At 72.5% G+C, this 55,140-nt stretch carries 53 protein-coding genes and 3 pseudogenes (1 of these 56 only partly in view); 32 read left to right on the top strand and 24 right to left on the bottom strand.

Annotated elements, in window-relative coordinates; genetic code table 11:
• Together IG05_RS0119660 and IG05_RS0119655 are read left to right on the top strand one after the other, a co-directional pair.
• A protein-coding gene (locus tag IG05_RS0119660) for an HTTM domain-containing protein (RefSeq protein ID WP_030344286.1) crosses the window boundary here: on the top strand, nt 1–290 show its final stretch. It extends 922 nt beyond the left edge of the window; only the last 290 of its 1,212 coding nucleotides appear in the window; the start codon falls outside the window, past its left edge; it ends in the stop codon at nt 288–290.
• The gene (locus IG05_RS0119655) at nt 287–1,039 is read left to right on the top strand and encodes a TrmH family RNA methyltransferase (RefSeq protein ID WP_030344284.1); all 753 of its coding nucleotides are present in this window, start codon (nt 287–289) and stop codon (nt 1,037–1,039) included. The genes IG05_RS0119660 and IG05_RS0119655 overlap by 4 nt, the downstream gene beginning before the upstream one ends.
• Here IG05_RS0119655 and paaN read toward each other — a convergent pair.
• Nucleotides 1,036–2,727 (bottom strand): phenylacetic acid degradation protein PaaN, encoded by a 1,692-nt coding sequence (gene paaN / locus IG05_RS0119650; RefSeq protein ID WP_030344283.1) that lies wholly within the window; start codon nt 2,725–2,727, stop codon nt 1,036–1,038. The two genes, IG05_RS0119655 and paaN, sit on opposite strands and share 4 nt — an antisense overlap.
• Nucleotides 2,728–2,887: 160 nt before the next feature.
• Between paaN and IG05_RS0119645 the strand changes: the two genes are divergently transcribed.
• Nucleotides 2,888–4,402 carry a 3-hydroxyacyl-CoA dehydrogenase gene (locus IG05_RS0119645; protein ID WP_030344281.1) on the top strand — a complete coding sequence of 505 codons (1,515 nt, stop codon included), beginning with the start codon at nt 2,888–2,890 and terminating at the stop codon, nt 4,400–4,402.
• On the top strand, nt 4,399–4,986 hold the full coding sequence (locus IG05_RS0119640; RefSeq protein ID WP_030344279.1) for a TetR/AcrR family transcriptional regulator: 588 nt from the start codon (nt 4,399–4,401) through the stop codon (nt 4,984–4,986). Before IG05_RS0119645 ends, IG05_RS0119640 begins: the two co-directional genes overlap by 4 nt.
• A 17-nt stretch (nt 4,987–5,003) precedes the next feature.
• Here IG05_RS0119640 and IG05_RS0119635 read toward each other — a convergent pair whose 3' ends face one another.
• Nucleotides 5,004–5,501 (bottom strand): Lrp/AsnC family transcriptional regulator, encoded by a 498-nt coding sequence (locus IG05_RS0119635; protein ID WP_420707608.1) that lies wholly within the window; start codon nt 5,499–5,501, stop codon nt 5,004–5,006.
• A 175-nt stretch (nt 5,502–5,676) separates the two neighbouring features.
• Between IG05_RS0119635 and pdhA (IG05_RS0119630) the strand changes: the two genes are divergently transcribed.
• From pdhA (IG05_RS0119630) to IG05_RS0119600, 7 genes are all read left to right on the top strand, one after another.
• A complete protein-coding gene (gene pdhA, locus IG05_RS0119630) occupies nt 5,677–6,831 on the top strand; it encodes a pyruvate dehydrogenase (acetyl-transferring) E1 component subunit alpha (protein WP_030344276.1) in 1,155 nt (384 codons plus the stop codon).
• Entirely contained in the window at nt 6,828–7,832 is a 1,005-nt protein-coding gene (locus tag IG05_RS0119625) for an alpha-ketoacid dehydrogenase subunit beta (RefSeq protein ID WP_030344274.1), read from the top strand. Before pdhA (IG05_RS0119630) ends, IG05_RS0119625 begins: the two co-directional genes overlap by 4 nt.
• Entirely contained in the window at nt 7,832–9,184 is a 1,353-nt protein-coding gene (locus IG05_RS0119620; protein WP_030344272.1) for a dihydrolipoamide acetyltransferase family protein, read from the top strand. The genes IG05_RS0119625 and IG05_RS0119620 overlap by 1 nt, the downstream gene beginning before the upstream one ends.
• Before the next feature lie 124 nt (nt 9,185–9,308).
• On the top strand, nt 9,309–10,214 hold the full coding sequence (locus tag IG05_RS0119615; protein ID WP_030344270.1) for an NTP transferase domain-containing protein: 906 nt from the start codon (nt 9,309–9,311) through the stop codon (nt 10,212–10,214).
• Nucleotides 10,211–11,596 (top strand): molybdopterin molybdotransferase MoeA, encoded by a 1,386-nt coding sequence (locus IG05_RS0119610; RefSeq protein ID WP_030344268.1) that lies wholly within the window; start codon nt 10,211–10,213, stop codon nt 11,594–11,596. Before IG05_RS0119615 ends, IG05_RS0119610 begins: the two co-directional genes overlap by 4 nt.
• Entirely contained in the window at nt 11,593–12,690 is a 1,098-nt protein-coding gene (locus IG05_RS0119605; RefSeq protein ID WP_199808348.1) for a potassium channel family protein, read from the top strand. Before IG05_RS0119610 ends, IG05_RS0119605 begins: the two co-directional genes overlap by 4 nt.
• A 28-nt stretch (nt 12,691–12,718) precedes the next feature.
• Nucleotides 12,719–13,699, top strand: a complete 981-nt coding sequence (locus IG05_RS0119600; protein WP_030344259.1) for an NAD(P)H-quinone oxidoreductase — start codon at nt 12,719–12,721, stop codon at nt 13,697–13,699.
• Nucleotides 13,700–13,711: 12 nt separating this feature from the next.
• Here the strand turns inward: IG05_RS0119600 and IG05_RS0119595 are convergent, their stop codons facing one another.
• Nucleotides 13,712–14,461, bottom strand: coding sequence for a hypothetical protein (locus tag IG05_RS0119595; protein WP_030344258.1), 750 nt, complete (start codon nt 14,459–14,461; stop codon nt 13,712–13,714).
• Between the two features lie 175 nt (nt 14,462–14,636).
• Here IG05_RS0119595 and IG05_RS0119590 point away from each other — a divergent pair, with 175 nt between their 5' ends.
• On the top strand, nt 14,637–15,182 hold the full coding sequence (locus IG05_RS0119590; RefSeq protein WP_030344256.1) for a bacterial proteasome activator family protein: 546 nt from the start codon (nt 14,637–14,639) through the stop codon (nt 15,180–15,182).
• Nucleotides 15,183–15,306: 124 nt separating this feature from the next.
• Here IG05_RS0119590 and IG05_RS0119585 read toward each other — a convergent pair whose 3' ends face one another.
• Nucleotides 15,307–16,950: a Stk1 family PASTA domain-containing Ser/Thr kinase gene (locus tag IG05_RS0119585; protein ID WP_030344254.1), complete on the bottom strand. Its 1,644-nt coding sequence runs from the start codon at nt 16,948–16,950 to the stop codon at nt 15,307–15,309.
• Between the two features lie 344 nt (nt 16,951–17,294).
• On the opposite strand from IG05_RS0119585, the gene IG05_RS0119580 reads away from it, so the two are divergent.
• Nucleotides 17,295–18,926 carry a protein kinase domain-containing protein gene (locus IG05_RS0119580; RefSeq protein WP_030344252.1) on the top strand — a complete coding sequence of 544 codons (1,632 nt, stop codon included), beginning with the start codon at nt 17,295–17,297 and terminating at the stop codon, nt 18,924–18,926.
• A gap of 51 nt (nt 18,927–18,977) precedes the next feature.
• Here the strand turns inward: IG05_RS0119580 and IG05_RS0119575 are convergent, their stop codons facing one another.
• On the bottom strand, nt 18,978–20,024 hold the full coding sequence (locus tag IG05_RS0119575; RefSeq protein ID WP_199808347.1) for a phosphotransferase: 1,047 nt from the start codon (nt 20,022–20,024) through the stop codon (nt 18,978–18,980).
• Between the two features lie 489 nt (nt 20,025–20,513).
• Between IG05_RS0119575 and pdhA (IG05_RS0119570) the strand changes: the two genes are divergently transcribed.
• From pdhA (IG05_RS0119570) to IG05_RS0119555, 4 genes are all read left to right on the top strand, one after another.
• Nucleotides 20,514–21,752, top strand: coding sequence for a pyruvate dehydrogenase (acetyl-transferring) E1 component subunit alpha (gene pdhA, locus IG05_RS0119570; RefSeq protein WP_030344250.1), 1,239 nt, complete (start codon nt 20,514–20,516; stop codon nt 21,750–21,752).
• Nucleotide 21,753: 1 nt separating this feature from the next.
• The gene (locus tag IG05_RS0119565) at nt 21,754–22,731 is read left to right on the top strand and encodes an alpha-ketoacid dehydrogenase subunit beta (RefSeq protein WP_030344248.1); all 978 of its coding nucleotides are present in this window, start codon (nt 21,754–21,756) and stop codon (nt 22,729–22,731) included.
• A gap of 10 nt (nt 22,732–22,741) precedes the next feature.
• Nucleotides 22,742–24,139 (top strand): dihydrolipoamide acetyltransferase family protein, encoded by a 1,398-nt coding sequence (locus IG05_RS0119560; protein WP_037814270.1) that lies wholly within the window; start codon nt 22,742–22,744, stop codon nt 24,137–24,139.
• 166 nt (nt 24,140–24,305) lie between these two features.
• Nucleotides 24,306–25,097 carry a hypothetical protein gene (locus tag IG05_RS0119555; protein WP_234335931.1) on the top strand — a complete coding sequence of 264 codons (792 nt, stop codon included), beginning with the start codon at nt 24,306–24,308 and terminating at the stop codon, nt 25,095–25,097.
• Nucleotides 25,098–25,114: 17 nt separating this feature from the next.
• Here the strand turns inward: IG05_RS0119555 and IG05_RS0119550 are convergent, their stop codons facing one another.
• From IG05_RS0119550 to IG05_RS0119540, 3 genes are all read right to left on the bottom strand, one after another.
• Complete coding sequence (locus IG05_RS0119550; RefSeq protein WP_030344243.1) at nt 25,115–26,098, bottom strand: hypothetical protein; 984 nt, start codon at nt 26,096–26,098, stop codon at nt 25,115–25,117.
• On the bottom strand, nt 26,095–26,445 hold the full coding sequence (locus IG05_RS0119545; RefSeq protein ID WP_030344241.1) for a GntR family transcriptional regulator: 351 nt from the start codon (nt 26,443–26,445) through the stop codon (nt 26,095–26,097). The genes IG05_RS0119550 and IG05_RS0119545 overlap by 4 nt, the downstream gene beginning before the upstream one ends.
• Before the next feature lie 102 nt (nt 26,446–26,547).
• Nucleotides 26,548–27,450, bottom strand: a complete 903-nt coding sequence (locus IG05_RS0119540; RefSeq protein ID WP_030344239.1) for a D-alanyl-D-alanine carboxypeptidase family protein — start codon at nt 27,448–27,450, stop codon at nt 26,548–26,550.
• Between the two features lie 189 nt (nt 27,451–27,639).
• On the opposite strand from IG05_RS0119540, the gene IG05_RS0119535 reads away from it, so the two are divergent.
• Together IG05_RS0119535 and IG05_RS0119530 are read left to right on the top strand one after the other, a co-directional pair.
• On the top strand, nt 27,640–28,314 hold the full coding sequence (locus IG05_RS0119535) for a GntR family transcriptional regulator (RefSeq protein WP_030344238.1): 675 nt from the start codon (nt 27,640–27,642) through the stop codon (nt 28,312–28,314).
• Nucleotides 28,311–29,618, top strand: a complete 1,308-nt coding sequence (locus IG05_RS0119530; protein WP_030344236.1) for an MFS transporter — start codon at nt 28,311–28,313, stop codon at nt 29,616–29,618. The genes IG05_RS0119535 and IG05_RS0119530 overlap by 4 nt, the downstream gene beginning before the upstream one ends.
• A gap of 86 nt (nt 29,619–29,704) precedes the next feature.
• On the opposite strand, the gene IG05_RS0119525 is transcribed toward IG05_RS0119530, so the two are convergent.
• Entirely contained in the window at nt 29,705–30,529 is an 825-nt protein-coding gene (locus IG05_RS0119525; protein ID WP_030344234.1) for a maleylpyruvate isomerase family mycothiol-dependent enzyme, read from the bottom strand.
• Nucleotides 30,530–30,712: 183 nt separating this feature from the next.
• Here IG05_RS0119525 and IG05_RS0119520 point away from each other — a divergent pair, with 183 nt between their 5' ends.
• On the top strand, nt 30,713–31,513 hold the full coding sequence (locus IG05_RS0119520; protein ID WP_030344232.1) for a carbon-nitrogen family hydrolase: 801 nt from the start codon (nt 30,713–30,715) through the stop codon (nt 31,511–31,513).
• Nucleotides 31,514–31,561: 48 nt separating this feature from the next.
• Here the strand turns inward: IG05_RS0119520 and IG05_RS0119515 are convergent, their stop codons facing one another.
• Together IG05_RS0119515 and IG05_RS0119510 are read right to left on the bottom strand one after the other, a co-directional pair.
• A complete protein-coding gene (locus IG05_RS0119515; RefSeq protein ID WP_030344231.1) occupies nt 31,562–32,056 on the bottom strand; it encodes an LURP-one-related/scramblase family protein in 495 nt (164 codons plus the stop codon).
• 94 nt (nt 32,057–32,150) lie between these two features.
• A complete protein-coding gene (locus IG05_RS0119510) occupies nt 32,151–33,152 on the bottom strand; it encodes a GlxA family transcriptional regulator (RefSeq protein ID WP_051790059.1) in 1,002 nt (333 codons plus the stop codon).
• Between the two features lie 51 nt (nt 33,153–33,203).
• Between IG05_RS0119510 and IG05_RS0119505 the strand changes: the two genes are divergently transcribed.
• The 3 genes from IG05_RS0119505 (at nt 33,204) to IG05_RS0119495 (ending at nt 36,535) form a co-directional block, all read left to right on the top strand.
• The gene (locus tag IG05_RS0119505; RefSeq protein ID WP_030344228.1) at nt 33,204–33,590 is read left to right on the top strand and encodes a cupin domain-containing protein; all 387 of its coding nucleotides are present in this window, start codon (nt 33,204–33,206) and stop codon (nt 33,588–33,590) included.
• A 180-nt stretch (nt 33,591–33,770) separates the two neighbouring features.
• Entirely contained in the window at nt 33,771–34,607 is an 837-nt protein-coding gene (locus IG05_RS0119500) for a calcium-binding protein (protein ID WP_030344226.1), read from the top strand.
• Between the two features lie 56 nt (nt 34,608–34,663).
• Entirely contained in the window at nt 34,664–36,535 is a 1,872-nt protein-coding gene (locus IG05_RS0119495; RefSeq protein ID WP_030344225.1) for an NHL domain-containing thioredoxin family protein, read from the top strand.
• Here IG05_RS0119495 and IG05_RS0119490 read toward each other — a convergent pair.
• From IG05_RS0119490 to IG05_RS0119480, 3 genes are all read right to left on the bottom strand, one after another.
• Nucleotides 36,523–36,774: a DUF6458 family protein gene (locus IG05_RS0119490; protein WP_030344223.1), complete on the bottom strand. Its 252-nt coding sequence runs from the start codon at nt 36,772–36,774 to the stop codon at nt 36,523–36,525. The two genes, IG05_RS0119495 and IG05_RS0119490, sit on opposite strands and share 13 nt — an antisense overlap.
• A gap of 66 nt (nt 36,775–36,840) precedes the next feature.
• On the bottom strand, nt 36,841–38,145 hold the full coding sequence (locus IG05_RS0119485) for a M18 family aminopeptidase (protein WP_030344221.1): 1,305 nt from the start codon (nt 38,143–38,145) through the stop codon (nt 36,841–36,843).
• Nucleotides 38,146–38,239: 94 nt separating this feature from the next.
• A complete protein-coding gene (locus tag IG05_RS0119480; protein ID WP_030344219.1) occupies nt 38,240–40,066 on the bottom strand; it encodes an acyl-CoA dehydrogenase in 1,827 nt (608 codons plus the stop codon).
• Nucleotides 40,067–40,227: 161 nt separating this feature from the next.
• Between IG05_RS0119480 and IG05_RS0119475 the strand changes: the two genes are divergently transcribed.
• Together IG05_RS0119475 and IG05_RS0119470 are read left to right on the top strand one after the other, a co-directional pair.
• On the top strand, nt 40,228–40,701 hold the full coding sequence (locus IG05_RS0119475) for an SseB family protein (RefSeq protein WP_030344218.1): 474 nt from the start codon (nt 40,228–40,230) through the stop codon (nt 40,699–40,701).
• Between the two features lie 111 nt (nt 40,702–40,812).
• Nucleotides 40,813–41,784 (top strand): pirin family protein, encoded by a 972-nt coding sequence (locus IG05_RS0119470; protein WP_030344216.1) that lies wholly within the window; start codon nt 40,813–40,815, stop codon nt 41,782–41,784.
• Between the two features lie 73 nt (nt 41,785–41,857).
• Here the strand turns inward: IG05_RS0119470 and IG05_RS49385 are convergent.
• Nucleotides 41,858–41,983, bottom strand: a pseudogene (locus IG05_RS49385) (DUF302 domain-containing protein); the annotation flags it as partial.
• A gap of 43 nt (nt 41,984–42,026) precedes the next feature.
• Between IG05_RS49385 and IG05_RS49380 the strand changes: the two are divergent.
• Nucleotides 42,027–42,221, top strand: a pseudogene (locus tag IG05_RS49380) (MBL fold metallo-hydrolase); the annotation flags it as partial.
• 141 nt (nt 42,222–42,362) lie between these two features.
• On the opposite strand, the gene IG05_RS0119460 reads toward IG05_RS49380, so the two are convergent.
• The 5 genes from IG05_RS0119460 to IG05_RS0119440 form a co-directional block, all read right to left on the bottom strand.
• Entirely contained in the window at nt 42,363–42,971 is a 609-nt protein-coding gene (locus IG05_RS0119460) for a hypothetical protein (RefSeq protein WP_030344214.1), read from the bottom strand.
• A 31-nt stretch (nt 42,972–43,002) separates the two neighbouring features.
• Nucleotides 43,003–43,692 carry a DUF6286 domain-containing protein gene (locus tag IG05_RS0119455; protein ID WP_030344212.1) on the bottom strand — a complete coding sequence of 230 codons (690 nt, stop codon included), beginning with the start codon at nt 43,690–43,692 and terminating at the stop codon, nt 43,003–43,005.
• A gap of 52 nt (nt 43,693–43,744) precedes the next feature.
• Nucleotides 43,745–44,152: an Asp23/Gls24 family envelope stress response protein gene (locus IG05_RS0119450; protein WP_030344210.1), complete on the bottom strand. Its 408-nt coding sequence runs from the start codon at nt 44,150–44,152 to the stop codon at nt 43,745–43,747.
• The gene (locus IG05_RS0119445; RefSeq protein WP_158838963.1) at nt 44,149–44,319 is read right to left on the bottom strand and encodes a hypothetical protein; all 171 of its coding nucleotides are present in this window, start codon (nt 44,317–44,319) and stop codon (nt 44,149–44,151) included. The genes IG05_RS0119450 and IG05_RS0119445 overlap by 4 nt, the downstream gene beginning before the upstream one ends.
• A gap of 73 nt (nt 44,320–44,392) precedes the next feature.
• Nucleotides 44,393–44,875, bottom strand: a complete 483-nt coding sequence (locus IG05_RS0119440) for an Asp23/Gls24 family envelope stress response protein (RefSeq protein WP_030344204.1) — start codon at nt 44,873–44,875, stop codon at nt 44,393–44,395.
• A 155-nt stretch (nt 44,876–45,030) separates the two neighbouring features.
• Here IG05_RS0119440 and IG05_RS0119435 point away from each other — a divergent pair, with 155 nt between their 5' ends.
• From IG05_RS0119435 to IG05_RS0119425, 3 genes are read left to right on the top strand one after another with little or no spacing between them, the layout of a single operon-like run.
• Entirely contained in the window at nt 45,031–45,621 is a 591-nt protein-coding gene (locus IG05_RS0119435; protein WP_107051388.1) for an RNA polymerase sigma factor, read from the top strand.
• Nucleotides 45,612–46,256 carry a hypothetical protein gene (locus IG05_RS0119430; protein ID WP_030344201.1) on the top strand — a complete coding sequence of 215 codons (645 nt, stop codon included), beginning with the start codon at nt 45,612–45,614 and terminating at the stop codon, nt 46,254–46,256. The genes IG05_RS0119435 and IG05_RS0119430 overlap by 10 nt, the downstream gene beginning before the upstream one ends.
• Nucleotides 46,256–46,633 carry a hypothetical protein gene (locus IG05_RS0119425; RefSeq protein ID WP_030344199.1) on the top strand — a complete coding sequence of 126 codons (378 nt, stop codon included), beginning with the start codon at nt 46,256–46,258 and terminating at the stop codon, nt 46,631–46,633. The genes IG05_RS0119430 and IG05_RS0119425 overlap by 1 nt, the downstream gene beginning before the upstream one ends.
• 14 nt (nt 46,634–46,647) lie before the next feature.
• Here the strand turns inward: IG05_RS0119425 and IG05_RS0119420 are convergent, their stop codons facing one another.
• The gene (locus tag IG05_RS0119420; RefSeq protein WP_030344197.1) at nt 46,648–47,073 is read right to left on the bottom strand and encodes an SRPBCC family protein; all 426 of its coding nucleotides are present in this window, start codon (nt 47,071–47,073) and stop codon (nt 46,648–46,650) included.
• A 136-nt stretch (nt 47,074–47,209) separates the two neighbouring features.
• Between IG05_RS0119420 and IG05_RS0119415 the strand changes: the two genes are divergently transcribed.
• On the top strand, nt 47,210–48,274 hold the full coding sequence (locus tag IG05_RS0119415; RefSeq protein WP_030344196.1) for an AI-2E family transporter: 1,065 nt from the start codon (nt 47,210–47,212) through the stop codon (nt 48,272–48,274).
• Here the strand turns inward: IG05_RS0119415 and IG05_RS0119410 are convergent.
• Complete coding sequence (locus IG05_RS0119410; RefSeq protein ID WP_030344195.1) at nt 48,226–50,379, bottom strand: ATP-binding SpoIIE family protein phosphatase; 2,154 nt, start codon at nt 50,377–50,379, stop codon at nt 48,226–48,228. The genes IG05_RS0119415 and IG05_RS0119410 overlap by 49 nt on opposite strands.
• A gap of 175 nt (nt 50,380–50,554) precedes the next feature.
• Between IG05_RS0119410 and aspS the strand changes: the two genes are divergently transcribed.
• Nucleotides 50,555–52,318, top strand: a complete 1,764-nt coding sequence (aspS, locus tag IG05_RS0119405; protein ID WP_030344194.1) for an aspartate--tRNA ligase — start codon at nt 50,555–50,557, stop codon at nt 52,316–52,318.
• Between the two features lie 140 nt (nt 52,319–52,458).
• Here aspS and IG05_RS0119400 read toward each other — a convergent pair whose 3' ends face one another.
• Nucleotides 52,459–53,151, bottom strand: coding sequence for a nucleotidyl transferase AbiEii/AbiGii toxin family protein (locus IG05_RS0119400; RefSeq protein WP_030344193.1), 693 nt, complete (start codon nt 53,149–53,151; stop codon nt 52,459–52,461).
• 230 nt (nt 53,152–53,381) lie between these two features.
• Here IG05_RS0119400 and IG05_RS0119395 point away from each other — a divergent pair, with 230 nt between their 5' ends.
• Nucleotides 53,382–54,725, top strand: coding sequence for a pectate lyase family protein (locus IG05_RS0119395; RefSeq protein ID WP_030344192.1), 1,344 nt, complete (start codon nt 53,382–53,384; stop codon nt 54,723–54,725).
• Nucleotides 54,726–55,025: 300 nt separating this feature from the next.
• Here the strand turns inward: IG05_RS0119395 and IG05_RS49375 are convergent.
• Nucleotides 55,026–55,140, bottom strand: a pseudogene (locus IG05_RS49375) (helix-turn-helix domain-containing protein); the annotation flags it as partial.

Raw genomic sequence — 55,140 nt, 5'->3', positions numbered from 1 at the left:
TGGTGCAGATCGCCTTCCCGTTCACCCTGCTCAACCGGCGGGCCAAGAACATCCTGCTGGTGCTGATGATGACCGAGCACGCGGTGATCGCGGTCGTCCTCGGCCTGCCGTTCTTCTCGCTGGCGATGATCACCGCGGACGCGGTCTTCCTGCCGACGTCCTTCCTGCGCCGGCTGGGCGACCTGACCGCACGCGCGCGGGGGCGGCTCGTCCGGCGGGCCGGCCGTACGGTCCCCGGCCCGCGCTCGTCCGAGGACAGCGCGGCGGACCGCGTAGGGTTCACGGCATGAGCGATCCGCTGAGCCGCTGGCGCGCGCACGCGGACACCGCCGTGCTGCTCGACGGCTTCCACGCGCTGAAGCACGCGCTGCGCTTCGGGGCGGAGGTGCCGGTCGCGGTCACCACCGACCGGCAGGCCGCGCTCGCCCTCGCCGGGGAACTGGCCGGGGACGTCCGCGACGCCCTGGAGGCCCTCCTGACGGAGGTGCCCGAGCCGGCGTACGCCTCGCTCGTCCCGCGCCCCCATCCGACCGGGGTGGCCGCGCTCGCGCTACGGCCGTCCCGCGAGGCCAATCTGCGCGCGCTGGCCCGTACGCCCCGCACCGCGCCCGTCGTGGTCCTGGACAACCCCCGCAACCTCGGCAACGCGGGCGCCGTGATCCGGCTGGCCGCCGGCTTCGGGACGACCGGGGTGGTCACCACGGGCACCCTCGACCCCTGGCACCCCACGGTGCTGCGGGGCGGGGCGGGCCTGCACTTCGCGACCGCCGTCGAACGGCTCGGCGTCGACGAACTGCCCGCCGGCCCGCTGTTCGCCCTCGACCCCGAGGGCGAGGACATCCGCGGCACCGAGCTGCCCGACGACGCCGTGCTGGCCTTCGGCTCGGAACGCGCCGGTCTGTCACCGGAACTCCGCGCCCGAGCCGACCACCTGCTGCGGCTGCCGATGCGCCCCCAGGTCTCCAGCTACAACCTCGCCACCAGCGTGGCGATGACGCTGTACCACTGGAGCGCGACCGGCGCCGCCTTCCGGGTCTAGGCCTCCCGGCGGACCTCGACCACCCGGAAGCGGTTCGCCACGAAGGCGCCGTCGCACAGGGCCGCGTTCGCCGCCGGGTTGCCGCCCGAGCCGTGGAAGTCGGAGAAGGCGGCCGTCTGGTTCACGTACACCCCGCCCGTCAGGTTGAGCGACAGCTGGGCGGCCTCCTCCAGGCACACCTCCTGGATCGCCTCCTCGGTACCGGCGTCCGTGGTGTACGCGCCGACCGTCATCGCGCCCTTCTCCCGGACCGTGCGGCGCAGCAGTTCCACCGCGTCCGTCACCGAGTCGACCGCGACGGCGAAGGAGACGGGGCCGAAGCACTCGCTCATGTAGGCGGCCTCGGCGTCCGGCTTGGCGCCGTCCAGCTTGACGATGACGGGCGTGCGGACCACCGCGCCCGGGAACTCCGGGTTGGCGATCTCACGGGAGGCGAGGGCGACCTCGCCGAGGCCGGCCGCGGCCTCCAGACGGGCCTTGACGTCCGGGTTGACGATGGCGCCGAGCAGGGCGTTCGCGCGCGCGTCGTCGCCGAGCAGGCCGTCGACCGCGCGGGCGAGGTCGGCGGTGACCTCGTCGAAGGTCTTGGGGCCCTGGTCGGTGGTGATGCCGTCGCGGGGGATCAGCAGGTTCTGCGGGGTGGTGCACATCTGGCCGCTGTACAGGGACAGCGAGAACGCCAGGTTGGACAGCATGCCCTTGTAGTCGCCCGTGGAGTGCACGATCACCGTGTTGACGCCGGCCTTCTCCGTGTAGACCTGCGCCTGACGGGCGTTGGCCTCCAGCCAGTCGCCGAAGGACGTCGACCCGGTGTAGTCGATGATCCTGATCTCGGGGCGGGTGGCGAGGGTCTTGGCGATGCCCTCGCCGGAACGCTCGGCGGCCAGCGCGACCAGGTTCGGGTCGAAGCCCGCGCCGGCCAGCACGTCCCGGGCGACCTGGACGGTGAGCGCCAGCGGCAGCACCGCGCGCGGGTGTGGCTTGACCAGGACCGCGTTGCCGGTGGCCAGGGAGGCGAACAGGCCGGGGTAGCCGTTCCAGGTCGGGAAGGTGTTGCAGCCGATGACCAGGCCGATGCCGCGCGGGACCGGCGTGAAGGCCTTGGTCAGCGCCAGCGGGTCGCGCTTGCCCTGCGGCTTGGTCCACTCGGCCGCCTCGGGGGTGCGGACCTGCTCCGCGTACGCGTACGCCACCGCCTCCAGGCCGCGGTCCTGGGCGTGCGGGCCGCCCGCCTGGAACGCCATCATGAACGCCTGGCCGCTGGTGTGCATGACGGCGTGCGCGAACTCGTGCGTCCGGTCGCTGATCCGCTTGAGGATCTCCAGGCACACCACCGCGCGGACCTCCGGCCCGGCGTCCCGCCAGGCCCGCTGCCCGGCCCGCATGGCCGGCAGCAGTACGTCGACGTCCGCGTGCGGGTACGTCACGCCCAGCTCGACGCCGTACGGCGAGACCTCGCCGCCCACCCAGTCGTCCGTGCCGGGCTGGCCCAGGTCCAGGCGGGTGCCCAGCAGGGCGTCGAAGGCGGCCTTGCCCGCCGCCGCGTCCAGGCCGCCGTTCTCGCCGTACGCCTTGGGGTGCTCGGGGTGCGGGGACCAGTACGCGCGCGTGCGGATCGCTTCCAGGGCCTGGTCGAGCGTGGGCCGGTGCTTCTCGATCAGCTCGTGGGCGGTCAGTTCGGCGGCCATGCGGGACCAACTCCTCGTCTGGAGAACTCTTCGTCGAGTTCGGGGACCTGGCGGAAAGAGCAGCGGGATGGGACGGTCAGAGCTAGAGTAACCGAACGATCGGTCGGTTCAAGGGGGTCCGCCGCATCTGTGGAAAACCCCGTGCGGGAGGATCGCGCACATGACAGCACTCGACCTCAGCAGCCCCGTGGCCGTGGTCGGCACCGGCACCATGGGCCAGGGAATCGCCCAGGTCGCGCTGGTGGCCGGCCACCCCGTACGGCTGTACGACGCCGCCCCAGGGCGGGCCAGGGACGCGGCCGAAGCGATCGGCGCCCGGCTCGACCGGCTGGTGGAGAAGGACCGGCTCACCGGCGCCGACCGGGACGCGGCCCGCGCCCGCCTGAAGCCCGCCGACAGCCTCGCGGAGCTGGCCGACTGCGGCCTGGTCGTGGAGGCCGTCCTGGAGCGGCTGGACGTCAAGCAGCGGCTCTTCGGCGAGCTGGAGGAGATCGTCGCCGACGACTGCCTGCTCGCCACCAACACCTCCTCCCTGTCGGTGACGGCGATCGGCGGTGCGCTGCGCCACCCGGGCCGCTTCGTCGGCCTGCACTTCTTCAACCCGGCGCCGCTGCTGCCGCTGGTCGAGGTGGTCTCCGGGTTCGCCACCGACGTCACGTCGGCCACGCGCGCGTACGAGACCGCCCGCGCCTGGGGCAAGACCCCGGTGGCCTGCGCCGACACCCCCGGATTCATCGTCAACCGCGTCGCCCGGCCCTTCTACGCCGAGGCGTTCGCCGTCTACGAGTCCCAGGGCGCCGACCCGGCCACCATCGACGCGGTCCTGCGCGAGTCGGGCGGCTTCAGGATGGGTGCCTTCGAGCTGACCGACCTGATCGGCCAGGACGTCAACGAGTCCGTCACCCACTCGGTGTGGCAGTCCTTCTTCCAGGACGTGCGCTTCACCCCCTCCCTGGCCCAGCGCCGGCTGGTGGAGTCCGGCCGGCTAGGCCGCAAGACGGGGCGCGGCTGGTACGACTACCGGGACGGCGCCGAACGGCCCGAACCGCACACCGCCGGCAAGGAGCAGCCGCCCGCCTACGTCATCGCCGAGGGCGGCCTGGGCCCGGCCGCCGAACTGCTCCCGATGATCCGCGAGGCGGGCATCACGGTGCGCGAGGACGACGAGGACGACGGCACCCGGCTGGTGCTGCCCAGCGGCGGCCAGCTCGTCCTCGCCGACGGCCAGACCTCGGTGGAGTTCGGCGACGTCGTCTACTTCGATCTCGCCCTGGACTACCGCAAGGCCACCCGCATCGCCCTGTCCGCCTCCCAGGACACCCCCGCCCGGACCCTCGCCGAGGCCGTCGGCCTCTTCCAGGCCCTCGGCAAGAAGGTCAGCGTCATCGGCGACGTCCCCGGCATGATCGTCGCCCGCACGGTCGCCCGGATCGTCGACCTCGCGTACGACGCCGTCGCCCGGGGCGTGGCCACCGAGGAGGACGTCGACACCGCGATGCGCCTCGGCGTCAACTACCCCCTCGGCCCCTTCGAGTGGAACCGCAGGCTCGGCCGCCTCTGGGCGCACGACCTGCTGGAGGAGCTGAACCTGCGGGACCTCTCCGGACGGTGTGCGCCCTCGCTCGCGCTGTACCGCCACGGGCACGCCGCCGGCAAGCAGGAGGGCACCTCATGACCACGGCCCGGCGCGACACCTACACCCCCGAGACGCTGCTGTCCGTCGCCGTGCGGGTCTTCAACGAGCGCGGCTACGACGGCACCTCCATGGAGCACCTGGCGAAGGCGGCCGGCATCTCCAAGTCGTCGATCTACCACCACGTCAGCGGCAAGGAGGAGCTGCTCCGGCGGGCCGTCAGCCGAGCCCTGGACGGGCTCTTCGCCATCCTGGACGAGGAGCACGCGCGCGCGGGGCGGCCCGCCGACCGGCTGGAGCACGTGGTGCGCCGCATGGTCGAGGTGCTCATAGCCGAGCTGCCCTACGTGACGCTGCTGCTGCGCGTGCGGGGCAACACCGAGACCGAGCGGTGGGCGCTGGAGCGGCGCCGCGACTTCGACCACCGGGTCGCCGGGCTGCTGAAGGCGGCGGCGGCCGACGGGGACGTGCGCGAGGACGTGGAGGTCCGGCTGGCCACCCGGCTGGTCTTCGGAATGATCAACTCCATCGTGGAGTGGTACCGGCCGGACGTGCGGGGCGCGAGCGACCGGGAGGTGGCCGAGGCCGTGGTCCGGCTGGTCTTCTCGGGGCTGCGCCACGGCTGACCCGGGCCGTCCGGCCCTCAGGTCTCCGGCTCCAGGTCCTCCTCCTCGAACACCAGCAGCGTACGGGTGCTCAGCACCTCGGGAATCGCCTGGAGCCGGGTCAGCACCAGCTCGCGCAGTGCCTTGTTGTCGGGCGTGTGCACGAGCAGCAGCACATCGAAGTCGCCGCCCACCAGCGCGATGTGGGAGGCGCCGGGCAGCTGTCGGAGCTGCTCGCGGACCGTGCGCCAGGTGTTCTGGACGATCTTCAGCGTGATGTACGCCGATGTGCCGTGGCCGGCCCGCTCGTGGTCCACGCGCGCGCTGAAGCCCCGGATCACCCCGTCCTCGACGAGCCGGTTGATGCGCGCGTAGGCGTTGGCGCGCGAGACGTGGACGCGTTCGGCCACGGACCGTATCGAGGCGCGGCCGTCCGCCTGGAGGATCCGCAGGATGTCCTGATCGATGGCGTCCAGCGGGCGCGGCGGCAGCGCGACGCCGTCCTGCGGCCCGTAGGCCATTTGTTCAGGTCCCATGTCCCCCCGCTTCCTCGCCGTGGACGCCCTGCGTTCATTCCAGGCTGTGGAGAACCGTTTGTCCACAGCCTTGAGGTGCCTGTAGCCAAAATGTGCCGGCGACCGAACAATCGGTTGGTGAGGCGGGTCACAGCCGACACGCCTCCCGTAGCCGCTCCCACGAGGAGGTGCCGTCATGACGGTTCTGGAGCAGCGGGGCGCGTACCGGCCATCGCCGCCGCCCGCCTGGCAGCCCCGTATGGACCCCGCGCCGCTGCTGCCCGACGCCGAGCCCTACCGCGTCCTCGGCACCGAGGCGGCCGGCAAGGCCGACCCCGGCCTGCTGAGCCGGCTGTACGCGCAGCTGGTGCGCGGCCGCCGCTACAACACGCAGGCCACCGCGCTGACCAAGCAGGGCCGGCTCGCCGTCTACCCGTCCAGCACCGGCCAGGAGGCCTGCGAGGTCGCCGCCGCCCTGGCCCTGGAGGAACGCGACTGGCTCTTCCCCAGCTACCGCGACACGCTCGCCGTCGTCGCCCGGGGCGTGGACCCCGCCGAGGCGCTCACCCTGCTGCGCGGTGACTGGCACAGCGGCTACGACCCCTACGCCCACCGGGTGGCCCCGCTCAGCACCCCGCTCGCCACCCAGCTGCCGCACGCCGTCGGCCTGGCCCACGCCGCCCGCCTCAAGGGCGACGACGTGGTCGCGCTCGCCATGGTCGGCGACGGCGGCACCAGCGAGGGCGACTTCCACGAGGCGCTGAACTTCGCCGCCGTCTGGCAGGCGCCGGTCGTCTTCCTGGTGCAGAACAACGGCTTCGCCATCTCCGTCCCGCTCGCCAAGCAGACCGCCGCGCCCTCCCTGGCCCACAAGGCCGTCGGGTACGGCATGCCGGGCCGGCTGGTCGACGGCAACGACGCCGTGGCCGTGCACGAGGTCCTGAGCGACGCCGTACGGCACGCCCGCGCGGGCGGCGGCCCCACCCTGGTGGAGGCGGTGACGTACCGCGTCGAGGCCCACACCAACGCCGACGACGCCACCCGTTACCGCGAGGAGGCCGAGGTCGCGGCCTGGCGCGCCCACGACCCGGTCCAGCTGCTGGAACGTGAGATGACCGCACGCGGACTGCTCGACGAGGCCGGCATCGAGGCCGTCCGGCAGGACGCCGAGACGATGGCCGCCGGACTGCGGGACCGCATGAACCAGGACCCGGAACTCGACCCGATGGACCTCTTCGACCACGTCTACGCCGAGACCACGGCGCAACTGCGCGAGCAGCGGGCCCTGTTGCGGGCCGAGCTGGAGGCCGAGCAGGAGCAGCACGGCGAGCAGGAAGGCGGCGCCCGATGACCACCGTGGCCGTCAAGCCCGCCACCATGGCGCAGGCCCTCACGCGCGCGATGCGCGACGCGATGGCCGCCGATCCCACCGTGCACGTCATGGGCGAGGACGTCGGCACCCTCGGCGGGGTCTTCCGCGTCACCGACGGCCTCGCCAAGGAGTTCGGCGAGGACCGCTGCACCGACACCCCGCTCGCCGAGGCCGGCATCCTCGGCACCGCCGTCGGCATGGCCATGTACGGCCTGCGGCCGGTGGTGGAGATGCAGTTCGACGCCTTCGCCTACCCGGCGTTCGAGCAGCTGATCAGCCATGTCTCCAAGATGCGCAACCGCACGCGCGGCCGGATGCCCCTGCCGATCACCGTCCGCGTCCCCTACGGCGGCGGCATCGGCGGTGTCGAGCACCACAGCGACTCCTCCGAGGCCTACTACATCGCGACGCCGGGCCTGCACGTCGTCACCCCGGCCACCGTCGCCGACGCCTACGGACTGCTGCGCCAGGCCATCGCCTCGGACGACCCGGTCGTCTTCCTGGAGCCGAAGCGGCTGTACTGGTCGAAGGACACCTGGAACCCCGAGCAGCCCACCGACGTCGAGCCCGTCGGCCGCGCGGTGGTGCGCCGGCCCGGCAGCACCGCCACGCTCATCACCTACGGCCCCTCGCTGCCGGTCTGCCTGGAGGCCGCCGAGGCCGCCCGGGCCGAGGGCTGGGACCTGGAGGTCGTCGACCTGCGCTCCCTGGTTCCGTTCGACGACGAGACGGTCTGCGCGGCCGTCCGGCGTACCGGCCGGGCCGTCGTCGTCCACGAGTCCACCGGCTTCGGCGGACCGGGCGGCGAGATCGCGGCCCGCATCACCGAGCGCTGCTTCCACCACCTGGAGGCGCCGGTGCTGCGCGTGGCCGGCTTCGACATCCCTTACCCGCCGCCCATGCTGGAGCGGCACCACCTGCCCGGCGTCGACCGCATCCTGGACGCCGTGGCCCGGCTGCAGTGGGAGGCCGAGGGCTGATGGCTCAGGTGCTGGAGTTCAAGCTGCCCGACCTCGGCGAGGGACTCACCGAGGCGGAGATCGTCCGCTGGCTGGTCAAGGTCGGCGACGTGGTCGCCGTCGACCAGCCGGTGGTCGAGGTGGAGACGGCCAAGGCGATGGTCGAGGTGCCCTGCCCCTACGGTGGCGTGGTCACCGCCCGCTTCGGCGAGGAGGGCACCGAACTGCCCGTCGGATCCCCGCTGCTGACGGTTGCCGTCGGCGCACCGGCGGCGGAGCCCGAGGGCTCCGGCAACGTCCTGGTGGGCTACGGCACCCAGGCCCCGGCGGCCCGCCGGCGCCGGGTTCGGACGGGCACGGCCGGCGCCAACGGGCAGGCGCAGGCGACCAAGGCCGCTTCGGCGGCACCCCGCACGCGGCTGACCGCACCGGCACCCGCCTCCATGCCCGCGCCCGCCTCCGTGCCCGCGCCCGCCGAGGGCCCGGTCCCCGTGATCTCCCCCCTCGTGCGCAAGCTCGCCCGGGACAACGGCGTCGACCTGAGGCGGCTGGCCGGTACCGGGCCGGACGGGCTCATCCTGCGCGCGGACGTCGAGAACGCGCTGCGGGCCGGGACCGCGACCCCGGACACGGCCGAGGAACCGGTCGTCCGGGCGGCCCCTGCGGCGGCCCCCCGGGCCGAGGCCGGCACGCGGATCCCGCTCAAGGGCGTACGCGGTGCGGTCGCCGACAAGCTCTCCCGCAGCCGCCGGGAGATCCCGGACGCGACCTGCTGGGTCGACGCCGACGCGACCGAACTCATGCGCGCGCGGACGGCGATGAACGCGGCCGGCGGTCCGAAGATCTCCCTGCTCGCGCTGCTCGCCCGCATCTGCACGGCGGCCCTGGACCGGTTCCCCGAGCTGAACTCCACCGTCGACACCGAGGCCCGCGAGATCGTCCGGCTCGACCGCGTCCACCTCGGGTTCGCCGCCCAGACCGAGCGCGGCCTGGTCGTGCCGGTCGTCCGGGACGCCCACACGCGCGACGCCGAGTCCCTGACCGCCGAGTTCGCCCGGCTCACCGAGGCCGCCCGCGCGGGCACCCTCACGCCCGGGGAACTCACCGGCGGGACCTTCACGCTGAACAACTACGGCGTCTTCGGCGTCGACGGCTCCACCCCGATCATCAACCACCCCGAGGCGGCCATGCTCGGCGTCGGCCGCATCGTCCCCAAGCCGTGGGTGCACGAGGGCGAGCTTGCCGTGCGTCAGGTCGTCCAGCTCTCGCTCACCTTCGACCACCGGGTGTGCGACGGCGGCACGGCGGGCGGCTTCCTGCGGTACGTGGCGGACTGCGTGGAACAGCCGGCGGTGCTGCTGCGCGCCTTGTGAAGCACGCCCGTGGGAGACCGGCGCGCGGTGCGGGACGAGCATGGCCGCCGTGTGACCGACGCCGGGTCCGGTGTGTGACCGACGCCGGATCCGGAAGGAGGAAGGGGCAGGACATACTCGGGGGGTGACCGAGAACGCCCCCGCCGGGCCCGCCGCGCCGTACGACGCCGTCGTGCTGGCCGGCGGTGCCGCCCGCCGGCTCGGCGGGACCGACAAGCCCGCCGTCCGGGTCGGGGGCCGTACGCTGCTCGACCGGGTGCTCGCGGCCTGCGCGGACGCCGGGACGACCGTCGTCGTGGCCGCGCCCCGGCCCACCGCCCGCCCGGTGCGCTGGGCGCGCGAGGAGCCGCCCGGCGGCGGACCGGTCGCCGCGCTGGCGGCCGGGCTGCGCCTCACCACCGCCGCGCACACCGTCGTCCTCTCCGCCGACCTGCCCTTCCTGGAACCGGCCACGCTCCTGCGCCTGCTGACCGCCCTTCAGGACACCGGCGCCGACGGTGCGCTGCTCACCGACGCCGACGGCCGCGACCAGCCGCTCGTGGCCGCCTACCGCACCGCCGCCCTGCGCCGCGAGCTGACCGCCCTCGCCGCCGCGCACGACGGTCTCGCCGGGCTGCCTCTGCGCCGGCTGACCGGCGCCCTCCGCCTCACCCGCGTCCCGGACCCGCTCGCGTCCTTCGACTGCGACACCTGGGACGACATCACCGACGCCAGGGCACGGATCAGGGAGCATGGGCACGTGTTGGATGAATGGATCTCCGCAGTCAAGGACGAGCTGGGCATCGACCTGGACGTCGACACCGGCGTCCTGCTCGACCTGGCCCGGGACGCCGCACACGGCGTGGCCCGCCCCGCGGCCCCGCTGACCACCTTCCTCGTCGGCTATGCCGCGGCCCAGGGCAAGGGCGGTCCCGAGGCCGTCGCCGAGGCTGCCCGCAGGGCCGCCGCGCTGGCGCTGCGCTGGGCGGAGGAGAACGAAGGGGACCCGGACGGGAGCAGCGGGGGCCCGAGCGCCCCGGACGCCGGATGACCGCCCCCGGCACCCGGGCCGAGGCGTCCGCCGAAGACACCGACGACCTCGATGTCGAGGAGGCGCTGGCGCTCGTGAGGGATGCCCACAGGGAGCCCCGGGACGACGGCCCGGACGACGGCACGGGCCGGACGTCCGGCCCGGCCGCGCAGCCGCCCGGCGATCGGTCCGCCGAGCGGCACCGGGCCACCCCCTGGCCCCACGCCCGGGAGATCGCCGCCCGCGCCGCGCGTTCCCGCGCCCGCCGCGCCCCCGTCTGCGTGCCGCTCGGCGACGCCCTCGGACTCGCCCTGGCCGCTCCGCTCGACGCGCTCACCGACCTGCCCTCCTTCGACACCTCCGCGATGGACGGCTGGGCGGTCGCCGGACCCGGCCCCTGGCAGGTGCGGGAGGAGGGCGTGCTCGCCGGGCACGCGCAGCCGGAGCCGCTCACCGACGGTGAGGCGGTCCGCATCGCCACCGGCGCCCGCATCCCCGCCGACACCACCGCCGTCCTGCGCTCCGAGCACGGCCGGATCGACGCGCAGGGCCGTCTGCACACCACCCGCGAGATGCTCCACGGCCAGGACATCCGCCCTCGCGGCCAGGAGTGCCGCAGCGGCGACCAGCTGCTGCCCGTCGGCACCCTGGTCACCCCGGCCGTCCTGGGCCTGGCCGCGGCGGCCGGCTACGACACGGTCACCGTCGTGCCCCGCCCCCGCGTCGAAGTTCTCGTCCTCGGCGACGAGTTGCTGACCGAAGGGCTGCCGCACGACGGGCTGATCAGGGACGCCCTCGGGCCCATGCTGCCGCCGTGGCTGCGCGCGCTCGGCGCCGACGTCGTCGCCGTACGCCGGATCGGTGACGACGCCCGGGCGCTCCAGAAGGCCGTCACCCGCTCCGCGGCCGACCTGATCGTCACCACGGGCGGCACCGCGTCCGGACCGGTCGACCACGTCCACCCGGTCCTGGAGCGCGTCGGCGCCGAACTCCTCGTCGACGGCGTCAAGGTGCGCCCCGGCCACCCCATGCTGCTGGCCCGCACCAAGGACCACCAGCACCTCGTCGGCCTGCCCGGCAACCCGCTCGCGGCCGTCTCCGGGCTGCTCACCCTCGCCGAGCCGCTGCTGCGGACCCTCGCCGCCCATCCCGCGCCCGAGCCGTACAGCCTGCCGCTCCGGGAGGCGGTGCAGGGGCACCCGCACGACACCCGGCTCGTCCCGGTGGTGCTGCGCGGCGACCTTGCGGTACCGCTGCACTACAACGGCCCGGCCATGCTCCGGGGCATCGCCGCCGCCGACGCGCTGGCCGTCGTACGCCCGGGCGGGGCCCGGCAGGGCGAGGAGACGGAACTGCTGGACCTGCCGTGGGCGACCGCCGGGATGGGGGTGTGTTTCACGTGAAACTTCCGGGCCATGACGCCATCGCCCGCCAGGCGGGCGAGCATCTGGTGACCCATCGGGTGCAACTCCCGAGGAAAGTGGTGGAGCGACCGATCCGCCAGGTCGTCAAGCGGCTGATCATGGCCTTGGTGGTGCTGGTCGCCACCGCGTTCGTCGTCTACGCCGACCGCGACGGCTACCACGACAACTCCGACGACTCGGTCGACCTGCTCGACGCGTTCTACTACGCGACCGTCACCCTCTCCACCACCGGATACGGCGACATCACCCCGGTCAGCGACGGTGCCCGGCTCGCCAACATCTTCGTCATCACACCCCTGCGTGTGCTGTTCCTGATCATCCTGGTCGGCACCACGCTGGAGGTGCTCACCGAACGCACCCGTGAGGAATGGCGGCTGAACCGCTGGAGGTCCGCCTTGCGCGATCACACCGTCGTCATCGGCTTCGGCACCAAGGGGCGGTCGGCCATCCAGACCGTCTGCGCGACCGGTCTGAAGAAGGAGCAGGTGGTCGTGGTCGACCCCAGCTCGAAGGCGATCGACGCGGCGAACACCGAGGGCTACGTCGGCGTCATAGGTGACGCCACCCGCAGTGACGTGCTCAAACGGGCCGAGCTGCACAAGGCCCGGCAGATCATCGTCGCCCCGCAGCGCGACGACACCTCCGTCCTCGTGACACTGACCGCCCGCCAGCTCAACCGCACCGCCAAGATCGTGGCCGCGGTGCGCGAGGAGGAGAACGCCCCGCTGCTCAGGCAGTCCGGCGCCGATGCCGTCATCACCAGTTCCGGCGCGGCGGGCCGGCTGCTCGGCCTGTCCGTGCTCAGCCCCGCCGCCGGCATGGTCATGGAGGACCTGATCCAGCAGGGCAGCGGGCTGGACATCGTCGAGCGGCCGGTCGTCCGCGGCGAGGTGGGCAAGAAGCCGCGCGAGACGGACGACCTGGTGGTGAGCGTCGTCCGCGGCCACCGGGTGCTCGGCTACGACGATCCGTCCCTCGGCACCCTCCAGCTGACGGACCGGCTCATCACCATCGTCCGCGCCACTCCCGGCGCCCAGGTCACCCCCGACACCCGACCCCTGCCCGGCGGGTGAGCGACCCTCCGGGGGTAGCGTCACCGGTATGCATGCGATCACGATTCCCGAACCTGGTGATCCCGAGGCGCTGGTGTGGGGCGAGGTCCCCGATCCGGTGCCCGGCGAGGGCGAGGTGCTGGTCGAGGTGGTGGCCAGCGCCGTGAACCGCGCCGACATCCTGCAGCGTCAGGGCTTCTACGATCCGCCGCCCGGCGCCTCCCCCTACCCCGGCCTGGAGTGCTCCGGCAGGATCGCCGCGCTCGGGCCCGGCGTCTCCGGCTGGGCCGTCGGCGACCCGGTGTGCGCGTTGCTCGCGGGCGGCGGCTACGCCGAGAAGGTCGTCGTACCGGCCGGGCAGCTGCTGCCCGTGCCCGAGGGCGTCGACCTGACCCGAGCAGCGGCGCTGCCCGAGGTCGTCTGCACCGTCTGGTCCAACGTGTTCATGGTGGCGCACCTGCGCCCGGGCGAGACGCTGCTGGTGCACGGCGGCTCCAGCGGCATCGGCACCATGGCGATCCAGCTGGCCAAGGCCGTCGGCGCCAGGGTCGCGGTGACCGCCGGCACCAAGGAGAAGCTGGACCGCTGCGCCGAGCTGGGCGCGGACGTGCTCATCAACTACCGCGAGCAGGACTTCGTCGCCGAGATCCGGCAGGCCACCGGCGGCGCCGGAGCCGACGTCATCCTCGACAACATGGGCGCCAAGTACCTGGACCGCAACGTCCAGGCCCTCGCCGTCAACGGGCGCCTCGCGATCATCGGCATGCAGGGCGGGGCGAAGGCGGAGCTGAACATCGGCGCGCTGCTCGCCAAACGGGCCGCGATCAGCGCGACCTCGCTGCGCGCCCGTCCGCAGGAGGAGAAGGCGGCCATCGTGGCCGCCGTGCGCGAGCACGTGTGGCCCCTGCTGGCCGCCGGGCACGTCCGCCCGGTCGTGGACCGCGAGGTGCCGATGCCGGAGGCGGCCGAGGCCCACCGGCTGGTGGAGGAGAGCGGCCACATCGGGAAGGTGCTGCTGGTCGCGCCGTAGCGGCGCGGCCGGTCAGCTCCGGCGCAGCCGCAGGCCCAGCAGGGCCAGGCCCAGGCCGAGTCCGATGAGGACCAGGCCGCTGCCCAGGGGCAGGAGCCGCAGGACCGGTTCCGTGGGTGCCTCGCCCTGCTGGGCCGCCTGCTGGGCGGGCTGGTCCGGGAGTCCGGGCGGGGCGGAGTCGGCCTCCTGCGGTGACGCGGAGGCGTTCGGTATCTGCGCGGTCTCCGCCTCTTCCGGTTCCACCTGCTCCTCCTGCTCCTCCGGCTGCGCGACGGGGCTGGCGAACGGGGGGTCGTCGTCGCCCTCCACCTCGATCGCGGGCCCGTCCGGCCGGCCCGGCCGCATCCGCCCCTCACCGGCCCGGCTGCCCGCCCGGGACGGCGCGACGGAGGCGAGCCGGCGATAGGGGCGGACCGACGCCGAAGCGGAGTCGGAGGGCAGGGGGACGGCGGCGGGCGCGTCCGGGTGGGCGGAGGAGGCCGCAGCGGCCTGTGCCCGGGGCGGGCCGTCGCGGCCCGGTGGTCCCGGCTCCGGGTGTCCGCGGTCCGCGGCGGTGTACCGCGCGGCGGCGCGGCCGGTGTCACCCGTGAGCCGCTGCCCGGCACGGTGCCCCGTGGCGGGGGAGCGGGCGGAGTCCCGCTCCGCGGCGTGGACGGGTGCACCGTCGTACGTGACGGCGGTGCCGTACGCCGGCAGTGCGGCGGCCGTGAGGACGGCCAGCGGCCGTAGCCAGCGGAGCGTGCGTCGCAGGCGTGGAGTCACGTCGGTGACCTCCCGGAGCCCAAGTTGTCGTGACCGATGGAAAACCGACGGGAACAAGCCTCACATTCGTTGGCGAAGGGGGCATTCTGGATTGCTCCGTCGGGTCTAAACGGTGGATCAGCCCCACAAGGGGGCAGGACGGTGATGAGGTGTTGGCGTGCGAGAGAATGGCGGCATGGAGATGCCGAGGAACGAACGGTCGCCGGAGAACCCCCAGATCCTCGTCGTGGGCCAGGACGGGATGGCGCTCGGCGGTGGCGGTGGGGACGATGACTCCCGTGAGACCCCGGTGACGGAGCAGGTGGAACAGCCGGCCAAGGTCATGCGGATCGGCAGCATGATCAAGCAGCTGCTGGAGGAGGTGCGCGTCGCCCCCCTCGACGAGGCCAGCCGGGTGCGGCTGAAGGAGATCCACGCCAGCTCGGTGAAGGAGCTGGAGGACGGTCTGGCCCCCGAGCTGGTCGAGGAACTGGAGCGCCTCTCGCTGCCGTTCACCGACGACGCCACCCCGACGGACGCGGAACTGCGGATCGCGCAGGCACAGTTGGTGGGCTGGCTGGAGGGCCTCTTCCACGGGATCCAGACCACGCTGTTCGCCCAGCAGATGGCTGCGCGGGCCCAGTTGGAGCAGATGCGCCGCGCGCTCCCGCCGGGCATGACCGGTCACGAGGGCGGCGACGACCACCACGCGGGCGGTCGCTCGGGCGGCCCCTACCTGTAAGCCACCACCGGCCCACGACGCGGCCGACGACACACGAAGGGCCCGGCGGACGACCGCCGGGCCCGACTCACTCCCCGGACCGCCGGCCAGGACCGCAGGCCCCGGGCCTGCGGCCTGACGCGGGTCACTGCGGCGGGTTGCCCGTGGACACGCTCAGCTCGATGCTGTCCAGGTCGTCGGGGTCGACGTCGGAGTCCTGGGTGGGGAACTGGTACACCACGGTGCCCTCGCCCCAGGTGTTGTCGTCCTGGCGCTTGATGTTCCACTTCCAGCCCGCGGCCTGCAGGCACGCCTTCACGGAGCCGATGTCCTTGTAGCGGAAGTCGGGCAGCTCGATCTTCTTCGGGTCCTTCCACGACTCCTGTGGGTCGGTGCACTTGCTCTCGTCGATCCGCCGGCTGGGGTCCGGCCCGCGGTAGCCCGCCCGGTGGGACGCGGAGGCTTTCGTCCCGCCGCTGTTGGCCTTGATGTCCTCGCTGGCGTTCTTCACCGTCAGCGCGACGATCACCCCGACCACCACGATGACCGCGACCGTGACCGAGGCGAGGACCACCGGCCGCTTCTTCCGGCCGCCGGGCGCACCGGCGGGCTGCCCCGCGGTCTGCGGCGCGATCGTGTACGGCGGTGGGGTGGGCGCGCCGGCCTGCGGACCGTAGCCCACCGGGGGCGTCTGGTAGCCGCCCTGCTGCGGGTAGCCGTAGGACGGGGCCGCGGGCGTCGGGTGGCCGTACGGGTTCGGGGTGGGGGCGGGAGCCGGCTGGTACGGCGTCTGGACCTGCCCCTGCGGCGCCGGGGCCGTCCGGTCGACCGGCGGGAACACCGCGGAGCCGACGCCCGAGCCGCTCTGGGTCGGACCGGCGCCCGGCACGATGCTCGGCGGGGCCGCCTGGAAGGAGGCCGCGACCCGCAGGCACTCGGCGCGCATGGACTCGGCGGTCGGGAAGCGCTCGTTCGGGTTCTTCCTCAGGGCGCGGGCGACCAGCGCGTCCACCGCGGGCGGCAGCGCGCGGTTGACCGAGGAGGGCGCCACCGGCTCCTCCTGCACATGCGCGTACGCGATCGCCAGCGGCGAGTCGGCGTCGAAGGGCAGGCGTCCGGTCACGAGCTGGAACAGCATGATGCCGACCGAGTACAGGTCGGAGCGGGCGTCCACGCCGCGGCCGAGGGCCTGCTCGGGCGAGAGGTACTGCGGGGTGCCGACGACCATGCCGGTCTGGGTCATGGAGGTGACGCCGGACTGCATGGCGCGGGCGATGCCGAAGTCCATCACCTTGACCACGCCACGCTTGGTCACCATCACGTTGCCCGGCTTGATGTCGCGGTGCACCAGCCCCATCTCGTGGCTGATCTCCAGGGCCGCGAGCACGTCGGCGGTGACCTTCAGCGCCTTGTCGGCGGGCATCGCGCCGAACTGCCGGATGTCCTGCTCCAGGACCGAGCCCAGCGGCCGGCCCTCGACGTACTCCATGACGATGTACGGCGTCGCCATGCCGTTCAGCGCGTCCTCGCCCGTGTCGAAGACGGAGACGATGTTGGTGTGCGTGAGCTTGGCCACGGCCTGCGCCTCGCGGCGGAAGCGCTCGCGGAAGGCCTGCTCCCGGCCCAGCTCGGTGTGGAGCGTCTTGATGGCGACCTGGCGGTCCAGCACCGCGTCGTAGGCGAGGTGGACCGAGGCCATGCCGCCCTCGCCGAGCAAGTCGCGCAGCTGGTAGCGGCCCCCGGCCAGGGCCTGCCCCGCGTACCGGCCCTGTGCGCCGTCCTGGCTCATCTCTCCGTGTCCCCCACCGGCCGCCCCGCGCCGTCAGCCGGCGAAACAGGCCTTGATCGAATGTGTCATTCCCGGCCAAGTCTGCCCCAGGGCACTGACACGTCAAGCGCGGTGCCCGTTCCGTGACCGTACGCGCAAGAAGCGTCGCGCAAGCGTTACAGGGGCCGTACGGCGGGCGCACAGAATTTGCACGACAGCGCGTGCTAGAGGTTTCATGACCGGTCCGTCCCGGGTCGGTCCCGGTTGCCGTTCCGAACCGGTGGCCCCCGCGGAGGCTGTAGCGTGGCCGACGGAGACCGTAACAACACCGCGCGCACCGCGGGCAGAAACGACGGCGAGGACTGATGGCACAGACGCAGCGCTCTCAGGGCCCGTCCGACCCCGAGGCGACTGGCGGCGGCATGTCAGACGCGCCGGAGATGTGGGGCAACGGAGGGGTCGTCGGCGACGGCCGGTACCGGCTCACGCACCGGCTGGGCCGGGGCGGCATGGCCGAGGTGTTCGCGGCCGAGGACGTCCGCCTGGGCCGTACGGTCGCGGTCAAGCTGCTGCGCGCGGACCTGGCCGAGGACCCCGTCTCCAAGGCGCGTTTCACCCGCGAGGCGCAGTCGGTCGCCGGCCTGAACCACCACGCGATCGTCGCCGTGTACGACTCCGGCGAGGACGTCGTGGGCGGTCAGTCCGTGCCGTACATCGTCATGGAGCTGGTCGAGGGCCGCACCATCCGCGACCTGCTGCTGAACGCCGAGGCGCCGGGCCCCGAGCAGGCCCTGATCATCGTCTCCGGTGTGCTGGAGGCGCTCGCCTACTCGCATCAGCATGGCATCGTCCACCGTGACATCAAGCCGGCGAATGTCATCATCACCCACAGCGGCGCCGTCAAGGTGATGGACTTCGGCATCGCCCGCGCCCTGCACGGCGCGTCCACGACGATGACGCAGACCGGCATGGTCATGGGCACCCCGCAGTACCTCTCCCCGGAGCAGGCGCTCGGCAAGGCCGTCGACCACCGCTCCGACCTGTACGCGACCGGCTGCCTGCTGTACGAACTCCTCTCCCTGCGGCCCCCGTTCACCGGCGAGACCCCGCTGTCGGTGGTCTACCAGCACGTCCAGGACATCCCGACCCCGCCGTCGGAGGTCTCCGAGGGCTGCCCGCCGGAGCTGGACGGCCTGGTCATGCGCTCCCTCGCCAAGGACCCCGACGACCGGTTCCAGACGGCCGAGGAGATGCGCGGCCTGGTCCAGTACGGCCTGCAGATGCTGTACGACCAGGGCGGCCACACCGGCACCTGGAACACCGGCCCGGTTGAGATGCACGACGGCCGGCACACCCCGGCGGCCGGTTTCGCCGGGACGACCGTCATGCCGCACCCCGGGGACGGCGGCGGCACCGCGCAGATCCCGCAGCCGATCCTGCCCACGGGCTACGGCAACGGCGACGACGGCGGCTTCGAGGGACACGGCAACAAGGGCAGCGGCCGCGGCAAGCTGTGGATCCTCGCCGTCCTCGCGGTCGTCGCGATCGCGGCGGGCGTCGCGCTGGCGATGAAGGGCACGACCGGCGGCGGCGGCAACGGCCCCGACACCAAGCCGAAATCGACGCACTCCAAGAGCCATAAGGAGAAGTCGCCCTCCCCGACCCCGTCCGACGACAAGACCGACGAGCCCTCGAACCCCTCGACGGAGAACGGATCGAGCTCGGGCTCCGGTTCTGGCTCCGGCTGGCCGCCGTCGTCCACGCCGTCGTACACCCCGTCGCAGACGCCCAGTTCGACGCCGAGCAACGAGCCCTCGGACCCGCAGACGACGCCGTCGCAGCCCACGGACCCGGCGAACGGCGGCACCGACGCGGGCACCGCCGACGGCGGCACGGACGCCGGTACGACCGTCGGCGGCACGGACGCGGGCACCGGCGACGCCGGCACCACCGAGGGCACCACGACCGACGGCAGCACCGGCGAGACCACCGGTTGAAGCTCACCTACGGCGACCGGGCCGGCATCACCCTGAGGTGACGCCGGCCGCTCACCGTACGAACGCGTCGCACACCGCGTCGTACTCGCGCGTCCACCACACGGCGAGCGCCGACGCGGCCGGGAACTGGCGGTCCGCGCGCGTGTCACCGCGCTCGTAGTGCCAGCGCAGCATCCAGAAGTCGTTCAGCCGCTCCCACCACACCCGGTGCACGGCCGCTGCCAGCTCCGAGGGGGCGGCGTCGGCCGCGCGCCGGTACGCGCGCGCGTAGGCACGCACTTTCGGCAGGTCCAGCGTCCCGCCCGGCCGGACGAAGAAGATCACGGCGGCGCGTACCGCCTCCTCCGCGCGCGGCTGCACGCCGAGCCGGTCCCAGTCCACGATGGCCGCTGGTGCGTCGTCGTCCTTGTAGAGCAGGTTGAACGGGTGGAAGTCGCCGTGCACCCACCCCACCGGGCCGCCGCGCGGCGGGCGCCGGTGCGTGTGCTGCTCCAGGAGCGCACGGCGCTCCAGCAGCCGGTGCCGGGCGAGTTCGTCGAAGGCGTCGGCGGGCCGGTGCCGGCGCACATGGGCGAGCAGGTCGTCGATGAGGGCGAAGGTGTCGGCCGGGTCGGCGCTCTCCACGGGGTGCGGGCCGGCCGCCGGCCGGGTGCGCCCCTTGGGGGGCATCACCCGCTCCAGACAGGCGTGTACGGCGCCCAGGAGCGCCCCCAGGCGTGCGCTCTCTCCGCGCGTGAGCTGGCCGCCGTGGCGGTGCCTGCCGTCGATCCAGGGGTGCAGGGCGTAGGCGTGGCCGCCGACGACGGCGACCGTGCGGCCCTCGCGGTCCGCGAGCGGCGGGGCGACCGGGACGCCGAGATCGGCGAGCCGCTGAGTGGCCCGGTGCCGGCGTTCGATGGCGGCCGGGTCGGCGGTGTCCGGGTCGAAGTGGTGCTTGAGGAAGTAACGGCCGCGGGTGGTGCACAGCCGGTAGCCGCGGTTGAGGAGGCCCTGCTCGACCGGCTCACAGGTGAGGGCGGTTCCCGCGGCGAACAGACGGAGCAGGGCGCCCAGAGGGGGCGCATGCGGTACGGGGGGTGGTACACATGAGCGCGGCACGCGCCAGATGGTAGGGCACGCGCAGCCCCCGTGAGCTGGGGCTTGTCACAGGCAGTCGCCGACGGTCGCTTTCGGTCACGCGGGGGCTTTTCGCTCCCCGCGCGCGCGGAGCCCGGCGGCTCCGAGGGCACCGATCGGAAATGACCTGACTTTTCCCTCTTCGCCTACGAGGCCCGTCTCACATGAAACCCTTCCCGTGACCTGGGTGCGCGGGATAACGTGCGGGTGCTTCGGACGGGCGCAAGGCTGTGACCAGCGGGCTTTCACGTCACCTCGATTTACTTGGAAATCCAAGCAAAATCGCAGGTCAAACGGGGTTTCACAGAAATGTGGAGCACTGGGTAACGTGTTGGTTGCAGGGCGCTCGCCGGGGCACCTGTCACGCCTGTTCCCGGCCGAGTGGCACCCACCCCGTGCCCGGTGGTCGAAACAGGTGAGCCGCACTGGCCTACCGGCAACCCCGGGGGCCGGAACGACGGAGGAGCACACGTGACCGTGGAGAGCAGTGCCGCGCGCAAGCCGCGACGCAGCGCCGCAGGCAAGGCCGGCACCACCGGCAGCAAGACCGGCACGACCGCCGGCACGACCGGAGCCACCGGCACCAAGCGCACCACCCGTACCACCCGCAGCACCGCGAAGAAGGGCACCGACCCGGAACTCGTGCAGCTGCTGACGCCGGAGGGCGACCGGGTCGAGAACGCCGAGTACGACTCCTACGTCGCCGGCATCACCCCCGAAGACCTCCGCGGCCTGTACCGCGACATGGTGCTCACCCGCCGCTTCGACGCCGAGGCCACCTCCCTGCAGCGCCAGGGCGAGCTGGGCCTGTGGGCCTCCCTGCTGGGCCAGGAGGCCGCCCAGATCGGCTCCGGCCGGGCCACCCGCGAGGACGACTACGTCTTCCCGACCTACCGCGAGCACGGCGTCGCCTGGTGCCGCGGGGTCGATCCGACGAATCTGCTGGGCATGTTCCGCGGCGTGAACAACGGCGGCTGGGACCCGAACAGCAACAACTTCCAGCTGTACACGATCGTCATCGGCTCCCAGACGCTGCACGCCACCGGCTACGCGATGGGCGTGGCCAAGGACGGCGCGGACTCGGCGGTCATCGCCTACTTCGGTGACGGCGCGTCCAGCCAGGGCGACGTCGCCGAATCGTTCACCTTCGCCGCGGTCTACAACGCCCCGGTGGTGTTCTTCTGCCAGAACAACCAGTGGGCGATCTCCGAGCCGACCGAGCGCCAGACCCGCGTCCCGCTCTACCAGCGCGCGCAGGGCTACGGCTTCCCGGGCGTCCGGGTCGACGGCAACGACGTGCTGGCCTGCCTCGCGGTGACCAAGTGGGCGCTGGAGCGCGCCCGCAACGGCGAGGGCCCCACCCTGGTGGAGGCGTTCACCTACCGCATGGGCGCCCACACCACCTCCGACGACCCCACCCGCTACCGGGGCGACGAGGAGCGGCTGGCCTGGGAGGCGAAGGACCCGATCCTGCGCCTGCGCCGGTACCTGGAGGCCTCGAACCACGCGGACGAGGCATTCTTCGCGGAACTCGAGACCGAGTCCGAGGCGTTGGGCAAGCGAGTGCGCGAAGCGGTCCGCGCCATGCCCGACCCGGACCACTTCGCCATCTTCGAGAACGCGTACGCGGACGGGCACGCGCTCGTCGACGAGGAGCGCGCCCAGTTCGCCGCCTACCAGGCGTCGTTCGCCGATGAAGGGGGTCACTGAGATGGCCGAGAAGATGGCGATGGCCAAGGCCATCAACGAGTCGCTGCGCCGCGCCCTGGACGCCGACCCCAAGGTGCTCGTGATGGGCGAGGACGTCGGAAAGCTCGGCGGTGTGTTCCGGGTGACCGACGGCCTGCAGAAGGACTTCGGCGAGAGCCGGGTCATCGACACCCCGCTCGCCGAGTCCGGCATCGTCGGCACCGCGATCGGCCTGGCCCTGCGCGGCTACCGCCCGGTGGTGGAGATCCAGTTCGACGGCTTCGTCTTCCCGGCCTACGACCAGATCGTCACCCAGCTCGCCAAGATGCACGCCCGCTCGCTGGGCAAGGTCAAGCTGCCGGTCGTCATCCGCATCCCCTACGGCGGCGGCATCGGCGCGGTCGAGCACCACTCGGAGTCGCCCGAAGCGCTGTTCGCCCACGTGGCGGGCCTGAAGGTCGTCTCGCCGTCGAACTCCTCCGACGCCTACTGGATGATGCAGCAGGCCATCCAGAGCGACGACCCGGTGATCTACTTCGAGCCGAAGCGGCGCTACTGGGACAAGGCCGAGGTCGACCCCGAGGCGATCCCCGCCCCGCTGCACAAGGCGCGCGTGGTCCGCGAGGGCACGGACCTCACCCTGGCGGCCTACGGCCCGATGGTGAAGCTGTGCCAGGAGGCCGCGGACGCGGCGGCCGAGGAGGGCAAGTCCCTGGAGATCCTGGACCTGCGCTCGGTCAGCCCCCTCGACTTCGACTCCGTCCAGGCCTCGGTGGAGAAGACCCGCCGCCTGGTCGTGGTGCACGAGGCCCCGGTGTTCTTCGGCTCCGGCGCGGAGATCGCCGCCCGGATCACCGAGCGCTGCTTCTACCACCTGGAGGCACCGGTCCTCAGGGTCGGCGGCTACCACGCCCCGTACCCGCCGGCGCGCCTGGAAGAGGAGTACCTGCCGGACCTGGACCGTGTGCTCGACGCCGTCGACCGCTCGCTGGCGTACTGAGGAGAGGGTCGTGACGACGATGACGGAAGCGTCCGTACGCGAGTTCAAGATGCCCGACGTGGGCGAGGGACTCACCGAGGCCGAGATCCTCAAGTGGTACGTCCAGCCGGGTGACACGGTGACGGACGGCCAGGTGGTCTGCGAGGTGGAGACGGCGAAGGCGGCCGTCGAACTGCCCATCCCCTACGACGGCGTGGTCCGCGAACTGCACTTCCCCGAGGGCACCACGGTGGACGTGGGCACGCCCATCATCGCGGTGGCGGTGGCCGGGGCCGGCGGTGCCGCGCCGGAGGCCCCCGCCGAGCAGCCCGCGGCGGCGCCCGCCCCGGCGAAGGAGGAGCCCAAGCCGGAGGGCCGCCAGCCGGTCCTCGTCGGTTACGGCGTGGCGACCTCCTCCACCAGGCGCCGTCCCCGCAAGGGTGCCGAGGCCGGCTCGCCGGCGCCCGCGCAGGCGATCCAGGCGGAGCTGAACGGCCACGGCGGCGCGGTCGCCGAGAAGCGCCCGCTGGCCAAGCCTCCCGTGCGCAAGCTGGCCAAGGACCTGGGCGTCGACCTGGCCGCGATCATCCCGTCCGGTCCGGACGGGATCATCACCCGCGAGGACGTCCACGCGGCGGCCACGCCCCGGACGGCCGAGCAGACGGCCCCGGTCGTGGCGGCCCCCGCCACCGCTGCCGCCCCGGCGCCCGTGGCGTCGTACGACACCGCGCGCGAGACCCGCATCCCGGTCAAGGGGGTCCGCAAGGCCACCGCGCAGGCGATGGTCGGTTCGGCGTTCACCGCGCCGCACGTCACCGAGTTCGTGACGGTGGACGTGACCCGCACGCTGAAGCTGGTCGAGGAGCTGAAGCAGGACAAGGACATGCAGGGGCTGCGGGTCAACCCGCTCCTGCTGATCGCCAAGGCCCTGCTGGTCGCCATCAAGCGCAACCCGGACATCAACGCGTCCTGGGACGAGGCGAACCAGGAGATCGTGGTCAAGCACTACGTCAACCTGGGCATCGCGGCGGCCACCCCGCGCGGCCTGATCGTCCCCAACATCAAGGACGCGCAGTCCAAGACGCTCCCGCAGCTGGCCGAGGCGCTGGGCGAGCTGGTGGCGACGGCCCGCGAGGGCAAGACGTCCCCGGCGGCGATGCAGGGCGGCACGGTGACCATCACCAACGTCGGCGTCTTCGGCGTCGACACGGGCACCCCGATCCTCAACCCCGGCGAGTCGGCGATCCTCGCGGTCGGCGCGATCAAGCCTCAGCCGTGGGTGCACAAGGGCAAGGTGAAGCCGCGCCAGGTCACCACGCTGGCCCTGAGCTTCGACCACCGCCTGGTGGACGGCGAGCTGGGTTCCAAGGTGCTGGCAGACGTCGCGGCGATCCTGGAGCAGCCCAAGAGGCTGATCACCTGGGCGTGACGGTCCGGCGCCACTCGGCGTCGCTCCCCGTCGTACGGCAGAGGGCGGTCGCACCGGAAAGGTGCGGCCGCCCTTTCGTTCCCTGACGCCGCATCAGGGGCCGGTCAGGGCGGTATGGGGGAGGTCACCGATGGTGAGGGAGCGGCTGCCGCGGCACGCTGGTGCCATGACGAAATCCGCTGCCTCCGCCCGCCGTTCGCCCGGCGCCTCCGTCCCCGCCGGCCTCTTCGCGGGACGCCGCCTCGCCATGGTCGCGGGGGCCGCCGCACTCGCCGGTACGGCGGCGGTGTACGCACCGGGTGCCGCCTACGCCTCCGCCGCCGCGGTGCCTCGCGTCAACGCCGCCCCGGCTACCGATTTCGGCGACTGCCCCCCGCTTCCCGACGGCGTCGACCCGGGCCGATGGAGATGCGAAGTGCACACGGCCGCCCCACGGCTGACCCTGGGGAAGCTGACGGTGCACCCCGCCCCGATCACCATGACGCACGCCGAAGGCCCGATGCCGGACGGCGCCGACGGGCAGGTGTGGGGTGCGATGCACAGCTCCCCCAGTGCGATACCGGGAGGGCTGACCGGCATGCCGGTGGGCGATCGCGCGGGCGCCCTGGGGCTGGCGATACAGCCGGAGTACGGTGGCCGGTCCGACTTCTACACCGGCACGTTCAGCCTCCGCTTCCGGCTCCTCGGCCCTCTGCTGCCGCACGGCTGCACCGTCGGTGCGAAGGATCCTGTCGACTTCCGGCTGAAGCGCTCGGGTCCGTCCCGCTGGGTCTCCCAGGACCCGCCGGTGATCGAGTTCTCGGCCTACGACGACACCTTCAGCGCCCCGGCCGCCGAACACTGCGGCCCGCTCACCGGCCCTCTCAACCGACGCCTGGGCCTGCCCGCCACCGAGGGCAACCTGCTGTCGTACGACGCCTCGTACACCTTCAGGACCTACGACCAGCTGCCGAGCTGAGTCCGTCCACGGCCGGCTCAGCCCCGCCGGCGGAGCGCGTTCAGCAGGGCGGCACCCCGTTCGGCGTCGTCCACGCTCACCGCGAAGTCGGTACGGCGCCCCTGGGGGCGTACGACCAGGCAGTCGCCGGCGCGGAGCATGACCGTGGTGCCGAGGCCACTGAAGCGGTAACCCCAGCCACCGACCTGGGACGGCAGCCGGTACTCGGCGCGGGCGGCCTCGATGGCGTCCGGTGCCCAGTGGCGGGTGGGCCAGCCGAGGGGACCGAAGGAGACCTCCAGGCCCGTTGCCGACACCTTCGCTTGGACCGAGGAGAAGAGGGCGCAGGCGAGCGAGGCGCCGGCGCAGACGACGCACAGGGGGGTGAGCACGGCAGGGCCCGCCAGACCGGCGGCCATGACCACCAGAGCGCCGACGGCGACCAGGCCGGTCAGCGCGGCCAGGAGGTGCAGCCAGGGATTGGCCGCTCGGGAGAACCACACCAGCCGTTCGCCCTCGGGCAGGTCCGGTGCGGGGGCCGGGACGGCCGGCGTGGTCGAGGCGGCGCGGGTGGTCAGCCACCAGGCCACCGCACCGGCGACCGCGGCCAGGGCCAGGGGAAGCACGACCCCGAGGGCCGGCTCGCGGGCCTCGTGCCAGTCGGCGCGGTCGAGGTTGGCGCGGACGATGGAGACCTGGGCGCCGACGAGCAGCGCCGCGGCGGGCGTCAGCGCGATCGCCCGCCAGGGGCGTGCGGCCGGCCAGGAGCGACGCCGGCGCACGGCCAGTGCCAGGGTGATCAGCAGCCAGAAGCCGGCCGGGAACAGGGATGCCTCCCACAGCGGCATCGAGCCGTTCGGGGCGGCATCCCCGCTCCAGTGGGTCGCCAGCCGGCCGGGCAGCCGATCGTGCGCGGCCCAGGGCAGGGCGGCGAGGAGTGCGGCGACGGCCGCCGTGCTCCCGGCGAGCCCCCAGCGTGCGGTGCGGCCCGGTGTGCCGGTGGCGTCGTCCCCGTCCGTCATGGTGTCGTCCCCCGGATCATCTCGATGAGGTCGGTGCGGCCGTAGCCGAGCCGGGCTGCTTCCGCGACCAGCTCGCGCACCCGGATCTGCAGTCCGGAGCGCCGGGCGGCCCCCGCGGCGACGGTGATCCCCCGGCCCCTGCGGAACTCCAGCAGGCCCTCGTCCCGCAATTCGCGCAGGCCGCGCAGGACGGTGTTGACGTTGATGTCCAGCGCCGTCGAGAGATCGCGGGCCGAGGGCAGCCGGTCCCCGGCGCGGCATTCGCCTTCCGCGACGGCCCGGCGGATCGCCGCCGCGACCTGCTCGTGCAGGGGGCGGGTGTCGGCGGTGTCCAGACGTAGCAACATGGTGCCAATGACACTAGCACCATCGATTTCATCTTGTGCCGACCCGTGAAAAAGCACGGGCCCGCCGCTTTTCGCGACGGGCCCGTGCCGGGGGAGCGGGCGTCAGCCGAGCTTGGCGAAGCCGTAGTTGAGGAGCTTCTTCGCGTCCGTCTCGCGCTGGGTGATGGAGGTGGACGCCAGGACGGTGCCGATGACCGTCTTGCCGTTCCGGGTGGCGGCGAACACCAGGCAGTACTTGGCCTCCGGGCCGGAGCCGGTCTTCACGCCGATGGTGCCGCTGTAGCTGCTGAGGAGCCCGTTGGTGTTCTTCCACGGGTTCATCGTGCGGGTGCTGCCCGTCTTGGTGACCGTCTTCGCGGTGTACGACTTCGTCTTGACGATCGTACGGAAGGTGGAGCTCTTCATCGCGCTGCTGGCGATCTTCGTCAGGTCGCGCGGCGTCGAGTAGTTGTTGCCGTTGCCGATGCCGTCGAACGAGTCGAAGTGGGTGTTCTTCAGACCCAGGTTCTTGGCGGCGGTGTTCATCTTGCCGATGAAGGACTTCACCCGCGCCGAGGTGGTGGAGCCGGAGCCGTACTTGTCGGCGAGGGCGTACGCGGCGTCGCAGCCGGACGGCAGCATCAGCCCGTAGAGCAGCTGACGGACCGACACCTTGTCGCCGACGATCAGGTGCGCCTGGGAGGCGTTGTTCTTGACGACGTAGTCGCTGTAGATCTTCTTGATCGTGACCTTGGCGTCGAGGTTGAGGTTCGACTGTCCGAGCACGACCTTCGCGGTCATGATCTTGGTCGTGGAGCCGGTGGAGAGCGGCGTGTCCTTCTTCTTGTCGAACAGCGTCGTGCCGTTCGCGTTGTTCATGAGGTAGCCGCCCTTGGCCACGATGGAGGGCGTGCTGACGGCCTGCGCGGGCGCCGCGGTGAGGGCACCGGTGGCGAGCAGCGCACCGGAGGTGACGGCGACGGCGGCGGCTCGGCGGAGGCGGATGCCCTGGATGCCGGTAATCAAAGTGATATACCTCGAATGTCGTGAATGCCCCTGGAATGCGGCCTGGTTGAGCTGGCAACGGAACGGGGCCGCATGGGTGTGACACGTAACTAGCACAGAAGGTTGTGCGGCCGCTGCGGGGGAGCTTCGTCACGTCCGCATGATGGACGGTCCTCCTCCTTGCGTACGTGTTGTATCTATGCTGTGGGCATGAACACGGCCGTCGAGCAGCCCGCCCCGCAGTCCCTCAAGCCGCCCCCCGCCGCCGACCGCGTGTACGCCCACGTCAAGCAGGGTGTCCTCGACCGCCGCTACGAGGGCGGCACGCTGCTCACGGAAGGCGAGCTGGCCGAGGCCGTCGGGGTCTCGCGCACCCCGGTCCGGGAGGCCCTGCTGCGCCTGGAGGCCGAGGGCCTCATCCGGCTCTACCCCAAGAAGGGCGCCCTGGTCCTGCCGGTCTCCGCGCAGGAGATCGCGGACGTGGTGGAGACCCGGCTGCTGGTCGAGGAGCACGCGGCCCGCAAGGCCGTACCCGCGCCGCCGGGCCTGCTGGAGCGGCTGGCCGAGCTGCTGGAGCAGCAGAAGGCGCAGGCCGCCGCCGGCGACCTGGCCGCCGCCGCGGTCACCGACCGCTGCTTCCACGCCGAGATCGTGCGCAGCGGGGGCAACGAGATCCTCTCCCGGCTCTACGACCAGCTGCGCGACCGCCAGCTGCGGATGGGCGTCGCCGTCATGCACTCCCACCCCGACCGGATCGCCAAGACTCTCGCCGAGCACGGGGAGATCCTGGACGCGCTGCGCGCGGGGGACGCGGAGGCGGCCGTCGGCGTCGTGCACCGGCACGTGGGCTGGTTCTCCCACCTCGCACGGGGTGAGGTCCGATGAGCGCCCCGGTGCGCAACGCCACCCTTCCGGGGGACCCGCCGGGCGGACGCCCGGCCGTCGCCGTGTGGTCCATAGGTGTGGCCGTCTACTTCGTCGCCGTCATCTTCCGGACGTCCCTGGGCGTGGCCGGACTCGACGCGGCCGAGCGCTTCCACGTCAACGCCTCGGCCCTGTCCACGTTCTCCATCCTTCAGCTGCTGGTCTACGCGGGTATGCAGATACCCGTCGGCCTGCTGGTCGACCGCCTCGGCACCAAGAAGGTGCTGAGCATCGGGGCGGTCCTGTTCACCGCGGGACAGCTGGGCTTCGCCTTCTCCCCCTCGTACGGCACCGCGCTCGCCTCCCGCGCGCTGCTGGGCTGCGGCGACGCGATGACCTTCATCAGCGTGCTGCGGCTCGGCAGCCGCTGGTTCCCCGCCCGGCGCGGACCGCTGGTCGCGCAGCTCGCGGGCCTGGTCGGCATGGCGGGCAACCTGGTCTCCACCCTGGTGCTGGCCCGGCTGCTGCACGGCATCGGCTGGACGCCGGCGTTCGCGGGCAGCGCGCTGGCCGGCGCGGTCGTCCTGGTGCTGACCCTGCTGTTCCTGAAGGACCACCCCGAGGGCCAGGAGCCGGAGCCGTCCCCGCACCAGGGCGCGGCCTACGTGCGCCGGCAGATCGCCGCGGCCTGGCGGGAACCGGGCACCCGCCTGGGCCTGTGGGTGCACTTCACCACCCAGTTCCCGGCGATGGTGTTCCTGCTGCTGTGGGGACTGCCGTTCCTCGTCGAGGCGCAGGGCCTCAGCCGCGCCACGGCCGGTGAGCTGCTCACCCTCGTCGTCCTGTCCAACATGGTGATCGGCCTCGTCTACGGCCAGATCATCGCCCGGCACCACGCGGCCCGGCTGCCGCTGGCGCTGGGCACGGTCGGGGCCACCGCGCTGCTGTGGGCGGTGACGCTGGCCTACCCCGGTGACCACGCGCCGATGTGGCTGCTGCTGGTGCTGTGCGCGGTGCTCGGCGCGTGCGGTCCGGCGTCGATGATCGGCTTCGACTTCGCCCGGCCGGCCAACCCGCCCGAGCGACAGGGCACGGCGTCCGGCATCACCAACATGGGCGGCTTCCTCGCCTCCATGACGACCCTGTTCGCGATCGGCGTGCTGCTGGACGCGACCGGCGACGACTACACCGTGGCGTTCAGCGCCGTGTTCGTGCTCCAGGCGCTCGGGATCAGCCAGATCCTGCGGCTGCGGGGGCGGGCGGCCCGGCGCGAGCGGGAGCGGCTCGTGGCCAGCCGGGTGGAGACGGTGCACGTCCCCGCCTAGCGGGACACTGCCGGCGGCCCGGCCCCAGGGGGTCACCGCGAAGTGCGGGGAGATCCCCAGGAGTCCCGGGGAAGCACCGCGAGGTCCTAGGGGGTCACCGCGAAGTGACGCAGGATGGCCGCCGCCAGCTCCTGGTCGCCCTCCGTCTTCACCCGGTCCGCCACCGCCTCCGGGCCGACCCGGCCACAGGCCAGGCGGACGTAGGTCTCCCAGTCCAGGGTGAGCGCGGCGGCGGGGCCGAGGGCGGGGGCGGTCTCCACCGTGCCCCGGCCCTGGATGTCGACGCGGACCGTGCGCAGGAACTCCACCGGACCGTGCACGTCGAACACGATCGCCGAGCTGCGCGGGGCGTTCGCGTCGTGCGCGACGACCTTGGGCAGCGCCTCCAGCAGCACGTCCCGGGTGACGTACGCGCCCGGCGAGTCCAGGTTGCCGGGGCGGCCGAGGGCGGCCCGCAGGTCCTGCTCGTGCACCCACACGTCGAACGCCCGGGCGCGGTAGGAGTGTTCCAGGGTGACCTCGGTACCGAGCGGCCCGCGCACCAGGGTGCCGGGGTCCCGGGACTCGTTTCGCAGCTGCCGGTTGCGGCGGATGACCGTGTACTCCAGCTCGGCCGTCATCTCCGGCGCCGTGTGGTGGCGGCGGACGTCGACCTGCATCTCCGTGTAGCGCTGGTGCTCGGTGGTGACGTGGAACAGGTCGCGCGGCAGGGCGTGGATGGGCCGCGGGTCGCCGAGCATCTCGCAGTCCACGCCGATGACGTGGGACACGATGTCCCGCACGGACCAGCCGGGGCAGGGTGTCCGCCGGTTCCACTCGCCCTCGACGAGCGACTGCACCATCTCGGATATCGCTTCGATGGAGTGCGTCCAGGCGTCGGCGTAGGGCTGGAGGGTGGGATGGAGACTCACGGAACGGGACCCCTCGGCGGTCGGTACACGGGCAGGTTGTGGCGGCATTGCCAGCGGGCGGCGGCTGCACTTCGGCGGGTGTCTTGAGAGGCTAAGTTACGCTGCTGAAAGGCACCCCGGCAGTGCTTTCGTGTGACGATCGTAGGCCCGTGTGGACGACTCGAATGCCAGGACGGTGGTAGTGTGCGCGCCTCGCTGATCCAGATCGCCGTGGACGAGGACGAACCGGTCGGCTCCCGGCGGCGGCGCGCGGCCGCGCTGGTGCGCGAGCAGAGCGGGGCCGACCTCGTCGTTCTGCCCGAACTGTGGACCACCGGAGCCTTCGCCTACGAGGAGTTCGGCCGGGAGGCCGAGCCGCTCGAAGGGCCGACGCACGAGACGATGGCCAAGGCGGCGAGCGACGCGGGCGTGTGGCTGCACGCCGGCTCCATCCCGGAACGCGACCCTGAGGGCCCCCTCTACAACACGTCCCTCGTCTTCTCCCCCTCCGGTGAACTGGCCGCGGCCTACCGGAAGATCCACCGCTTCGGTTTCGACCAGGGCGAGGCGGTGCTGATGGGCGCGGGCCGTGACCTGGTGACGGTCCGGCTGCCCGGGACCACGCTCGGCGTGGCCACCTGTTACGACCTCCGTTTCCCCGAACTCTTCCGCGGACTCGTCGACGCCGGTGCCGAGACGCTGGTGATCCCGGCGGGCTGGCCCGAGCGGCGACGCGCGCACTGGACGCTGCTGGCCCAGGCGCGGGCGGTGGAGAACCAGGCGTTCGTGCTCGCGTGTGGAACGGCCGGGACCCACGCCGGAGTTCCGCAGGCGGGTCACTCGATCGTGGTGGATCCGTGGGGCGAGGTGCTCGCCGAGGCCGGCTCCGGCGAGGAGGTCCTCACGGTCGAGCTGGACCCGGCGAAGGTGGCCGCGACCCGCGCACAGTTCCCGGCGCTCAAGGACCGGGTGCTCGGCCTGCGGCCGCCCCGGCGCCCCAGCTAGTCACCGCCGGTCCGCCTCGTCGTCAGACCTCCTCGTCAGTCCCCGTCGTCAGTCCTCCTCGTCCTCCTTCTCGGCCAGGTGGATCACGCACACCGCCACCGCGGTGAGCAGCGCCGGGTCGGCGTCGTCCCGTACGACGTCCACGCCGTAGGTGTCGCGGACGCTGAGCCAGCGGCGGGAGATCACCGCGAGCAGTTCGCCGTCGTACTCCACGGCGAACTCGCGGTCCAGGATCTTCCCGCTGACGTCCAGTTCGGTGCCGTCCACCAGCGAGACCCGGTAGTGGTTGCGCAGCAGGGACAGCCGCTTGCGCCTGATCCGGGCCAGGGCTTCGCCGTCCCGTTCGATCACCATCGTGTCGCGCAGGGCGAGCATCTTCTGGTGGATGTCGATCAGGACCCGGCCCTGGGTGTCCTTCAGCTCGAAGGTGTCGCGCAGCCGCATCGCCTTGCCGTCGACGAGGAACACCTTCCGGCCGTGTTCGTCCTCGATCCACCAGTCGTCACCGATGCCGAGGATCCGGTCGCGTACGAGGAATCTCATACGGGTCATGCTTCCCCGGCACCGGCCGATCGTCCCGGATTCACGGCATTCCGTCCGGCGGGCGGCACCGGATGCCTCTCACCGGCGGATCCGGTCACGGGCCGCCGCTGCCGCCGGCCGCCGCCGTCCGCGCGGGTGCCGCCCCGAACCGCTTGCGGTACGCCGACGGGCTCAGCCCCGTCTCCCGCCGCAGCCGGGCCCGCAGATTGGCCGCCGTGCCCAGACCGCTGCGCGCCGCCACGACGTCCAGCCGCTCCTCGCCCCGCTCGATCAGCCGGCACGCCAGGGCCACGCGCTCCCCGGTGAGCCAGGCCAGCGGAGTCGTGCCCAGCTGGGTGCGGAAGCGCCGGTGCAGGGTTGCGGGGGAGACGGCCGCGCGGGCGGCGAGGCCGGCGACGGTCAGCGGCTCGCCCAGCCGCTCCTGCGCCCAGGCCAGCAGCGGGCCGAGTGACTCGTCGGGCACCGCGGGCACCGGCCGCTCCACGAACTGCCGTTGACCGCCGTCCCGGTGCGCGGCGAACACGAGCCGCCGGGAGACGTGGTTGGCGATCTCCACGCCGTGGTCCCGGCGCACCAGGTGCAGGCCGAGGTCGAGCGCGGAGGCGCTGCCGGAGGCGGTGAGGATGTCACCGTCGTCCACGAAGAGCACGTCCGCCTCCAGGCGCACCCGCGGGAAGCGGGCCCGGAAGGCGTCCGCCCACATCCAGTGGCAGGCCGCCCGGCGCCCGTCCAGCAGCCCGGCCTCCGCCAGGGTGAACGCGCCCGAGCAGAAGCCGACGAGCCGGGCGCCCCGCGCGTGGGCCCGCCGGACCACGTCCAGGACGCGCTGCGAGCGGTGGACGTGGGTGTCGGGCCGGTTCGGCACGATCAGCGTGTCGGCGGACTCGGCCGCCTCCAGGCCGGCGACCCCGGTGAGCGTGAAGAAACCGTCCCGCATCCGGGTCGCCGGCTCGGCCGCGCACAGCCGGAAGTCGTAGAGCTTCCGCCCCAGTTCAGGCCGTGCGAGACCGAAGATCTCGATGGCACAACTCATTTCGAAGGGGTTGGAGTTGTCGTCGACCACCAGTACGACACGGTGAGAGGATCGTTGCGGCATGTGCGATTTCTAGCACTCGCCGGGTGCCGGGGCAGCCCCGACGATGAACCCATGGAACCGATCTCTCTGGACGCGGCCCTCGCCTCCTTCACCGAGCTGTGGAGCCCCCGCATCGTCACCGCCGTCAACGACTACGACGTCCGCGTCGCCAAAGTGGAGGGCGAACACCTCTGGCACGCGCACGCGAACACCGACGAGTTCTTCCTGGTCCTCGCCGGCGAACTGCACATCGGCCTGCGCGAGCCGGCCGGCGAGCGCACGGTGGTGCTGCCCAAGGGTTCGGTGTTCACCGTCCCGCGCGGGGTCGAGCACAAGCCGTACGCGCCCGAACCCACCGAGATCCTGGTCTTCGAACCCACCGGAACGCTCACTGTCGGCGACCGGCACGAGGATGTACCCGATCACGTGGACAGCACCACGGGCCACGCGCTGTCCTGACCGGGTACCGGAATCCACGGGTACGGCGGGTGTGCGCGTGGTGAACACGCAGATTCCGCGCGCGAGCCGGCCAACCTGCCGGACCGCCCCCGAGTCGAACGACGCGGAAGTCGGTGAAGTCAGCCGAAAGACCCGCCCGTTCTCTCCGAAAGGCCCACCGTGCCCGTTCACACCCACCGCATGCGGCCCGTCCGCGCGCTCGCCCTGGCCGCCGGCACGGCCGCGGCCCTGGCCGTGCCGTTCGGCCTGCCCGGTACCGCGGCGGCGGCCACCGCGCCGGCCACCGCCGCGGTCAACCAGTACGACTGGCAGCTCACCTACCAGGCCGCCACCGGTCAGGCCAACAAGGCCACCGTCACCGCGTCGCTCACCGCCGACCGCACGGGCATCACCTACCTGATCGACGACACCGTCACCATCGAGGCGGGCCACGGCTGCGTCCACCCGGACGGCGCGGACCGCACGAAGGTCTCCTGCACGGTCACCGGCGTCGACAGCCAGGACCCGTACGCCGCCCTGGTCATGAACCTCGGCGACCGGAACGACACGGTCGCGTACCGGAACGCCACCGGCCAGATCTACTCCTACGCGCGGATCTCCCTGGGCTCCGGCAACGACAGGGCGACCGACTCCGGCCGCCTCGACGGCGCCTACCTCTCGGGCGACGCGGGCGACGACACCCTCACGGTCGGCAAGGAAGGCCTGGCCTGGGGCGGTGACGGGAACGACACGGTCTACGCGAGCGGCGGCGACAACATCGTCCGGGGCGGAAGGGGCGACGACGTGCTGCGCGGTGGAGCCGGAAGCCAGGACCTGGCCGGCGACGACGGCGACGACACGGTCCACGGCGGCTCCGGCGCCGACACCCTGAACGGCGGCAAGGGCGACGACCGGCTGTACGGCGACGGCGGCGACGACCGGCTGTACGGCAACAGCGGCGACGACCGGCTGTACGGCGGCGCCGGCCGCGACACGCTCTCCGGCGGCCCCGGCAGGGACGTCGTCCACCAGGACTGAGGGGGAGTTGTCCACAGGCCCCCACCGCTGTCCGCGACGGGTGGCACCCTGGATCCATGACCGACTCCGTACGCCGACGCGCCCGAGTCCGCGCCCCCGAGCTGATCGGCAAGGGTGGCTGGCTGAACACGGGAGACCAGCGGTACACCCTCGCCGACCTGCGCGGGCGCATCGTCGTGCTGGACTTCTGGACCTTCTGCTGCATCAACTGCCTGCACGTCCTGGACGAGTTGCGCCAGATGGAGGCCGGGTACCGGGACACGCTCGTGGTGATCGGGGTGCACTCCCCGAAGTTCGTGCACGAGGCCGAGCACCGGGCCGTCGTGGACGCCGTGGAGCGCTACGGCGTGGAGCACCCGGTCCTGGACGACCCGGAGCTGGCCACCTGGAAGCAGTACGCGGTGCGCGCCTGGCCGACGCTGGTGGTGATCGACCCCGAGGGGTACGTCGTCGCCCAGCACGCGGGCGAGGGGCACGTGCACGCCATCGAGCGGCTGGTGACCGAGCTGGAGGCCGAGCACGAGGCCAAGGGCACCCTGCGCCGGGGCGACGGGCCGTACGTGCCGCCGGAGCCCGAGCCGACGGCCCTGCGCTTCCCCGGCAAGGCGCTGCTGCTGCCGTCCGGCAACCTCCTGGTCAGCGACACCACCCGGCACCAGCTGGTGGAGCTGGAGGGGGACGGGGAGACGGTCGTGCGGCGGATCGGTCAGGGCAGCCGGGGCCTGACCGACAGCACCCGGGTCCGTTCCCGGTTCAGCGAGCCGCAGGGCCTGGCGCTGCTTCCGGACGGCTCCGTGGTCGTCGCAGACACGGTCAATCACGCGCTGCGGCGCTTCGACCCGGAGAGCGGCCGGACCACCACCCTGGCCGGCACGGGCCGACAGTGGATGCGGGGGGACGCCACCTCCGGCCCCGGGCGCGAGGTCAACCTCTCCTCACCGTGGGACGTGGCGTGGTGGAACGGCAAGGTGTGGATCGCCATGGCCGGCGTCCACCAGCTGTGGGCGTACGACCCGGCGGACGGCACCGTCTCCGTCACCGCCGGCACCTCCAACGAGGGCCTCGTCGACGGCCCGGCGGACGAGGCCTGGTTCGCCCAGCCCTCGGGGCTCGCGGTCTCCCCCGACGGGGAGCGGCTCTGGCTCGCCGACTCCGAGACCAGCGCGCTGCGCTGGGTGGACCTCGACGGACACGTCCACACCGCCGTCGGCGCCGGCCTGTTCGACTTCGGCCACCGGGACGGCGCCGCCGGCCGGGCGCTCCTCCAGCACCCGCTGGGCGTCACCGCCCTGCCGGACGGCTCGGTGGCGGTCGCCGACACCTACAACCACGCCCTGCGCCGCTACGACCCGGCGACCGGCGAGGTCACCACCCTCGCCACCGATCTGCGCGAGCCCAGCGGTGCCGTGCTCGCCGGCGGGGACATCGTGGTCGTGGAGTCGGCCCGGCACCGGCTGACCCGGCTGCGGCTGCCGGAGGAGGCCGTGCGGGTGGAGCCGGTCGCCCACCGCACCCGGCGTGCCGCGACCGAGGTCGCCCCCGGCCGGCTCCGCCTCGACGTGGTCTTCCAGGCCCCCGCGGGCCAGAAGCTCGACACCCGGTACGGCCCCGCGACCCGTCTGCTGGTCTCCGCCACTCCGCCCGAGCTGCTGCTCAAGGGCGAGGGAACGGACACGGACCTGTCCCGCGAGCTGGAACTGAATCCGGCCGTCACGGAGGGCGTCCTGCACGTCTCCGCGATGGCCGCCGGCTGCGACGCCCCCGCGTCCGGCGACGGCTTTGCCGCGGACGCCGCCGAGTACCCCGCCTGCCACGTCCACCAGCAGGACTGGGGTGTGCCGCTCCGCCTGACGAAGGGCGGGGCGGACCGCCTGCCGCTCGTCCTGGCGGGCCTGGACGAGCAGGAGGCGGTGCCTCAGACGCCGTAGCCGTCGGAGTAGCCGTCGACGTGGTGGTGGCGCGGTTCGTCCTCCACCACCGGTGCCGTCGGCGGTACGACCACGCGGCGGCGGCGCGCGATGCCGCTGAACGTCGCCACCCCGATCAGACCGACGGCCATCAGGATCAGGCCGACGACAGTGATATTGACGCCCTGCATGTGCCAGTCGGTCGCGAACGTCAGGATGGCCCCCACGGCGATGAGGATGATGCATCCGCCGAGACCCATGAGACCTCGCCTCCCCTTCCGGTTCCGGAATCTCCGGTGCCGTGCGGGTACCCGGCGAGGTCGCGACTAGCCCTCCAGGAAGGCCGTCAGGGCATTCGCGAGCAGGAACGGGTCGTCGGCGCCGCACAGTTCGCGCACGCTGTGCATGGAGAGGATCGCCACGCCGATGTCGACCGTGCGGATGCCGTGCCGGGCCGCGGTGATCGGGCCGATGGTGGTGCCGCACGGCATGGAGTTGTTGGAGACGAAGCTCTGGAAGGGGACGTTCGCCTTCTCGCAGGCCGCGGCGAACACCGCGCGGCCCGAACCGTCCGTGGCGTAGCGGTTGTTGACGTTGACCTTGAGGAGCGGCCCGCCGTTGACCCGCGGGTGGTGCGTCGGGTCGTGCCGCTCGGCGTAGTTGGGGTGCACGGCGTGGCCCGTGTCGGAGGACAGACAGACCGAGCCGGCGAAGGCGCGCGCCCGGTCCTCGAACGACCCGCCGCGCGCCAGCACCGAGCGCTCCAGCACCGTGCCGAGCAGCGGGCCGTCCGCGCCGGTGTCCGACTGGGAGCCGTTCTCCTCGTGGTCGAAGGCGGCCAGCACCGGGATGCGGCCCAGCGGCGCACCGGAGGCCGCGACGGCGGTCAGGGCGGCCACACCGGCGTGCACCGACAGCAGGTTGTCCATGCGCGGGCCGGCGACCAGTTCCCGGTCCCGGCCGAGGTAGGCCGGCGGCTCCACCGGATGCGTCATCAGGTCCCAGCCGGCCACCGAGCCCGCCGCCAGCCCGGCCTCCTGCTCCAGGAAGGCGATGAGGTCGCCGTCCAGCACGTCGCCGAGGCCCCACACCGGCTGCAGGTGCCGCTGCTTGTCCAGCTTGAGTCCCTCGGCGCTGACCGAACGGTCCAGGTGGATGGCGAGCTGCGGCACCCGCAGCAGCGGGCGGTCCACGTCGACCAGGACCGAGGAGCCGTCGCGCAGCGACAGCCGGCCGGCCAGGCCCAGGTCCCGGTCCAGCCAGGAGTTGAGCAGCGGGCCACCGTAGATCTCCACGGCGACCTGGCGCCAGCCCTGCGTCCCGGTGTCCGGGCGCGGCTTGACCCGCAGGCTCGGGGAGTCGGTGTGCGCGCCGACGATGTGGAAGGGGGTGTGCGGTCCGGCGCCCTCGGGCACGTACCAGGCCACGATCGCGCCGCCGCGCAGCACGTACCGGCCGCCGGGTCCCGATGCCACGGTGTCCCAGGCGTCCGTCTCCGCGACCTGCCGGAAGCCCGCCTTCTCCAGCCGCTCGGCGGTGTTCGCCACGGCGTGGTACGGCGACGGGCTCGCCGCCAGGAAGGACATCAGGTCGTCGGTGTGGCCGCGGTCGAAGCGGGCTGGTGCGCTCATGGGATTCACCTTAACGACGTGCACGGGCCCGCTCCCGGAAAGAGAGCGGGCCCGTGCGAGGAATCGGCGGGGACGTCCGGAACGTCAGGACCGCTTAGAACGCGGCCTCGTCCAGCTCCATGAGGTCCAGCTCGACGCTGCCGGCGACCTTGCGGGCGAGGGTGACGCCGGGCAGGACGTTCGCCGCGAAGAACTTCGCCGCGGCGATCTTGCCGGTGTAGAACGCCTTGTCCTTCGCGGAGGCGGTGGTCAGCTTCTCGGCGGCGATCGCGGCGCCCTTGAGGAGCAGGTAGCCGACGACGACGTCACCGGAGGCCATCAGCAGGCGGGTGGTGTTCAGGCCCACCTTGTAGATGTTCTTGGTGTCCTGCTCGGTGGCGGCGAGGTCGGTCAGCATCAGGCCGACGATCGCCTCCAGCTCCACGGCCGCCTTGGCCAGGTGCTCGCGGGCGCCGGCCAGCTCCTCGCCGCCGGTGCCGAGCGCCAGGAACTTCTTGATGTCCTCGGCGAGGGAGTTCAGCGCGGCGCCCTGGTTGCGGACGATCTTCCGGAAGAAGAAGTCCTGGCCCTGGATCGCCGTGGTGCCCTCGTAGAGGGTGTCGATCTTGGAGTCCCGGATGTACTGCTCGATCGGGTACTCCTGGAGGAAGCCGGAGCCGCCGAAGGTCTGCAGCGACTGGGCGAGCTGCTCGTAGCCCTTCTCGGAGCCGTAGCCCTTGACGATGGGCAGGAGCAGGTCGTTCAGCGCCTCCTCGGCGGAGGCGTCCTCGCCGTTCGCCTCCTTGAGCTGGATGGCGTCCTGGATGGAGGCGGTGTAGAGGACGAGGGCGCGCATGCCCTCCGCGTACGCCTTCTGCGTGATCAGCGAGCGGCGCACGTCGGGGTGGTGGGTGATGGTGACCTTGGGCGCGGTCTTGTCCATGAAGTTGGCCAGGTCCGGGCCCTGCACGCGCTCCTTGGCGTACTCCAGCGCGTTCAGGTAGCCGGTGGACAGCGTGGAGATCGCCTTCGTGCCGACCATCATGCGGGCGAACTCGATGATGCGGAACATCTGGCGGATGCCGTCGTGCTTGTCGCCGATCAGCCAGCCCTTGGCGGGGTGCTTGTCGCCGAAGGTCATCTCGCACGTGTTGGAGGCCTTCAGGCCCATCTTGTGCTCGACGTTGGTGGCGTAGACGCCGTTGCGCTCGCCCAGCTCGCCGGTCTCGAAGTCGAAGAGGTACTTCGGGACGAGGAAGAGGGACAGGCCCTTGGTGCCGGGGCCGGCGCCCTCGGGACGCGCGAGCACGTAGTGGAGGATGTTCTCCGACATGTCGTGCTCACCGGAGGTGATGAAGCGCTTCACGCCCTCGATGTGCCAGGAGCCGTCCTCCTGCTGCACGGCCTTGGTGCGGCCGGCGCCCACGTCCGAGCCGGCGTCCGGCTCGGTGAGGACCATGGTGGAGCCCCACTGCTTCTCGGTGGCGACCTTGGCTATGTGCTTCTGGACCTCGTTGCCCTCCTCGAAGAGGATGCCGGCGAACGCCGGGCCCGAGGAGTACATCCACACGGCCGGGTTGGCGCCCAGGATCAGCTCGGCGTAGGCCCAGATGAGGGAGCGCGGCGAGGTGGTGCCGCCGATCTCCTCGGGCAGGCCGAGCCGCCAGTACTCGGAGTCCATGAAGGCCTGGTAGCTCTTCTTGAAGGACGCCGGGACGGGCGCGGTGTTGGTCTCCGGGTCGAAGACCGGCGGGTTGCGGTCGGCGTCGGCGAAGGACTCGGCCAGCTCGTTCTCGGAGAGGCGGGTCAGCTCCTCCAGGACGCTCTTTGCGGTCTCGACGTCCATCTCCTCGAACGGGCCGGTGCCGTACACCTTGTCGCGCCCCAGTACTTCGAAGAGGTTGAACTCGATGTCGCGGAGATTCGACTTGTAGTGCCCCATGGCGACGGCTCCGTTGAGGGATCGGCGAGGCACTTGCTCCTCGCACCTAGTTCACGTACCAACAAGTAGCTACGATGATGCTACCCGTCGGTAATAAGAAGCAACCCCGATCCGGGGATCTGTGACCCACCCCTCGCCCTGTTCTCGGTAGGCTTGCGCGCATGTACGGATACGGCCAGCCCATGGACGGGGGCGCTGCCCAGCAGCAGTACGCCCCGCCCCAGCAGCCGATGGCCGGCGGATACGGGCAGCAGCCGCCGCTGTACCCCGAACCGTCCCCGCCCTCGCTCGCTGACGCGGTGCGTGCCTTCACCACCGGCCAGATGTCCGCCGAGGACTTCCAGCAGATCTTCGCGACGTCGAAGGTCTACTGCCCCCGCGGCGACACCCCCGGCTTCCTCGCCCTGCACAACACCCAGCAGCCGGTGATCCCGATGTTCACCTCGCTGAAGGAGCTGCGCCGGTACGCGGGCAAGGAGTCCAAGTACTTCGTCATCACCGGCGCCGAGGTGATCGACCTGCTGCCGACCGGCTACGGCTTCGTCCTGGACATGGAGGGCGAGCACCGGATGGTGTTCGACGCGAAGGCGGTCGAGCAGATGGTCGACTTCGCGATGCGCCGTATGTACGGCTAGACGCCCCGCACCACCGCCGGCCCGGAGGGAATGCCCTCCGGGCTTTTTCTGTTCGTGGTGACAAGAAGTTCAACGCTCAACTAAAGTGGGCGTACCAAGGAGGTACCCACCATGCCTGCAGTGACCGTCGAGAACCCGTTGACGCTGCCCCGTGTGACCGCTCCCGCCGACGCCGTGGCACGTCCCGTGCTCACCGTCACGACCGCGCCGAGCGGGTTCGAGGGCGAGGGCTTCCCGGTGCGCCGGGCGTTCGCGGGGATCAACTACCGCCACCTCGACCCGTTCATCATGATGGACCAGATGGGCGAGGTGGAGTACGCGCCGGGCGAGCCCAAGGGCACCCCCTGGCACCCGCACCGCGGCTTCGAGACCGTCACCTACATCATCGACGGCGTCTTCGACCACCAGGACTCCAACGGCGGCGGCGGCACCATCACCAACGGCGACACCCAGTGGATGACAGCCGGCGCGGGCCTGCTGCACATCGAGGCGCCGCCGGAGTCCCTCGTCATGTCCGGCGGCCTCTTCCACGGGCTCCAGCTGTGGGTGAACCTCCCCGCGAAGGACAAGATGATGGCCCCGCGCTACCAGGACATCCGCGGCGGCAACGTCCAGCTGCTGACCACCCCCGACGGCGGCGCGCTGCTGCGGGTCATCGCCGGCGAGCTGGACGGCCACCAGGGTCCCGGCATCACGCACACGCCGATCACGATGATCCACGCGACCCTCGCCCCGGGCGCGGAGGTCACCCTGCCGTGGCGGGAGGACTTCAACGGGCTGGCGTACGTCCTCGCCGGCCGCGGCAGCGTGGGTACGCAGCGGCGCCCGGTGCGCACGGGCCAGACCGCCGTCTTCGGCGCCGGCTCCTCGCTGACCGTCCGCGCGGACGAGAAGCAGGACGGCAACACCCCGGACCTGGAGGTCGTGCTCCTCGGCGGCCGGCCCATCCGCGAGCCGATGGTCCACTACGGCCCGTTCGTCATGAACACCAAGGACGAGCTGATGCAGGCCTTCGAGGACTTCCAGAAGGGCCGGCTGGGCACGATCCCGGCCGTGCACGGGATGTCCGAAGGCGGGCTGTAAGGCTCGCTGAAGCTGCATGCGGACGAGCCCGGCCCGGACACGGGCGGGCTCGTTCCGCGTTTGCCGCCGCCTTGTCGTGGTCGAGCTTGGCCTTGAGGGTGGCCTTGACGTCGATCTCGGTGAGGATGCCGAAGCCCTGATCGGCCAGGGCCTTGCGTACGGCGGTGACGGCGCTGTCGAAGTCGGCGCCGAGGCGGATGGTGCGGCCGTCGGTCCTACGCCCTCACCGAGGGCGGGCGTGGGGCCGCCCGGATCGGGTCGAGCCGCGGCCGACCGAGCGGCTGGCCCGCGCCCGGCACGCATCGGCCCACCGCCTGGCCGACGAGGTGCCGGTACTTCCCACCCACGGCTTCGGAAGCTTCTGCTCCCCCTCACAGGCCGAGGGGGACGCGACCCCGATCGGGAAGGAGCGCAAGACGTCCCGTGATGCCGGGACCCGCGTGCACGCCGATCACGATGATCCACGCGACCCTGGCCCCGGGCGTGGAGAAGGACTCGCCATCGGTCCCACGCGGTGTCCGGTCCGCAGCCTCGCGCACCACGAGGGTCCGGACCGGCCGTCTTCGTGATCCGGTTCCTCACTCCGCACGGTGGGGCTTGTGGCGGGTGACGTGCAGGCGTACCTCGGTGGGCAGGTCCGGGAGGCCGGTGGACCGGCGGGCGGTGCGGAGCGGGCCTTCGCAGAGGGCACCGAGAGTGGCGCCGGGCGGGCCCTCGGGGGTGAGGGTGAGGCTGACGCGGGTGCGGTGGCGGGCCGGCCGGCCGGTGATGTGCACGGTCGCACGGTCGACCCCCGGCAGGGCACCGGCTTCGGCCGCGATCGCGTCGCTGAGTGCGCTGTCGCGCAGTTCGACGCCCTCCTGCGGGGGTGTGCCGCCGACGGGCAGGGAGCCGGGGCGGCGCCGGCCCAGCTGGGCGAGCAGCCACCACAGGGCGAGCGCGGCGGTGAGGACGAGGGCGGCGATGACCGCGGGCCACCACCACCAGCCCTGGCTGCTCCAGCGGGCCCGGTCGGCGGAGCCGAGCAGGACGTCGGCCGGGGTGATCAGGGGCCAGCCTGCGGGCGGCACCAGGGCGTGGCGCCGGTAGAGGTCGAACCCGGCGAAGAGGACCAGCAGCCCGCCGCCGAGCAGGACCAGTCCGGTGAGGGCCAGCAGACTGCGGTTGAGTACGGATCGCGGCGTCATGGGGCGGGCTCCGATGCTGCGTGTTCTCGGTTCAGCCGGCGCGTCGCCGAACCCGTACGGCGACGCGGGGAGGACGGGCGAGGGCCAGCCGGTCGCGTTCCTCGCCGAGGGCGGCGGTGAGGTCGTCCTTCACCTGCCGGGGGTCACGGAAGCGGACTTCCGCGTGTGCGGTGATGCGGTGGCGGCGCACCCGGACGCGTGCCGCGCCGACTCCGGCGACCCGCATCGCGGCGTCGCGCAGCAGGCCGGCGGCGCCGTCCCGGTCCAGGGAGGCCCGTAGCCGGGGGCAGTCGGCGGGTGAACGCAGGGGCAGCCAGCGGCGCAGACCCGGGGTGAGGGCGAGGACGATCAGCCAGAGGCCGACCGCGGCGGCCACGGCGGCCCCCGTGAGGATCCACACGTCGTCCACGGAGCGGGTGGCCAGTTCGTCGGCAAGGTGCCGTCGCCAGGCCGCCGCCCGGTGTCCCGCCCGTACGGAGACGACGTCGACCAGAGCTGCGAGCGCGGCCAGGAGGATCACCGAGGCGACCAGCGCCGCCGGGAGGCGGCGCGCGGACCACGGCCGGTGGGTCCGGTGCCCGCTGCCGCGCTTCCCGGCCGGGGGACCGGGGCCGGGCCCGTCGTCGCGTCCGGGGGGATCGGGCTCCTTCGTCAGCGGCACCGTGGCCCGGTGCGTGGACGGCGTGGAGCCGCGGCCGGGAGGACCGGGGTCCGGTGTCATCGGGATCCCCCTTCCTGCGCGGCGTGCCCGGCGCGCGAGACCGCGTGGCCGTTCATTGGACCCGCCCCCGCTTCGCTCCGGCGGCGGTCACCAGCCGCCGGACGGTGAGCGTGACCTCTCCCACCCGCAAGCCGGTCAGCTGTGCCACCCGTTCGGCGACGTCGTGCCGGATCCGTTCACAGACGTGGGGGATGTCGGTGGGATAGGGCAGGTCCAGGGCCAGGTGCAGGCGCACCGATCCGGTACGGACGGCGGCGGACGCGCTCGGCGCCTCCGCCGCGCTCCGGTCGGGCGGTACGGCGGCGCGCCGTGACTGGGCCGTGCGTGCGGCCTGCCTGGCGATACGGGCGACCACCCGGTCCGGGATGACGGTGGCGCCCCGTTCGGCCGGGGGCGGCAGACCGGCGGCCGGCGCCGGTGGGGCCGGCCCTTCGCCGGGGGAACCCGGCCGGGTCTTCACCGCTGCCTCCGTGCCCGGATGTCGAGGTCGCCCTGCACGACGAGGCCGACGACCAGCCCCGCCGCCCCCAGGACCAGAACCAGCAGAAACGCCCAGAAGCCGCCGAAATACCCGGCGAAGCCCAGGGCCACGCCCGTCGCGAGGCCCGTCGTTGCTGCGTTCATCATGCACTCACCCGTCCCGCGCTCGTACGTCACCGTGCGCGCGATCTCCCGCGCCCGTGCAGGGCCCGGTGGCGGATCACCTCACGCGGCCCTCGTCCGGTGCGGCCTCTTCCTCCTCGTCGGGCAGGTGGACGTCGTCGACGGCGACGTTCACCTCGACGACCTCCAGGCCCGTCATCCGCTCGACGGCACTGATGACATTGGTGCGGACACCGCCGGCGACGTCGACGATGGAGACGCCGTACTCGACGACGACGTCCAGATCCACCGCGGCCTGACGCTCGCCGACCTCGACCTTCACGCCTCGCGTGACGGCTCCGCCTCCGCCGGGAACGCGTTCCCGCACGGCACCGAACGCGCGGGCCATCCCCGCTCCCAGGTTGTGGATGCCCGGTACCTCGCGGGCGGCCATGCCCGCGATCTTGGCCACCACGCCGTCGGCGATCGTGGTCTTCCCCCGCGTCTCGGCCGGAGCCCCGGCTCCGGTACGGCCCTTCAGCGCGCTCACGCCCGCAGTGGGCCCGTTGCCCCCGCCGACGCTGGTCATGTTGTCCGTCATGGCGGTCGCCTCGATCGGTCGGTCGGACACCGGTGCGGCGCCCTTCAAAAGGTTGGACATGCCGGGCGGTGCATTTCTCACGCCCAGCACGTGTGATGTGAATCACATGTCACTCCCTGGGTACCCGAACGGTCCGAGCCTCGTGCGGGGGCGCCATGACCGAACGCGCTGTTTCCCCATCGCCCGAACGCGACCTGCCGGGACGCGAGCTGCCGGACGGGCTGCTGGCCCTACGGGCAGCCGAGGGGGACGAGGACTCCTTCGCCGCTCTCGTCCAGCGGCACGGCTCGTCCCTCCTCACCCTGGCGCGCTGCATGCTGGGCAATCCCCAGGACGCCGAAGAGGCCGTTCAGGACGCCTTCGTCAGCGCCTGGCGACGCCTGCCGGAATACGGCCACCGCGCGGAGTTCCGCACCTGGATGTACCGGATCACCGTCAACCGGTGCCTGAGCATGCGCAGGCACCGGCCGCCGCCCCTCCCCTTGGACGTCGTCGTCGAGCCGGCAGCGGGAGACGCCCGGAGCCAGCCCGCCCTGTCCGCCGAGCAGGACGCGGCCACCGCCGCACTGACCCGTGCGCTCGACGATCTGGACGCCGGACAGCGGCTCTGCTGGATCCTGCGGGAGGTGCAGGGCCTGTCCTACAAGGAGATCGCCCATGTGACGCGGACCAATGAACCGACCGTGCGCGGCAGACTGTTCAGGGCACGCCGATCCCTTCAGGAGGCGATGGGCCCGTGGCGCTAGACGATCCGCACGCGCGGCCTCCCGAACCGCCCGCCGCCGAGGGGCTCCCGTTCGAGGGCGATCAGGTACTCCCCTGCGGCCGCCTGCTCAGCCGGGTCTGGGAGCAGGCGTGCGACGCGGCCCCGGCCGCGGACCCGCACACCGTCTCCTGTCCTCACTGCCACGAGGCCGTCGAGGGACTCGCCACGGTGAACGCGGCCACCGGCGCGCTGCGTGCCGAGGACGCCCCCGGCCTGCGCGCACTTGCCGACCGCGTCATGAACATCGTCAGGGCAGAGGCACGGCTCGGCCGGCTGCTGCCCCTGGCGGACCCGGACCGGGACCTGCGGATCGCCGAGAGCGCCGCGGCGAAGGTCCTGCGGCAGGCCGCGGACACGGTTCCCGGTGTCAGGGCGGCGGGCTGCCGGCTCACACCCGCGGCGGAGGGCACCGACGTACGGGTGACCATGACCCTGGCCGCGGCTCTCGACCGCCCGCTGACCGACCGGGTCCAGCAGGTGCGCGGGTCGGTACTCCATTCGGCCGGACAGATCCTGGGTCTCGCCGTGACGGCCGTCGACATCACCGTGGTCGACGTCCTGGAGCCGGAGCCGCCGCCCGGGCGTCCCGGCCTCCCGACCGGCGGCGGTGCGTGATGACCGCGATCCGCCAGGCCACCCTCGTCGGCATCGCGGCCGAGGCGGCCCTCGCGGTCCCCGGCGTGGCGGGCCTGCACCCCCGCCTCTCCCGTCGCCTCGCGGCAGCCGCCGCGCCCACCCGGACGGACGCCACGTGGCTGCGCACGTCACCCGAGGCGGGCATCCGGGCCGGCCGGGCGCCGGACGGCTCGGGCTGGCGGATAGAGGTGCGTTGCGTCCTGGCCGAGGGGCGGCGGTCGCTGGACGTCGCCCAGAACGTCCACGACCGGGTGGCGGCCGCCGTCGTCTCCCATCTCGCCGCACTCGACGCAGTGCAGCCGGTCGCCGTCGAGGTCACCGTGATCCGCATCGCCGGCCGCCACGACGTGGTGTGAGCAGCGGCCCGTGGCTATCCCTCGGCCAGGCTCTTGAACTGCCGCAGGTCGCCGCGGACCGCGTTCTCGATGCGGTGGACCTGGGCCATGCCCTTCGGACCGCCGAAGGCGTCGTGGACGGCGCCCGGTTCGTACTCCAGCCGGATCTGCACCTGGCTGTGCCCCTGGTCCACCGGCCGTACGGACAGGCTGCCCTTCAGCTCGGGGCTGCCCTCGGTCTGCCATATGAGGACCTGCTCGCCCGCACGGTCGTCGAGGACGGCCTCGAACTCCCGCTGCACACCGCCGGACCGGACGTCGAGACGGGCGCGGTTGCCCGCGCTCTCCCGGGCCCGCTGGACGCCGTCGATGAACGCCGGGTAGGAGCCGACGTCGTGCAGCAGGTCCCAGACCTTCTGCGCGGGGGCGTCGATGTCTATGTGCTCTTCGAGCCTGCTCATCGCGAACCTCGCCTCCTGGCCCGGTGACGGACCCCTCGCCTTCCTCCAGTCTGCGCCGGGGCCGGCCCACCGCGCACATCACCCGGCCGGCCCCGCGCGGCGGGACCGCCGGGGTGCGCCGTGATCTGCTGGAGGCGTGCAGCTCCTGCCCGTTCCCGTACGCCGGTTCGCCGCCTGGTGCGCCGTGGTGCTGCTCGGGGCCGCGGTGGGATGGCTCGGGGTGCTGCTGTGCGGGGAGTTGCGTACGGCCGTCACGCCGGTGCTGCTCGCCCTGCTGGGCACCGCGCTGCTCGGGCCGTTGCACCGGTGGCTGGTGCGCGCGGGGGTGCAGGCGTCGGTGGCGGCCGGGCTCACCTGTGTCGCCGTGGTGGCCGTCGTCGGCGGTGCCGTGTACATCATCGTCGCCGCGCTCGTCGACACCGGCGACCAGATCGTCTCCTCGCTGCGGACCGCCGCCAAGGGTCTCGCCCGGCACTTCGGGGCGGCCGGGACCGGGCTGGACGACCTCGCCGGCAACGCACGCCAACTGCTGGGCAAGTTCGGCGCGACGGCCGCTTCCAATGTCATCAGCGGTGTCAGCGTGGTCGCCGAGTCCATCGCCATGGCCGTGCTCGCGCTGCTGCTCGTCTTCTTCTTCCTGCGCGACTCCCAGCGGGCCGTGGCCGCCCTGCGCTCGGTCGCGCCCGGCGACCGCGCCGACACCCTGGAGGCCATCGCCCGGCGGGCGTTCGCCGGGGTGGAGGGGTTCATGCGCGGGACGACCCTCATCGCCATCATCGACGCCGTGTGCATCACCGTGGGCCTGCTGGTGCTCCGGGTGCCCGGCGCGGTGGGTCTCGGCGCGCTCGTCTTCGTCGGCGCCTACATCCCCTATCTCGGCGCCTTCATCTCCGGCGCGGTGGCCGTGCTGGTCGCCCTCGCCGACCGGGGTTTCGTGATCGCGCTGTGGGCGTTCGGGGTGGTGCTCGCGGTGCAGGTGCTGGAGGGGCACGTCCTGCAGCCGGTGATCCAGAGCCGGACCGTGCAGATGCACCCGGCCGTGGTGATGCTGGCGATCACCGCGGGTGCCTCCGTCGCGGGCATCCTCGGCATGCTCCTCGCGGTCCCGCTGACCGCGGCGGCCTTCGGGGTCGTCCAGGAGCTGAGGGAACGTTACGCCACCCCTTCCGACGCCTCGGCCCCCGAGCAGCCCGGTTCGTAGAGCTCGAACCAGATGCTCTTGCCCTCGCCCCGCGGGTCCACCCCCCAGGCGTCGGCGAGGAGTTCGATCAGCATCAGACCGCGGCCGGAGGAGGCCAGCTCGCCGGGGCGGCGCATGTGCGGCAGGTCGTCGCCGGTGTCGAAGACCTCCACCCGCAGCCGCCGCCCGGCCTCCCCCGCGCCGGTGACCTCGGCGAGCAGCAGTGCGTCGGTGTCCGTGTGCACCAGCACGTTGGTGATCATCTCGGAGACCAGCAGCACCGCCGAGTCCAGCTGCTCGGCCGACGCCCAGTCGTGCAGCAGCTCGCGCAGCTGCTGGCGGGCCTCGGCGATCCGCTCCGGCTCGTCCTGCGCCACCGACAGCAGCGAGCGCCGCACCCGCGGCCGCAGCGCCACGGTGTCGCCGCAGCCGCAGCCCTCTCCCGGCCGGCACAGCAGCAGCAGCGCGATGTCGTCCTCACGGCGGTCGGCCAGCGGGCCGGTGGTGTGGTGGGAGGACGGCCCGTGCACCCCCTGCACCAGGGCGTCGGCCATCGACTCCAGGTCGCCCGAGTGGTCCTCCAGGATCGTGCGCAGCCTGCGCCAGCCGCTCTCCAGGTCGTGTCCGCCGGTCTCGATCAGGCCGTCGGTGCACAGCATCAGCGTCTCGCCGGATTCGAGGGTGAACCGGGTCGTCGGGTAGTCGGCGTCCGGGTCGACGCCCAGCGGTGGTCCGCCCGTGGTCGGCCGCATCATCACCGTGCCGTCCGCCATCCGGATCACCGGGTGCGGGTGCCCGGCGCGGGCGATCTCCAGCCGGCCGGTCGGCGGGTCGGCCTCGGCGTACAGGCAGGTCGCGAAGCGGAGGTCGGCCGCCGGGTCGTCGCCGGTGGCCTGGGTGATGCCGTGCAGGAAGCGGGAGGCGCGGGAGAGCACGGCGTCCGGGCGGTGCCCCTCGGAGGCGTAGGCGCGCAGCGCGATCCGCAGCTGGCCCATCAGGCCGGCCGCGCGCACGTCGTGGCCCTGGACGTCCCCGATGACCAGCGCGACCCGTCCGGAGGGCAGCGGGATCATGTCGTACCAGTCGCCGCCGACCTGGAGGCCGCCGCCGGTCGGGATGTACCGGGCGGCCCCCCGCAGCCCCGGGATCTCGGGGCCCAGCGACGGCAGCATGCTGCGCTGCAGGCCCTCGGTCAGCTCCCGCTCGGACTCGGCGGCGCCGGCCCGGGACAGCGCCTGGGCGAGCATCCGGGCGACCGTGGTCAGGACCGCGCGCTCGTCCGGGGTGAAGGCCACCGGGTGGGTGAAGGCGGCCAGCCAGGCGCCCATCGTGCGCCCGGCGACCGTCAGCGGCAGGAACGCCCACGAGCGGCGTCCGAAGTGCTGGGCGAGCGGCCAGGTCACCGGGTAGCGGTCCTTGTACTCGTCCGGGGAGGACAGGTACACCGCGCGGCCCGTGCGGGCGACCTCGGCGGCCGGATAGGCGGTGGTCAGCGGCATCTCGGAGAAGCGGCCCATGTCGCCGGGGTGGTGCCCGTGCTGGCCGATGACCGTCAGCCGGTCGCCCTCGACCCCGAACACCACGAGGCCGTCCGGGGAGAACCCCGGCATCGACAGACCGCCGGCCACCCGCAGCACCTCGGCCGTGGACCGGGCCTCCGCCAGCGCCCGGCCGGCGTCCAGCAGGAACGCCTCCCGGGAGCGCCGCCAGTCCCCGGTGACCGCGTTGTGGCCGGCCGCCGTGCCCGGGGTCGGCTCGGTCACCTCCTGGAGGGTGCCGATCAGCTCGTAGGCGTGCCGCTCGGGGTCGTAGGACGGCTTGGAGCGGCTGCGGACGACGCGCAGGACGTCGCCGTCGCCGTCCATGATCCGGATGCGTACCTCGGCGAGGGTGCCCTCGGCGACCGCCAGCCGCACCACGCCGGTGATCTCGTTCCAGTCGACCGGGTGGAACCGGGCCCGGGTCTGGGCCTCGGTGAGGGTGGCCGGCTCCGCGGGCAGCCCGATCAGCCGCGCCGCCTCCGCGTCCACGGTGACCAGGCCGGTGGCCGTGTCCCAGTGCCACAGTCCGGTCGCGAGGGCGGCGAGGACGTCCTCGACGGACGGCAGGGGCTCACCTGTACGCATTGCCCCACTTTAGGAAGAGGTGACCGAAGACTGCCACCGTAGGCGGCCCGGCGGTAATGGTGGGGAGCCGGGCTGGGGGTGCCCGGTACCCTTGATGGGTCCGGGCCCCGTGCCCGTTCCCGCCGGTCCGCAGAGCCGGCAGGAGAAACCCCACCACGAAGGACGATGAACGACGATGCATCGGTACAGGTCCCACACCTGCGGCCAGCTCCGCGCCTCTGACGTCGGCACCGACGTCCGGCTGAGTGGCTGGCTGCACAATCGGCGCGACCTGGGCGGCATCCTCTTCATCGATCTGCGCGACCACTACGGCATCACGCAGCTGGTCGCCCGCCCCGGCACCCCCGCGTACGAGGCCCTGGACAAGATCTCCAAGGAGTCCACGGTCCGCGTCGACGGCCGCGTTGTTTCACGTGGAACCGAGAACGTGAACCCCGACCTGCCCACCGGCGAGATCGAGGTGGAGGTCGCCGAGGTCGAGCTGCTCGGCGCGGCCCAGCCCCTGCCGTTCACCATCAACACCGAGGACGGGGTCAACGAGGAGCGGCGCCTGGAGTACCGCTTCCTGGATTTGCGCCGCGAGCGCATGCACCGCAACATCATGCTGCGTACGGCGGTCATCTCGGCCATGCGCCACAAGATGGCGGCGATGGGCTTCAACGAGATGGCCACGCCGATCCTGTCCGCCACCTCCCCCGAGGGCGCCCGCGACTACGTGGTCCCCTCCCGGGTGCACCCGGGCAGGTTCTACGCGCTGCCGCAGGCCCCGCAGCAGTTCAAGCAGCTGCTGATGATCTCCGGCTTCGACCGCTACTTCCAGATCGCGCCCTGCTTCCGCGACGAGGACGCCCGCGCCGACCGCTCGCCGGGCGAGTTCTACCAGCTCGACGTCGAGATGAGCTTCGTCGAGCAGGAGGACGTCTTCCAGCCGATCGAGAAGCTCATGACGGAGCTGTTCGAGGAGTTCGGCGGCGGCCGCCACGTCACCTCCCCCTTCCCGCGCATCCCGTTCCGCGAGGCGATGCTGAAGTACGGCTCGGACAAGCCGGACCTGCGCGCCAAGCTGGAGCTGGTGGACATCACCGACGTCTTCGAGGGCTCGGAGTTCAAGGCCTTCGCGGGCAAGCACGTGCGCGCGCTGCCGGTGCCGGACGTCTCCGGCCAGCCCCGCAAGTTCTTCGACCAGCTCGGTGAGTACGCGGTCGAGCAGGGCGCCAAGGGCCTGGCCTGGGTGCGCGTGGCCGAGGACGGCTCGCTGTCCGGCCCGATCGCGAAGTTCCTCACCGAGGCGAACGTCGCGGAGCTGACCAAGCGCCTCTCGCTGGCCGCCGGCCACGCCGTCTTCTTCGGCGCGGGCGAGTACGACGAGGTCTCGAAGATCATGGGCGCGGTCCGCGTCGAGGCGGCCAAGCGCGCCGGCCACTTCGAGGACGGCGTCTTCCGCTTCTGCTGGATCGTCGACTTCCCGATGTACGAGAAGGACGAGGAGACCGGCGCGATCGACTTCTCGCACAACCCCTTCTCGATGCCGCAGGGCGGCCTGGAGGCCCTGCAGACCCAGGATCCGCTGGACATCCTGGGCTGGCAGTACGACATCGTCTGCAACGGCGTCGAGCTGTCCTCCGGCGCGATCCGGAACCACGAGCCGGAGATCATGCTCAAGGCCTTCGAGATCGCGGGCTACGACCGGGAGACCGTCGAGGAGAAGTTCGCGGGCATGCTCCGCGCGTTCCGCTTCGGCGCCCCGCCGCACGGCGGCATCGCCCCGGGCGTGGACCGCATCGTCATGCTCCTCGCGGACGAGCCCAACATCCGCGAGACGATCGCCTTCCCGCTCAACGGCAACGCCCAGGACCTGATGATGGGCGCCCCGACCGAGCTGGACGAGGCCCGCCTGCGCGAGCTGCACCTGACCGTCAGGAAGCCGCAGCCCAAGTAGGCAGATGACCAGATAGGTCCCGGCCCGTGCGCGCCGATCCGTCCTGACTCGCTCTTGACGATCGGCGCGCACAGCCGTCTTCGGGCCCGCCTCACCCCGGGCGTGGCCCGGACGAGACGCACGGCGGGAGCTGATCCGGCTCAGTCGCCCTGCTCGCCCTCCCCGGCGTCCGGGTCGGCGCCCTCCTCCAGCAGCCGCTCGGCGATGTCGTCGGACCAGTGCTGGGCCCAGGCGCGCAGGGCGGCGGTCGCTTCCCCGTCCAGTCCGAGGCGGCGGAAGTCGGCGTCGGCGTAGAAGTCGGTGCCGGTCAGCCGGGACTGCAGGGTGGGCAGGTCGAAGGCGTCGTGGGCGTGCCGGCGTCCCAGCTCCTCCAGGTACGGCAGGGGGAAGCGGGCCGCCGCCGCCCGCGCGTCGACGAGGTCGGTGGCCGCACCCCGGTCGTACAGTGCGCGCACCTTCGTACCGACGGCGTCCTCCAGGGACAGCGCCGGGCCGTACGCGGTCAGCTCCGGCGGCTGCCAGAACACCTCCTTGTGCAGGGCGAGCGCGCACGGGTCACCGGTCGGCGGGTCCGTGACCGTCAGCTGTGCGGTGAGCGCGGTGACGGCGCCGACGCGCACCTGCCGTCCCCGCGTCTCCAGGACCGCGCCGACGGCCGCGGCGATGTCCGCCATGGCCTGCGCGCTCTGGGTGGCGAAGTCGAGGTTGGCGTGCGGGCGGCCGAGCAGTCCGTGCGCCTGGAGGGCGTAGCCGCCGGCCAGGACCAGGCCGTACGGGCCGCCCGCCGGGGCGACGTCCGCGAGGAGCCGGCGATGGGGTTCGGGGATGTCCACGGGGAGATCTTTCCGGCTTCCTGTCGCACGAGCGCGACGACGGGTGTCAGCGGGGTGTCCGTACCTTGAGGATCACCCGACAGGAGCTTGTCATGCATGTCGCCACGGCCCGGCACCGGCCGAAAGGCCCCGCCGTCCGGAAAATTTCCCCGCCGGACGGCAACCCCGGCGGGAGCGGCGGCCACTGAGGGGGCGTAAGGCTCGTTCGACAGACCCTTAAGGACTCCTCCGTGGCAGCTCCCTCCCACCGCCGGTCCCTCCGCAAGCGGCGCACCCTCGCCGTGTCCGCCGCCGTCGTGGCCGCGGGTGTCGGCGCCGGGGTGTTCGTGCTGAACGCGAACGCCGACGCCGCCGACCTGTACCACCAGACCCTCACCGCCAAGGACGGCTGGGCCGCCTCCGGCACGGGGACCACCGGCGGCGCGAAGGCCGACTCCGCGCACACCTTCACCGTCTCCACCCGCGCCCAGCTCGTGAAGGCGCTGGGCTCGGCCTCCGACACCACGCCCCGCATCATCAAGATCAAGGGCACGATCGACGCCAACACCGACGACAGCGGCAAGAAGCTGACCTGCGCGGACTACGCCTCCGGCACCGGCTACTCGCTCTCCGCCTACCTCAAGGCCTACGACCCGGCCGGCTACGGCCGCTCCAAGCTGCCCTCCGGCACCCAGGAGAAGGCCCGCGCCGCCGCCCAGGCCAAGCAGGCGAAGAACGTCGTCTTCAAGGTGCCGGCCAACACCTCGATCGTGGGCGTGCCGGGCAGCAACGCCGGGATCACCGGCGGCATGCTCCAGATCCAGAACGTGGACAACGTCATCGTCCGCAACCTGGCCTTCTCCGCCACCGAGGACTGCTTCCCGCAGTGGGACCCGACCGACGGCGACGACGGCAACTGGAACTCGAACTACGACTCGGTCACCCTGCGCGGTGCGACCCACGTCTGGGCGGACCACAACACGTTCACCGACGCGCCCCACTTCGACAAGGCCAACCCGAAGTACTTCGGCCGCGAGTACCAGATCCACGACGGCGCCCTGGACATCACCAAGGGCTCCGATCTGGTGACCGTCGAGCGCAACCAGTTCACCGACCACGACAAGACGATGCTGATCGGCTCCAGCGACACGGACAGCACCGGCAAGCTGCGGGTCTCCATCCACCACAACGTGTGGAAGGGCATCGTCCAGCGCGCCCCGCTGACCCGCCTCGGCCAGGTCCACATCTACAACAACGTGTACGACACGACGACCGTCGACGGGTACGCGCCCCTGTACAGCATCAACTCCCGCGCCAAGGCCCAGGTCGTCGCGCAGGCCAACTACTGGACGGTGCCCTCCGGCGGCAAGGTCGCCAAGCTGCTGAGCGGCGACGGCACCGGCTCCGTCGCGGGCAGCGGCAACCTGGTCAACGGCACGGTCACCGACCTGGTCGCCGCGTACAACGCCGCGAGCTCGAAGAAGATCAAGACCACGGTCAACTGGACGCCGACGCTGACGGCGGGGCTGGAGACGACGGCGAAGAACCTGCCGGCGGAGCTGGCGAACACGACGGGAGCGGGCGTGCTGAAGTAACGTCCCGGACAGGTGTGAGGGCCTGCTCCTGCTGGAAGTGAAAGGCATCAGCGGCTCTCACCAGTTCGTCCGCCTTGGCTGCCACCTGGGCGAGGAAGTCGGTGGGTGCCGAGCGCGCGGTCGAAGCGGGCGGACAGCTCGGGACGGCGGGCGATCTCGATGTCCCGTGCTCAGCGGAGAACCCAGCTCTGCACGGGACTCAGGGACTGCCACTCGACGGCCTTGGCGAACGCCTCGTCCTTCGAGGCCTGCATATCCGAGCCAGACTGTCCGGCATGGCGGGGCCGAGCGTCCATGTGCTCATTCGGCCTCGCTCGGCTGGGTGCGGCAGTCGCGGCAGCGGCCGGTGGTCGGCGCCCGGAAAGCGCGGTCGCAGGCGTCGCAGGTCTGGAGGGGGTGCCGGGGGGTGGGGGCC

The organism is Streptomyces sp. NRRL S-1022 (assembly GCF_000720135.1).
In the GTDB taxonomy this organism is placed as follows: Bacteria; Actinomycetota; Actinomycetes; order Streptomycetales; family Streptomycetaceae; genus Streptomyces.
The sequence above is the reverse complement of the archived record's forward strand: the minus strand, read 5'-3'. Positions and strand labels throughout refer to the sequence as shown.

What these genes read in the sequence shown, in the direction of transcription:
- IG05_RS0119655 (WP_030344284.1), top strand. Translation starts at nt 287, where the DNA reads ATGAGCGATCCGCTGAGCCGCTGGCGCGCGCACGCGGACACCGCCGTG.
- paaN (WP_030344283.1), bottom strand. Translation starts at nt 2,727, where the DNA reads ATGGCCGCCGAACTGACCGCCCACGAGCTGATCGAGAAGCACCGGCCC.
- IG05_RS0119645 (WP_030344281.1), top strand. Translation starts at nt 2,888, where the DNA reads ATGACAGCACTCGACCTCAGCAGCCCCGTGGCCGTGGTCGGCACCGGC.
- IG05_RS0119640 (WP_030344279.1), top strand. Translation starts at nt 4,399, where the DNA reads ATGACCACGGCCCGGCGCGACACCTACACCCCCGAGACGCTGCTGTCC.
- IG05_RS0119635 (WP_420707608.1), bottom strand. Translation starts at nt 5,501, where the DNA reads ATGGGACCTGAACAAATGGCCTACGGGCCGCAGGACGGCGTCGCGCTG.
- pdhA (WP_030344276.1), top strand. Translation starts at nt 5,677, where the DNA reads ATGACGGTTCTGGAGCAGCGGGGCGCGTACCGGCCATCGCCGCCGCCC.
- IG05_RS0119625 (WP_030344274.1), top strand. Translation starts at nt 6,828, where the DNA reads ATGACCACCGTGGCCGTCAAGCCCGCCACCATGGCGCAGGCCCTCACG.
- IG05_RS0119620 (WP_030344272.1), top strand. Translation starts at nt 7,832, where the DNA reads ATGGCTCAGGTGCTGGAGTTCAAGCTGCCCGACCTCGGCGAGGGACTC.
- IG05_RS0119610 (WP_030344268.1), top strand. Translation starts at nt 10,211, where the DNA reads ATGACCGCCCCCGGCACCCGGGCCGAGGCGTCCGCCGAAGACACCGAC.
- IG05_RS0119600 (WP_030344259.1), top strand. Translation starts at nt 12,719, where the DNA reads ATGCATGCGATCACGATTCCCGAACCTGGTGATCCCGAGGCGCTGGTG.
- IG05_RS0119590 (WP_030344256.1), top strand. Translation starts at nt 14,637, where the DNA reads ATGGAGATGCCGAGGAACGAACGGTCGCCGGAGAACCCCCAGATCCTC.
- IG05_RS0119585 (WP_030344254.1), bottom strand. Translation starts at nt 16,950, where the DNA reads ATGAGCCAGGACGGCGCACAGGGCCGGTACGCGGGGCAGGCCCTGGCC.
- IG05_RS0119580 (WP_030344252.1), top strand. Translation starts at nt 17,295, where the DNA reads ATGGCACAGACGCAGCGCTCTCAGGGCCCGTCCGACCCCGAGGCGACT.
- IG05_RS0119565 (WP_030344248.1), top strand. Translation starts at nt 21,754, where the DNA reads ATGGCCGAGAAGATGGCGATGGCCAAGGCCATCAACGAGTCGCTGCGC.
- IG05_RS0119555 (WP_234335931.1), top strand. Translation starts at nt 24,306, where the DNA reads ATGACGAAATCCGCTGCCTCCGCCCGCCGTTCGCCCGGCGCCTCCGTC.
- IG05_RS0119550 (WP_030344243.1), bottom strand. Translation starts at nt 26,098, where the DNA reads ATGACGGACGGGGACGACGCCACCGGCACACCGGGCCGCACCGCACGC.
- IG05_RS0119545 (WP_030344241.1), bottom strand. Translation starts at nt 26,445, where the DNA reads ATGTTGCTACGTCTGGACACCGCCGACACCCGCCCCCTGCACGAGCAG.
- IG05_RS0119535 (WP_030344238.1), top strand. Translation starts at nt 27,640, where the DNA reads ATGAACACGGCCGTCGAGCAGCCCGCCCCGCAGTCCCTCAAGCCGCCC.
- IG05_RS0119530 (WP_030344236.1), top strand. Translation starts at nt 28,311, where the DNA reads ATGAGCGCCCCGGTGCGCAACGCCACCCTTCCGGGGGACCCGCCGGGC.
- IG05_RS0119515 (WP_030344231.1), bottom strand. Translation starts at nt 32,056, where the DNA reads ATGAGATTCCTCGTACGCGACCGGATCCTCGGCATCGGTGACGACTGG.
- IG05_RS0119510 (WP_051790059.1), bottom strand. Translation starts at nt 33,152, where the DNA reads ATGCCGCAACGATCCTCTCACCGTGTCGTACTGGTGGTCGACGACAAC.
- IG05_RS0119505 (WP_030344228.1), top strand. Translation starts at nt 33,204, where the DNA reads ATGGAACCGATCTCTCTGGACGCGGCCCTCGCCTCCTTCACCGAGCTG.
- IG05_RS0119500 (WP_030344226.1), top strand. Translation starts at nt 33,771, where the DNA reads ATGCGGCCCGTCCGCGCGCTCGCCCTGGCCGCCGGCACGGCCGCGGCC.
- IG05_RS0119495 (WP_030344225.1), top strand. Translation starts at nt 34,664, where the DNA reads ATGACCGACTCCGTACGCCGACGCGCCCGAGTCCGCGCCCCCGAGCTG.
- IG05_RS0119490 (WP_030344223.1), bottom strand. Translation starts at nt 36,774, where the DNA reads ATGGGTCTCGGCGGATGCATCATCCTCATCGCCGTGGGGGCCATCCTG.
- IG05_RS0119485 (WP_030344221.1), bottom strand. Translation starts at nt 38,145, where the DNA reads ATGAGCGCACCAGCCCGCTTCGACCGCGGCCACACCGACGACCTGATG.
- IG05_RS0119480 (WP_030344219.1), bottom strand. Translation starts at nt 40,066, where the DNA reads ATGGGGCACTACAAGTCGAATCTCCGCGACATCGAGTTCAACCTCTTC.
- IG05_RS0119475 (WP_030344218.1), top strand. Translation starts at nt 40,228, where the DNA reads ATGTACGGATACGGCCAGCCCATGGACGGGGGCGCTGCCCAGCAGCAG.
- IG05_RS0119470 (WP_030344216.1), top strand. Translation starts at nt 40,813, where the DNA reads ATGCCTGCAGTGACCGTCGAGAACCCGTTGACGCTGCCCCGTGTGACC.
- IG05_RS0119460 (WP_030344214.1), bottom strand. Translation starts at nt 42,971, where the DNA reads ATGACGCCGCGATCCGTACTCAACCGCAGTCTGCTGGCCCTCACCGGA.
- IG05_RS0119455 (WP_030344212.1), bottom strand. Translation starts at nt 43,692, where the DNA reads ATGACACCGGACCCCGGTCCTCCCGGCCGCGGCTCCACGCCGTCCACG.
- IG05_RS0119445 (WP_158838963.1), bottom strand. Translation starts at nt 44,319, where the DNA reads ATGATGAACGCAGCAACGACGGGCCTCGCGACGGGCGTGGCCCTGGGC.
- IG05_RS0119440 (WP_030344204.1), bottom strand. Translation starts at nt 44,875, where the DNA reads ATGACGGACAACATGACCAGCGTCGGCGGGGGCAACGGGCCCACTGCG.
- IG05_RS0119435 (WP_107051388.1), top strand. Translation starts at nt 45,031, where the DNA reads ATGACCGAACGCGCTGTTTCCCCATCGCCCGAACGCGACCTGCCGGGA.
- IG05_RS0119425 (WP_030344199.1), top strand. Translation starts at nt 46,256, where the DNA reads ATGACCGCGATCCGCCAGGCCACCCTCGTCGGCATCGCGGCCGAGGCG.
- IG05_RS0119420 (WP_030344197.1), bottom strand. Translation starts at nt 47,073, where the DNA reads ATGAGCAGGCTCGAAGAGCACATAGACATCGACGCCCCCGCGCAGAAG.
- IG05_RS0119410 (WP_030344195.1), bottom strand. Translation starts at nt 50,379, where the DNA reads ATGCGTACAGGTGAGCCCCTGCCGTCCGTCGAGGACGTCCTCGCCGCC.
- aspS (WP_030344194.1), top strand. Translation starts at nt 50,555, where the DNA reads ATGCATCGGTACAGGTCCCACACCTGCGGCCAGCTCCGCGCCTCTGAC.